The sequence below is a fragment of the Mesorhizobium sp. B2-3-15 genome (genome assembly GCF_006442875.1).
Classification (GTDB): domain Bacteria; phylum Pseudomonadota; class Alphaproteobacteria; order Rhizobiales; family Rhizobiaceae; genus Mesorhizobium; species Mesorhizobium australicum.
Map to the genome: position 1 here is coordinate 1 of NZ_VFVO01000019.1, position 56,809 is coordinate 56,809.

The 56,809-nt window shown below is 63.3% G+C and carries 51 protein-coding genes and 2 pseudogenes (1 of these 53 cut by a window edge); 23 read left to right on the top strand and 30 right to left on the bottom strand.

Annotated elements, in window-relative coordinates:
* The 5 genes and pseudogenes from FJ954_RS29150 to FJ954_RS29170 form a co-directional block, all read left to right on the top strand.
* Positions 1–2,952 (top strand): hydantoinase B/oxoprolinase family protein (locus tag FJ954_RS29150; RefSeq protein ID WP_140665261.1); only part of this gene is annotated, 2,952 nt, incomplete at its 5' end.
* A 32-nt stretch (positions 2,953–2,984) separates the two neighbouring features.
* Entirely contained in the window at positions 2,985–4,283 is a 1,299-nt protein-coding gene (locus FJ954_RS29155; protein WP_041163423.1) for a DUF3419 family protein, read from the top strand.
* A complete protein-coding gene (locus tag FJ954_RS29160) occupies positions 4,280–4,945 on the top strand; it encodes a class I SAM-dependent methyltransferase (RefSeq protein WP_015317191.1) in 666 nt (221 codons plus the stop codon). Before FJ954_RS29155 ends, FJ954_RS29160 begins: the two co-directional genes overlap by 4 nt.
* A gap of 173 nt (positions 4,946–5,118) precedes the next feature.
* A pseudogene (locus tag FJ954_RS29165) lies at positions 5,119–5,406 on the top strand (type II toxin-antitoxin system RelE/ParE family toxin); the annotation flags it as partial.
* A gap of 8 nt (positions 5,407–5,414) precedes the next feature.
* On the top strand, positions 5,415–5,723 hold the full coding sequence (locus tag FJ954_RS29170; RefSeq protein ID WP_015317189.1) for a HigA family addiction module antitoxin: 309 nt from the start codon (positions 5,415–5,417) through the stop codon (positions 5,721–5,723).
* A 28-nt stretch (positions 5,724–5,751) separates the two neighbouring features.
* On the opposite strand, the gene FJ954_RS29175 is transcribed toward FJ954_RS29170, so the two are convergent.
* Complete coding sequence (locus FJ954_RS29175; protein ID WP_140615606.1) at positions 5,752–7,131, bottom strand: serine hydrolase; 1,380 nt, start codon at positions 7,129–7,131, stop codon at positions 5,752–5,754.
* A gap of 287 nt (positions 7,132–7,418) precedes the next feature.
* Between FJ954_RS29175 and FJ954_RS29180 the strand changes: the two genes are divergently transcribed.
* Positions 7,419–8,219 carry a GH25 family lysozyme gene (locus tag FJ954_RS29180; protein ID WP_140665264.1) on the top strand — a complete coding sequence of 267 codons (801 nt, stop codon included), beginning with the start codon at positions 7,419–7,421 and terminating at the stop codon, positions 8,217–8,219.
* Between the two features lie 345 nt (positions 8,220–8,564).
* On the top strand, positions 8,565–9,743 hold the full coding sequence (locus tag FJ954_RS29185; RefSeq protein WP_140665266.1) for a lytic murein transglycosylase: 1,179 nt from the start codon (positions 8,565–8,567) through the stop codon (positions 9,741–9,743).
* A gap of 79 nt (positions 9,744–9,822) precedes the next feature.
* On the opposite strand, the gene FJ954_RS29190 is transcribed toward FJ954_RS29185, so the two are convergent.
* Positions 9,823–11,043 (bottom strand): alanine racemase, encoded by a 1,221-nt coding sequence (locus FJ954_RS29190; RefSeq protein WP_140615602.1) that lies wholly within the window; start codon positions 11,041–11,043, stop codon positions 9,823–9,825.
* Between the two features lie 307 nt (positions 11,044–11,350).
* On the opposite strand from FJ954_RS29190, the gene FJ954_RS29195 reads away from it, so the two are divergent.
* Positions 11,351–12,268, top strand: a complete 918-nt coding sequence (locus FJ954_RS29195) for a DMT family transporter (protein WP_140665269.1) — start codon at positions 11,351–11,353, stop codon at positions 12,266–12,268.
* 434 nt (positions 12,269–12,702) lie between these two features.
* Here FJ954_RS29195 and metF read toward each other — a convergent pair whose 3' ends face one another.
* Together metF and FJ954_RS29205 are read right to left on the bottom strand one after the other, a co-directional pair.
* Positions 12,703–13,614, bottom strand: coding sequence for a methylenetetrahydrofolate reductase [NAD(P)H] (metF, locus tag FJ954_RS29200; RefSeq protein WP_023769638.1), 912 nt, complete (start codon positions 13,612–13,614; stop codon positions 12,703–12,705).
* Entirely contained in the window at positions 13,614–14,636 is a 1,023-nt protein-coding gene (locus FJ954_RS29205) for a metalloregulator ArsR/SmtB family transcription factor (RefSeq protein WP_140665272.1), read from the bottom strand. The genes metF and FJ954_RS29205 overlap by 1 nt, the downstream gene beginning before the upstream one ends.
* Positions 14,637–14,811: 175 nt before the next feature.
* On the opposite strand from FJ954_RS29205, the gene tsaA reads away from it, so the two are divergent.
* The 3 genes from tsaA (at position 14,812) to FJ954_RS29220 (ending at position 16,639) form a co-directional block, all read left to right on the top strand.
* On the top strand, positions 14,812–15,336 hold the full coding sequence (gene tsaA, locus FJ954_RS29210; protein WP_140665275.1) for a tRNA (N6-threonylcarbamoyladenosine(37)-N6)-methyltransferase TrmO: 525 nt from the start codon (positions 14,812–14,814) through the stop codon (positions 15,334–15,336).
* Positions 15,333–15,647 carry a DUF2293 domain-containing protein gene (locus tag FJ954_RS29215; RefSeq protein ID WP_140665277.1) on the top strand — a complete coding sequence of 105 codons (315 nt, stop codon included), beginning with the start codon at positions 15,333–15,335 and terminating at the stop codon, positions 15,645–15,647. Before tsaA ends, FJ954_RS29215 begins: the two co-directional genes overlap by 4 nt.
* Before the next feature lie 152 nt (positions 15,648–15,799).
* A complete protein-coding gene (locus tag FJ954_RS29220) occupies positions 15,800–16,639 on the top strand; it encodes an SDR family oxidoreductase (RefSeq protein ID WP_015317179.1) in 840 nt (279 codons plus the stop codon).
* Between the two features lie 39 nt (positions 16,640–16,678).
* On the opposite strand, the gene FJ954_RS29225 is transcribed toward FJ954_RS29220, so the two are convergent.
* On the bottom strand, positions 16,679–17,308 hold the full coding sequence (locus tag FJ954_RS29225) for an MOSC domain-containing protein (RefSeq protein WP_140665280.1): 630 nt from the start codon (positions 17,306–17,308) through the stop codon (positions 16,679–16,681).
* A 184-nt stretch (positions 17,309–17,492) separates the two neighbouring features.
* Between FJ954_RS29225 and FJ954_RS29230 the strand changes: the two genes are divergently transcribed.
* On the top strand, positions 17,493–18,059 hold the full coding sequence (locus tag FJ954_RS29230; protein WP_140665282.1) for an isoprenylcysteine carboxylmethyltransferase family protein: 567 nt from the start codon (positions 17,493–17,495) through the stop codon (positions 18,057–18,059).
* 12 nt (positions 18,060–18,071) lie between these two features.
* On the opposite strand, the gene FJ954_RS29235 is transcribed toward FJ954_RS29230, so the two are convergent.
* The 3 genes from FJ954_RS29235 to ettA form a co-directional block, all read right to left on the bottom strand.
* Complete coding sequence (locus tag FJ954_RS29235) at positions 18,072–19,193, bottom strand: beta-ketoacyl-ACP synthase III (protein WP_140665285.1); 1,122 nt, start codon at positions 19,191–19,193, stop codon at positions 18,072–18,074.
* Between the two features lie 139 nt (positions 19,194–19,332).
* Positions 19,333–20,103: a trans-aconitate 2-methyltransferase gene (gene tam / locus FJ954_RS29240; protein WP_140615582.1), complete on the bottom strand. Its 771-nt coding sequence runs from the start codon at positions 20,101–20,103 to the stop codon at positions 19,333–19,335.
* Positions 20,104–20,147: 44 nt separating this feature from the next.
* Complete coding sequence (gene ettA, locus FJ954_RS29245; protein WP_015317172.1) at positions 20,148–21,797, bottom strand: energy-dependent translational throttle protein EttA; 1,650 nt, start codon at positions 21,795–21,797, stop codon at positions 20,148–20,150.
* 253 nt (positions 21,798–22,050) lie between these two features.
* Between ettA and FJ954_RS29250 the strand changes: the two genes are divergently transcribed.
* Positions 22,051–23,337 carry a GGDEF domain-containing protein gene (locus FJ954_RS29250; protein WP_140615580.1) on the top strand — a complete coding sequence of 429 codons (1,287 nt, stop codon included), beginning with the start codon at positions 22,051–22,053 and terminating at the stop codon, positions 23,335–23,337.
* 169 nt (positions 23,338–23,506) lie between these two features.
* On the opposite strand, the gene FJ954_RS29255 is transcribed toward FJ954_RS29250, so the two are convergent.
* Positions 23,507–24,514 carry a ribonuclease gene (locus FJ954_RS29255; protein WP_140615578.1) on the bottom strand — a complete coding sequence of 336 codons (1,008 nt, stop codon included), beginning with the start codon at positions 24,512–24,514 and terminating at the stop codon, positions 23,507–23,509.
* 185 nt (positions 24,515–24,699) lie between these two features.
* On the opposite strand from FJ954_RS29255, the gene FJ954_RS29260 reads away from it, so the two are divergent.
* From FJ954_RS29260 to FJ954_RS29270, 3 genes are all read left to right on the top strand, one after another.
* Positions 24,700–25,632 carry an alpha/beta hydrolase gene (locus FJ954_RS29260; RefSeq protein ID WP_140665288.1) on the top strand — a complete coding sequence of 311 codons (933 nt, stop codon included), beginning with the start codon at positions 24,700–24,702 and terminating at the stop codon, positions 25,630–25,632.
* Positions 25,633–25,731: 99 nt separating this feature from the next.
* A complete protein-coding gene (locus tag FJ954_RS29265; protein ID WP_140665291.1) occupies positions 25,732–26,907 on the top strand; it encodes a CaiB/BaiF CoA-transferase family protein in 1,176 nt (391 codons plus the stop codon).
* Positions 26,904–28,553 carry a thiamine pyrophosphate-binding protein gene (locus FJ954_RS29270; RefSeq protein WP_140665293.1) on the top strand — a complete coding sequence of 550 codons (1,650 nt, stop codon included), beginning with the start codon at positions 26,904–26,906 and terminating at the stop codon, positions 28,551–28,553. The genes FJ954_RS29265 and FJ954_RS29270 overlap by 4 nt, the downstream gene beginning before the upstream one ends.
* Positions 28,554–28,617: 64 nt before the next feature.
* Here FJ954_RS29270 and FJ954_RS29275 read toward each other — a convergent pair whose 3' ends face one another.
* The 5 genes from FJ954_RS29275 to FJ954_RS29295 all read right to left on the bottom strand — a co-directional run bounded on the left by FJ954_RS29275 (position 28,618) and on the right by FJ954_RS29295 (position 33,402).
* Positions 28,618–29,061, bottom strand: a complete 444-nt coding sequence (locus FJ954_RS29275) for a CHRD domain-containing protein (protein ID WP_015317166.1) — start codon at positions 29,059–29,061, stop codon at positions 28,618–28,620.
* Between the two features lie 189 nt (positions 29,062–29,250).
* On the bottom strand, positions 29,251–30,222 hold the full coding sequence (locus tag FJ954_RS29280; protein ID WP_015317165.1) for an ABC transporter substrate-binding protein: 972 nt from the start codon (positions 30,220–30,222) through the stop codon (positions 29,251–29,253).
* 38 nt (positions 30,223–30,260) lie between these two features.
* Positions 30,261–31,415, bottom strand: coding sequence for an ABC transporter permease (locus FJ954_RS29285; protein ID WP_140665296.1), 1,155 nt, complete (start codon positions 31,413–31,415; stop codon positions 30,261–30,263).
* Positions 31,412–32,290 (bottom strand): ABC transporter permease, encoded by an 879-nt coding sequence (locus FJ954_RS29290; RefSeq protein ID WP_140615568.1) that lies wholly within the window; start codon positions 32,288–32,290, stop codon positions 31,412–31,414. The genes FJ954_RS29285 and FJ954_RS29290 overlap by 4 nt, the downstream gene beginning before the upstream one ends.
* A 320-nt stretch (positions 32,291–32,610) precedes the next feature.
* Complete coding sequence (locus FJ954_RS29295) at positions 32,611–33,402, bottom strand: ABC transporter ATP-binding protein (protein WP_015317161.1); 792 nt, start codon at positions 33,400–33,402, stop codon at positions 32,611–32,613.
* 130 nt (positions 33,403–33,532) lie between these two features.
* Between FJ954_RS29295 and FJ954_RS29300 the strand changes: the two genes are divergently transcribed.
* Positions 33,533–33,937, top strand: coding sequence for a cupin domain-containing protein (locus FJ954_RS29300; protein WP_140665299.1), 405 nt, complete (start codon positions 33,533–33,535; stop codon positions 33,935–33,937).
* A gap of 242 nt (positions 33,938–34,179) precedes the next feature.
* Here FJ954_RS29300 and FJ954_RS29305 read toward each other — a convergent pair whose 3' ends face one another.
* The 4 genes from FJ954_RS29305 to FJ954_RS29320 all read right to left on the bottom strand — a co-directional run bounded on the left by FJ954_RS29305 (position 34,180) and on the right by FJ954_RS29320 (position 38,725).
* Positions 34,180–34,566, bottom strand: coding sequence for a hypothetical protein (locus tag FJ954_RS29305; protein ID WP_015317159.1), 387 nt, complete (start codon positions 34,564–34,566; stop codon positions 34,180–34,182).
* Entirely contained in the window at positions 34,559–36,010 is a 1,452-nt protein-coding gene (hydA, locus tag FJ954_RS29310) for a dihydropyrimidinase (protein WP_140665302.1), read from the bottom strand. Before hydA ends, FJ954_RS29305 begins: the two co-directional genes overlap by 8 nt.
* A 67-nt stretch (positions 36,011–36,077) precedes the next feature.
* Entirely contained in the window at positions 36,078–37,328 is a 1,251-nt protein-coding gene (locus FJ954_RS29315) for a Zn-dependent hydrolase (RefSeq protein WP_015317157.1), read from the bottom strand.
* A gap of 68 nt (positions 37,329–37,396) precedes the next feature.
* The gene (locus FJ954_RS29320; protein WP_015317155.1) at positions 37,397–38,725 is read right to left on the bottom strand and encodes an aspartate aminotransferase family protein; all 1,329 of its coding nucleotides are present in this window, start codon (positions 38,723–38,725) and stop codon (positions 37,397–37,399) included.
* Between the two features lie 218 nt (positions 38,726–38,943).
* Between FJ954_RS29320 and FJ954_RS29325 the strand changes: the two genes are divergently transcribed.
* A complete protein-coding gene (locus FJ954_RS29325) occupies positions 38,944–39,603 on the top strand; it encodes a TetR family transcriptional regulator C-terminal domain-containing protein (RefSeq protein ID WP_181177943.1) in 660 nt (219 codons plus the stop codon).
* Between the two features lie 250 nt (positions 39,604–39,853).
* Here the strand turns inward: FJ954_RS29325 and FJ954_RS29330 are convergent, their stop codons facing one another.
* Positions 39,854–40,735: a helix-turn-helix transcriptional regulator gene (locus FJ954_RS29330; protein ID WP_140665305.1), complete on the bottom strand. Its 882-nt coding sequence runs from the start codon at positions 40,733–40,735 to the stop codon at positions 39,854–39,856.
* A 103-nt stretch (positions 40,736–40,838) separates the two neighbouring features.
* Between FJ954_RS29330 and FJ954_RS29335 the strand changes: the two genes are divergently transcribed.
* Together FJ954_RS29335 and FJ954_RS29340 are read left to right on the top strand one after the other, a co-directional pair.
* Positions 40,839–41,678 (top strand): SDR family NAD(P)-dependent oxidoreductase, encoded by an 840-nt coding sequence (locus FJ954_RS29335; RefSeq protein WP_140665307.1) that lies wholly within the window; start codon positions 40,839–40,841, stop codon positions 41,676–41,678.
* Positions 41,675–42,397, top strand: a complete 723-nt coding sequence (locus FJ954_RS29340; protein WP_140665310.1) for an SDR family oxidoreductase — start codon at positions 41,675–41,677, stop codon at positions 42,395–42,397. The genes FJ954_RS29335 and FJ954_RS29340 overlap by 4 nt, the downstream gene beginning before the upstream one ends.
* An 11-nt stretch (positions 42,398–42,408) precedes the next feature.
* Here the strand turns inward: FJ954_RS29340 and FJ954_RS29345 are convergent.
* From FJ954_RS29345 to FJ954_RS29375, 7 genes and pseudogenes are all read right to left on the bottom strand, one after another.
* Positions 42,409–42,785: pseudogene (locus tag FJ954_RS29345) on the bottom strand (DoxX family protein).
* 68 nt (positions 42,786–42,853) lie between these two features.
* Positions 42,854–43,312, bottom strand: a complete 459-nt coding sequence (locus tag FJ954_RS29350; RefSeq protein ID WP_140665313.1) for a carboxymuconolactone decarboxylase family protein — start codon at positions 43,310–43,312, stop codon at positions 42,854–42,856.
* Between the two features lie 33 nt (positions 43,313–43,345).
* Positions 43,346–43,864: an Rrf2 family transcriptional regulator gene (locus FJ954_RS29355; protein ID WP_015317148.1), complete on the bottom strand. Its 519-nt coding sequence runs from the start codon at positions 43,862–43,864 to the stop codon at positions 43,346–43,348.
* A 106-nt stretch (positions 43,865–43,970) separates the two neighbouring features.
* Entirely contained in the window at positions 43,971–45,284 is a 1,314-nt protein-coding gene (preA, locus tag FJ954_RS29360) for an NAD-dependent dihydropyrimidine dehydrogenase subunit PreA (protein ID WP_140615544.1), read from the bottom strand.
* A gap of 12 nt (positions 45,285–45,296) precedes the next feature.
* A complete protein-coding gene (locus FJ954_RS29365) occupies positions 45,297–46,139 on the bottom strand; it encodes a methyltransferase domain-containing protein (RefSeq protein ID WP_140665315.1) in 843 nt (280 codons plus the stop codon).
* A 5-nt stretch (positions 46,140–46,144) separates the two neighbouring features.
* Positions 46,145–47,500, bottom strand: coding sequence for an NAD(P)-dependent oxidoreductase (locus FJ954_RS29370; protein WP_015317145.1), 1,356 nt, complete (start codon positions 47,498–47,500; stop codon positions 46,145–46,147).
* Positions 47,501–47,621: 121 nt separating this feature from the next.
* Complete coding sequence (locus FJ954_RS29375; RefSeq protein ID WP_140665318.1) at positions 47,622–48,347, bottom strand: gamma-glutamylcyclotransferase; 726 nt, start codon at positions 48,345–48,347, stop codon at positions 47,622–47,624.
* Between the two features lie 178 nt (positions 48,348–48,525).
* Between FJ954_RS29375 and FJ954_RS29380 the strand changes: the two genes are divergently transcribed.
* Positions 48,526–49,302, top strand: coding sequence for a VOC family protein (locus FJ954_RS29380; protein WP_140665321.1), 777 nt, complete (start codon positions 48,526–48,528; stop codon positions 49,300–49,302).
* Between the two features lie 42 nt (positions 49,303–49,344).
* Here FJ954_RS29380 and FJ954_RS29385 read toward each other — a convergent pair whose 3' ends face one another.
* Positions 49,345–49,833, bottom strand: a complete 489-nt coding sequence (locus FJ954_RS29385; RefSeq protein WP_140615536.1) for a hypothetical protein — start codon at positions 49,831–49,833, stop codon at positions 49,345–49,347.
* A 207-nt stretch (positions 49,834–50,040) separates the two neighbouring features.
* Between FJ954_RS29385 and FJ954_RS29390 the strand changes: the two genes are divergently transcribed.
* The gene (locus tag FJ954_RS29390; protein ID WP_140665323.1) at positions 50,041–50,436 is read left to right on the top strand and encodes a DoxX family protein; all 396 of its coding nucleotides are present in this window, start codon (positions 50,041–50,043) and stop codon (positions 50,434–50,436) included.
* A 14-nt stretch (positions 50,437–50,450) separates the two neighbouring features.
* Here the strand turns inward: FJ954_RS29390 and FJ954_RS29395 are convergent, their stop codons facing one another.
* Entirely contained in the window at positions 50,451–52,892 is a 2,442-nt protein-coding gene (locus tag FJ954_RS29395; protein ID WP_140665325.1) for an FAD-dependent oxidoreductase, read from the bottom strand.
* A 66-nt stretch (positions 52,893–52,958) separates the two neighbouring features.
* Entirely contained in the window at positions 52,959–54,497 is a 1,539-nt protein-coding gene (locus FJ954_RS29400) for a trimethylamine methyltransferase family protein (protein WP_140665327.1), read from the bottom strand.
* A 216-nt stretch (positions 54,498–54,713) separates the two neighbouring features.
* On the opposite strand from FJ954_RS29400, the gene FJ954_RS29405 reads away from it, so the two are divergent.
* On the top strand, positions 54,714–55,304 hold the full coding sequence (locus FJ954_RS29405; RefSeq protein WP_140665329.1) for a transglycosylase SLT domain-containing protein: 591 nt from the start codon (positions 54,714–54,716) through the stop codon (positions 55,302–55,304).
* A 13-nt stretch (positions 55,305–55,317) separates the two neighbouring features.
* Here FJ954_RS29405 and FJ954_RS29410 read toward each other — a convergent pair whose 3' ends face one another.
* Positions 55,318–56,809: the 3' portion of an ABC transporter ATP-binding protein gene (locus FJ954_RS29410; protein ID WP_140665332.1), read on the bottom strand. 830 nt of this gene lie beyond the right edge of the window; 1,492 of the gene's 2,322 nt are visible here — the last part of the coding sequence; its start codon lies off the right edge, out of view; the stop codon is at positions 55,318–55,320.

The following is a 56,809-nucleotide window of genomic DNA, read 5'->3' on the forward strand; positions in this document are numbered from 1 at the left end:
GGAGAACCGGGTGCGGCGGGAAAAAACAACGAATCCCCTCGCCTGATGTTCATGATGTCTTCTGGCGGGCTCACCGCCGCCGACATGTTCCAGGGCAAGGACGCATTGCTGTCGGGCCCGGCCGGCGGCGTGGTCGGCATGGTCGAGACGGCGAAGCTCGCCGGTTTCGACAAGGTCATCGGCTTCGACATGGGCGGCACGTCCACCGACGTCGCCCACTATGACGGCGAGTATGAACGGGCCTTCGACACGGAAGTCGCCGGTGTGCGCGTCCGCGCGCCGATGATGCGCATCCACACGGTCGCCGCCGGCGGCGGCTCGATCCTGCACTACGAGCCCGGCCGTTTCCGCGTCGGACCGGACTCCGCGGGCGCCAATCCCGGCCCCGCCGCCTACCGGCGCGGCGGCCCGTTGGCGGTGACCGATGCCAATGTGATGCTCGGCAAGCTGCAGCCCGACTTCTTCCCGTCGATCTTCGGTTCCAGCCAGGACGCGCCGCTCGACGCGGAAACCGTGCGTGCGAAATTCGCGGCACTTTCCACCGAGATCGGCGATGGCCGGCCGCCCGAATCGGTCGCCGAGGGCTTCGTCACCATCGCGGTCGAGAACATGGCCAATGCGATCAAGAAGATTTCCGTGCAGCGCGGCTACGACGTCACCGAATACCTCCTGAACTGCTTCGGCGGCGCCGGCGGACAGCACGCGTGCCTGGTCGCGGACGCGCTTGGCATGGAGGCCGTGCTGATCCATCCCTTCTCCGGCCTGCTTTCGGCCTATGGCATCGGCTTGGCCTCGGTGTTCGCCTCGCGCCAGCAGGCGCTGCTCAAGCCGCTCGCCGAAGAGTCCAGAACGGAGATTGGCGGCCTCGTCGCCACCTTGAAAAAGGCCGTTATCGCGGAGCTGGCGGCGCAAGGCATCGCCGAGGACGCGGTTGCCACCAGGCCGGTGCTGCACATTCGCTATGACGGCACCGATACGACGCTGCCGGTAAATTTTGAGAACGACTCGATTTTCCAGGCAAAGCGCGATTTCGAAATCGCCCACAAAGCGCAATTCGGTTTCGTCTATGACGACAAGCCGATGGTGGTCGAGACCGTCGGCGTCGAGGGCACCGAAACCGGCCAGACCAGCGCCGAGGCCCATGCGCCTGCCGGACCGGCAAGGGTCCATCCAGCCGCTTCCGAGACCCGGCTAATCTTCACGGAAGGCCAGTGGCATGAAGCTGGCGCCTACCGTCGCGAGACCCTCGGACCGTCCAATCTGGTCGCCGGCCCCGCCTTGATCATCGAGCCAAACCAGACCATCGTCGTCGAGCCGGGCTGGCGGGCCGAAATCACCAACCTCAATCACGTCGTTATACGCCGCACGGAAAAGAAAGCGCGCGCCGCTGCCCTGGGCACGCAAGCCGATCCGGTGATGCTCGAAGTCTTCAACAATCTCTTCATGTCGATCGCCGAGCAGATGGGCGTGACGCTGCAGAACACCGCCTATTCCGTCAACATCAAGGAAAGGCTGGATTTTTCCTGCGCTGTCTTCGACCACACCGGGGCGCTGGTTGCCAATGCGCCGCACATGCCGGTGCATCTCGGCTCCATGGACCGTTCGGTCGAAACCATTATCCGGCTCAACTCCGGCGACATCCATCCCGGCGACGTCTTTGCCTTGAATGCCCCCTATAATGGCGGCACGCATCTGCCCGACATCACCGTGGTGACACCGGTGTTCGACGACATCAGGAAAAACATCCTCTTCTGGGCGGCCTCGCGCGGCCACCATGCCGACATTGGCGGCACCGCCCCGGGCTCGATGACGCCGCTCGCCACCACGGTCGACGAGGAAGGCGTTCTGTTCGACAATTTCCGCATCGTTGACGGCGGAAAATTCCGCGAGACGGAGTTGCATACGCTGCTCACCGATCATCGCTACCCCGCCCGCAACCCGCACCAGAACATCGCCGATCTCAAGGCACAGATTGCCGCCAACGAGAAGGGTGTCGCCGAACTGCGCAAGATGGTCTCCCATTTCGGACTTGATGTCGTCGAGGCCTATATGGGCCATGTCCAGGACAATGCCGCCGAGAGCGTGCGCCGGGTGCTGGAGCGGCTGCCGGACACGTCGGAATATGAATATCCGACCGATACCGGCCAGGTCATCAAGGTGAAGATCACGGTCGATCGCCAAAAGCGCGAGGCGACCGTCGACTTCACCGGCACGTCGCCTGTCATGAAGAACAATTTCAACGCCCCTGAGCCGGTGGCGCGCGCGGCCGTGCTCTACGCCTTCCGCGTCATGGTCGAGGACATGATCCCGATGAATGCCGGCTGCCTCAGGCCGATCAACATCGTCATTCCCGACGGCTGCATGCTGAAGCCCGCCTATCCTGCCGCCGTCGTCGCCGGCAATGTCGAGACCTCGCAGCACGTAACCAATGCGCTGTTCGGCGCCATGGGCGCGATGGCCAATGCGCAGGGCACGATGAACAACCTGACTTTCGGCAACAAGAAGTACCAATATTACGAGACCATCTGTTCCGGCTCGCCGGCCGGCCATATGAACTCCGGCCGCGGCTTTGCCGGCACCTCCGGCGTGCACACCCATATGACCAATTCGCGCCTAACCGATCCGGAGGTGCTTGAACTGCGCTTTCCCGTCGTGCTGGAGGATTTTCACATCCGCGAAGGCTCGGGCGGCAAGGGCAAATGGAACGCCGGCGACGGCACCAAACGCACCATCCGCTTCCTCGAGAAGATGGAATGCGCGATCCTGTCCTCGCACCGCAACCGCCCGCCACGGGGGCTGGATGGCGGCGGCGACGGCGAAGTCGGCTCGACCAAGGTCCGCCGCAACGACGGCACGGTCGACGTGCTGAAGGCCTGCGACCAGACCGTTCTCGACGCTGGCGAGGCCGTCATCGTGACGACGCCGACGCCGGGCGGGTTTGGCAAGCTGTAAGAGAGACGTCAACAGGCTGTCACCGGCCTGTCATGACCCTGCGATACCCGCTTGCGGCAAAGCAAATGGGGAATCACTTTGCCATGACGGACGTCTCCTCGGACCTGGTTTTTCGCCGCGGCAAGGAAGTTGGAAAAGCCGTCTACCAGAACCGCGCGCTTTCGAAAGCTGGCATTTCCGAGCGGCTGTTCGCCTTCCTGTTTTCCGGCCTTGTCTATCCGCAGATCTGGGAAGATCCTGACGTCGACATGGACGCGATGCAACTTGGCCAGGGTCATCGCGTCGTCACCATCGCTTCCGGCGGCTGCAACATCCTGGCCTACCTTACCCGTTCGCCGGCACGGATCGACGCTGTCGACCTCAACGCCGCTCACATCGCGCTGAACCGCATGAAGCTTGAGGCAGTCCGCCATCTGCCTTCGCAGAGCGACCTGTTCCGCTTCTTCGGCGCCGCCGACACCAGCCACAATTCGGAAGCCTACGACCGTTTCATCGCGCCGCATCTCGACCCGGTCAGCCGCCACTATTGGGAACACCGCAACTGGCGCGGCCGCCGGCGTATTGGTGTCTTCGACCGCAATTTCTACCAGACCGGCCTGCTCGGCCTGTTCATCGCCATGGGCCACCGCACGGCGAAATTGTTCGGCGTCAACCCGGCCCGCATGATGGAAGCCAGGAATATCGGCGAACAGCGCCGCTTCTTCAACGAGGAGCTGGCGCCGGTCTTCGACAGGAAGCTTCTGAAATGGGCGACCTCGCGAAAAGCCTCGCTGTTCGGTCTCGGCATTCCGCCGGCGCAGTATGATTCGCTGATCACCTCCGGCGACGGCACCATGGCCAGCGTGCTTAAGGCCCGCTTGGAAAAGCTTGCCTGCGACTTCCCCTTGGAAAACAATTACTTCGCCTGGCAGGCCTTTGCTCGCCGCTACCCGGAACCAGGCGAGGCCGCCCTGCCCGCCTATCTGGAAAAGCACAATTACGAGACCATCCGCGGCAATGTCGACCGCGTCGCCATCCATCACGCCAACCTGATCGAATTCCTCGCCGGCAAGGATGCCGGCGCCGTCGACCGCTTCATCCTGCTCGACGCGCAGGACTGGATGACCGATGACCAGCTCAATGCACTGTGGTCGGAAATCACCCGCTCCGCCTCCACTGGGGCGCGCGTCATTTTCCGCACCGCTGCCGAGCCCAGCCTGCTGCCGGGCCGCGTTTCCACCTCGCTTCTCGACCAGTGGGATTACCAGAACGAGGCCTCGCGCGAATTCTCGGCCCGCGACCGCTCGGCCATCTATGGCGGCTTCCACCTCTATGTGAAGCGCGCGGCATGAGCACGACGGAGCTGCCGGCCAGCCACGCCGAACTGATGGACGGCGTCTACCGCTGGCAGCGCCACATCTACGACCTGACCCGCAAATACTACCTGCTCGGCCGCGACAAGCTGATATCGGGACTGGACGTGCCATCGGGCGGCACCGTACTGGAACTCGGCTGCGGCACCGGCCGCAACATCATCCTCGCCGCCCGCGCCTATCCAGACGCGCGCTTCTTCGGCCTCGATATTTCGGCCGAAATGCTGGAGACGGCAGGCGCCGCGGTTGCCCGCGAAGGCCTCTCTGATCGCGTCATGCTGGCAAGGGGCGATGCCACGGATTTCAACGCGAAGGCGCTGTTTGGCCAAGGCAGCTTCGACCGCGTCTTCGTATCCTATTCGCTGTCGATGATCCCGGGCTGGGAGAAGACGGTATCGGCAGCACTTGCCGCGCTGGCCCCGATGGGCTCGCTGCACGTCGTCGATTTCGGCCAGCAGGAAGGTCTGCCAGGCTGGTTCCGCACCTTGCTGCGCGGCTGGCTGAAAAAATTCCACGTCACGCCGCGTGAATCCCTGCGCGACGTTCTGGAATCGGAAGCCGAGCGAACCGGCGCAACCTTCCGTTTCCGCACGCTTTATCACGGTTATTCCTGGCTGGCTGTGATCAAGCTCGGCATCTGACATCGCAGACAAAACAGCCGTAGAACCCGGCGCGCTTTCGCCATCGGCGGCCCAACGCTCCAATTCCAAGGTCAATCCGGTGAACGCGATCAGCAGGGTTCGCCCTTCGCGATTGCAGAATGACCCAAAGGGTGGTACATTATCTCCATGCTGGAGATAGAAAGTGATCGTCGGGTTTCGGGGACGGATGGCTGCGAGCCTTTTTCGTGGAAGACATCCATTCCCGCAACATTCCGTCCGATCTTGAAGGCCGGTTGTTCCGCAAGCTCCAGATGATCGATGACGCGACGACCGATCAGGATTTGCGCGTACCGCCGAGCAATCATTTCGAAAAGTTGCGTGGTAGTCTCGATGGCTTCCACTCAATCCGCGTCAACAACCAATGGCGGCTGATCTTTCGGTGGAATGGCGGCCGTGGTGAAGCGTCGGATATCCATCTCGACGATCATAGCTACAGATGAGACGACACATGTTGATGACCACACGCAAGCCGGCAACGGTGGGTGAAATCCTCACGGAAGAATTTATGCAACCACTTGGCCTGACACAGGCTGCTTTGGCGGAAGCGATGGGGGTTCAGCGCAAGCATGTCAACGAATTGTGCAACGACCGCCGCAACGTGACGGCCGCGACCGCGCTCATTCTGGCGCGGGTCTTTGGCAACAGCCCGGATTTCTGGCTCAACGTGCAGCGCCGCAGCGATCTTTGGCAGGTCATGAATTCACCCGAGGAGCGGGCGCGGATTGATCGCGCCAAGCCTTTGGCGACCGCGGCCTAGAAGAAACTCTACAGCAACCGACTGCCGCTTAATGCAGCGCCTTCACGAGCGCCCCCACCATTGCTTGCGGGCGGTAGTTGAACTTGGCCGGCGTTAGCCCGAGCCGCACCACCACCAATTGCTCAGACGGAATGATGGCGACGGTCTGTCCGTCATGGCCCTCCATCCAGTAAGTGTCCTTCGGCAGCCCGGCCGCGACGCCGGCGCCGGGGTTTTCCTCGTCGCCCGGCGCTTCGATCCATAACTGGCCCTTGCCGTAGACCTTCGAGGCGGATGCCGGCTCGCGCATCCATTCCACGAAGCCGGCCGGCAGGATTTGGTTGCCGTTCCATACACCGCCCTGCAGCAGGAACTGGCCGAAGCGGGCCCAGTCATGCGCTGTGGCGTAGAGATAGGACGAGCCGACGAAAGTGCCCTGCTCGTCGGTCTCGAGCACCGCGCTACGCATGCCGAGCGGCTCGAACAGCGCCATGCGCGGCCACGTCAATGCCTTGGCCTTGTCGCCGATCGCGTCCTGCCAGAGGCGCGACAGCATCACCGCCGTGCCACTCGAATAGGAAAACGTCTTGCCGACCTCACCGGTGAGGGTTTTGGTTGCGGCAAAGCCCGCCATGTCAGGTTCGAGATAGAGCATGCGCGTGACGTCGGCGACGTCGCCATAATCCTCGTTGAACTCCAGCCCGCTCGACATTGCCATCATGTCGGCAAGGCTGATCGCGGCGCGGCCGTCGGCCTTCCATGGCGTGAACAGGCCCTTGTTGTCGACCGTCATCTTCCCATCCTTGACCAGCGTGCCGACGATAGCGGCATTCACTGTCTTGGTCATCGACCAGCCGAGCAGCGGCGTCTTGGCCGAAAAACCGTCGCCGTAGCGTTCGGCGACGACGCGCCCGTTCTTGATCACCACGATCGCGCGCATGCCGGTGCCGGCCAGCGCGTCATCCCCGACGATCTTCGAGACCTCGAGATTTTGCGAGGCATCGACCCGCTCGCCCTCGGGCCACAGCGCGTCCTGATTGGCCGGCGATGGCGAGGCATGGATTGCCGTGCGCCGCGCCTTGCCGACATCGCCGTCGGGGACCGAGGCGCAGCCCAGCCCGTCGCGGGCAACCGCCTCGCTCTTGCCGAGGAAGCCGAGCAGGCCGGCCGAAACCGTCCCCCGGTTCTTGTCGACCGAAACCCGCATCAAGCGCAGCAGCGGGTGGCCCGGCGCCTGCACATCGACGGCCAGCACTTCGTTGGCGTCGCGGCCGGCGATGAAGACGTTGGAGCAGACGATCTTGGCCGAATAGCCCGAGCCGACGCGGATCAGTTCCGGCGGCGCGATATAGAGCCAGGCAAACAGCGCGGCGATAGCCAGCACGATCAGGCCAAGCAGCCATTTGACGATCTTGACGACGAACCGCATCCATTGCCTCCCAGGCATTCGCCTGACGCTTATGTCATCGAATTGCCGCCATTGCTTCCGCAAAATCGGGCCTCTTGTCGACCGCCATAAACCAGATATCAACCATGATCGGCGATCACAGGGGTGCATGTCGGCCAAAAGCGCTCAGCGGTTTTGGGACAACGACATGCACGAAAAACGAATATGCCAGGCGATGCGTGGGGCGATCGCCTGGAGGGGCCAGACCAGCTTCGGCCATCAGTGCACAGACCCATCAGCGACCGGCTGATTCCGGCTTGGAAGTTGCGATGCGCCGTCTTGCGGTCCTTTTCATGCTGACGCTGCTCGGCGCCTGCTCGACCGTGGACGATCTCTCGCCGCTGTCGCCATCCGCGTCGAGCAGTCCGGCGGTGGCCGTGCGCGCGCCGCGCTTTGCCGATTCAAAGCCGCATGAGTGGGACAGCGGTGCGCCGTGGAACTATGCCGTCCATGGTACCGACGTGTCCAAATACCAGACCTCGGTCGATTGGCCGGCGGCCAAGGCCAGCGGCATCTCCTTCGCCTTCATCAAGGCAACGGAAGGCGGCGACCGTTTCGATGAGTATTTCAGCGAACACTGGGCGCGCACGAAAGCCAACGGGATTCCACGCGCGGCCTATCATTTCTTCTATTTCTGCACTCCGGCGGCCACCCAGGCGCGCTGGTTCATCCAGAATGTCCCCGTCGACCGCTCCGCCATGCCGCCGGTTCTCGACATGGAATGGAACCCGAACTCGCCGACCTGCCGGCTGCGCCCCGACGCCGCCACGGTGCGCGCGGAGATGACGACCTTCCTCGAAATCGTCGAGCGGTATTACGGCAAGAAGCCGATCATCTACACCTCGGTCGACTTCTTCGACGACAATGAACTGTCGACCTTCCGCGGCTATCCCTACTGGCTGCGCTCGGTCGCCGGACACCCGCGCGAGAAATATGGCAGCCACCCTTTCACCTTTTGGCAGTACACCGGAACCGGCATCGTTCCCGGCATGACCGGCAAGTCCGACATCAACGTCTTCAACGGCTCCGAATCCGCCTGGAACAAGTGGCTGCGGCAGAACACCCGTTGACGCCGTGGCAACGGCAGCAAGCCGCGGGAATGGGGGTTGCGGCAGATCACCCGTTGACACCGTGGCAACGGCAGCGAAGCCGCGGGAAAGGTCGTTGCGGCAGAAGACCCGTTGACACCGTGACAACGGCAGCGAGGCCGCGGGAATGGGGGTTGCGGCAGATCACCCGTTGACACCGTGACAACGGCAGCAAGCCGCGGGAATAGTGATTGCGACAGATCAGCCGTTGACACCGGGCCTGCCGCCTGCTTTCGACACAGCCAGCGCTAAAGAGTGCAACCGCTGGTAATTCAGGGCGTTGCGCTTTCAGGCACGACAATGCCCTCTCGTTTCGAAAGGAAGCTGATGCGACTGCGTTCCCAAGCCCTCGCGGCGCTGTTCTTGTGCGCCACGGCCTTGCCGGCGATGGCGCAGGAATGCGGCGGCGATTTCGAAACCTGGAAGCAGGGTGTGGCGGCGGAAGCCAAGGCTGCCGGTGTCGGCGCGGTCGGTCTTGATGCGCTGGAGGACGCCAGGATCGACGAGAGGGCTCTGGCGCGCGACCGTGCGCAGGGCGTCTTCACGCAAACCTTCGTCCAGTTTTCCAACCGCATGATCTCGGCCTACCGGCTGAAGCAAGGTGCGGCGAACATGAAGAAATACGCCGACATCTTCGCCCGCGCCGACCAGCAGTTCGGCGTCCAGGCCCCGGTCATCACCGCCTTCTGGGCGCTTGAAACGGATTTCGGCGCCGTGCAGGGCGATTTCCATACGCTGGGCGCATTGGTGACGCTGTCGCATGACTGCCGCCGCCCTCAGCTTTTCCGCCAGCAACTGGTGCCGCTCCTGGAACTGATCGATCGCGGCGTGCTGCCGGCCGACGTCACCGGCGCCTGGGCCGGCGAGATCGGCCAGACGCAGATCCTGCCATCCGACTATCTTGCGCGCGGCATCGATGGCGACGGCGACGGCAAGATCGATCTGCGCGGCTCCGTGCCCGACGTGATCATGACCACGGGCAACAAGGTGCTGTCGCGCGGCTGGAAACGGGACGAACCCTGGATCCAGGAAGTGCGTGTGCCCGAAGAGATGCCGTGGGACCAGACCGGGCGCACCAACAAATTGCCGCTGACACAGTGGGCGCAGTGGGGCGTCACCAACCCCGACGGCTCGCCGCTGGCCGACAAGGGGCTGAAGGCCGGCCTGGCGCTGCCCATGGGCCGCAAGGGCCCGGCCTTCCTCACCTACGAGAATTTCGACGTTTATCTCGAATGGAACCAGTCCTTCACCTACGCGCTGACCGCCGCCAATCTCGCCGCGCGGCTGGCGGGCGCGCCGCCGCTCGACCCGCGCAATCCCGAGCCTGGCCTCAACAATGAGCAGATGAAAGAACTGCAGACCAAGCTCGAGGCCAGGGGCTACGACGTCGGCACCGTCGACGGCATTTTGGGCACCAACACCCGTGAAGCCATCCGCAAGGAGCAGATGCGGCTTGGCCTGCCGGTGGATGGCTGGCCGACGCCTGAGCTGTTGGGAAAATTGTGAAGAGAGCGAGTAGTGGGTAGTGGGTAGTGCCTGCTGACTACTGACTACTCATGACTACTGACTACTCACCCCTTTTTTCCTAATCCGCCATCGTCTCCAAACTTGCAAACCCCACCGGCGCGTCGCCCTCGTCGAAGGGCGTCGTGACCTCGACGAAGGTATCGGGATAGAAGCCGTTGAAGCGGGTCCTCAGCGACAGCGAATAGGCGCCGATATGGCCGATCTCGATCCAGTCGCCGGTGTCGACGGTCTCTGGCAGCCAGAACGGCCGTGACAGGATATCGACGGAATCGCAGGTCGCGCCGCAGACCTTGAACGGCACGATGTTCTTCTCATCGCCATTGCGCGTACGGATCGCCGGATCGGGGATAAACCGCGCCGGCAGCGTGATCTTGCCGGTCCAGGAATCCGACAGCGAGGCCCAGATGCCGTCATTGATGTAGAGCCGCTTGCCCTTGCGCAACAGCACGCGCACGATCAGCGACAGGCAGCGCGCCACGATCACCCGGCCCGGCTCCGCCACCAGCGGCATCTGGTCAAACTGATATTCCTTCAGGTCGCCGGACAGCCGCGACATGATCTGGCCGAGCGACGGCATCTCGATCTGCTTGCGGTTGGGATCATGTCCGTATTCGGCAGGAAAGCCGCCGCCGACGTCGAGCCCGGCAATGTCAAAGGTCAGCCGGTTGCGCACCCAGTCGGCCGAGGCCAGCGCCCGCTCATAGGTGTCGGGATCCTCGATCTGGCTGCCGACATGGAAACACAGGCCGACCTTGTAGCCGGTGCGGTTCAGCCGCTCGGCGAGTTCGACCGCATAGGCAGGCCCGGCGCCGAATTTCTTGGACAGCTCGTAGGCGGCATGGCCCTTTGTCTGCACACGAACGAAGACGCTGACCGCGCCCGGGTCGATATCGAGCGCCCGCACCACGCGGGTCAGCTTGGTGATCTCGTCCTCATGGTCGAGCGAGATGACGCGGATGCCGTATTTCTCCAAAGCCAGCTTGATGTCCGACTGCGCCTTGACCGGATGCATGTAGAGCATCTCCGCATCGGGCGAGACGGCGCGCACGGCGGCGAACTCGCCTGGTGAAGCGACGTCGAAGGCGGTGACGCCGGCCTCGACCAGCGTCTTCAGCACGATCTGCTCGCCATTGGTCTTGACCGCGTAGGCGGTCTTGCCGGGGAACATGCCCATGAACTGCTTCGCATCCGCCTTCAAGACCTGCGGGCGGAAGCAGTAGACCGGGTCGTCCGGGCGAAGCGCCAGTGCAGCCTCGCTTGCATTCTCGAATCGCTGCATGGACGAATCCTCGACTTCAGCTCGCACAATTAATCCAAGCTAGCGGCTAGCGCATGACCCCGAAAGTTAATTTCGACTTCGGAAGGGATCATGCGCCAGGGATGAGCCTTGCAAGCGTCCTTTGCGCATCTCTGGAGGCGCGCGGTGCTGCAACGAAAACAATTCTGTGTCTCGTGCTCCTGCGGCACAGCACTGGCTTTTGCCGAAAGGCTTGGCTGCCGGTCGGGTTTCGGGTGGCCCTTGCCGCCGAACCAGATATGGCTTCCGCCTGTCGGCTGGCATTCCGGCTGTCTGGGGGAGGATTTATATGGCAGTGACCGCTGCATCTGCGCCACGCGGACCGATGACGCTCAGGGACTGGGGGCAGTTGCTGTTGCTCGGCGCCATCTGGGGCGGCTCGTTCTTCTTCGCCCGCATCGCGGTGGCGGAACTCCAACCGCTGGTGCTGGTGCTGTTTCGCGTCGCCATCGCGGCGATAGCCCTGCAGCTCTATCTCGGCTTGCGCGGACCGTCCTTCCGCCTCGCTCTGCCGCATGCCGGCCTGTTCTTCCTGCTGGCCTTCACCAACAATGTCATCCCCTTCTCGCTGATCTTTGCCGGTCAAACCCAATTGGGGGCCGGCGTCGCCTCCGTCCTCAACGCCACGACGCCGTTCTGGACGCTGATCCTGGCCAACGCGTTGACATCAGATGAAAAGCTGTCCTGGAACAAGCTCGCCGGCATCGGGCTCGGTGTCGCCGGCACGGCCGTGATGATCGGTCCCGGCCTGCTGGCGGGGCTCGGCGGCCCTGTCTGGGCCAAATTCGCGCTGATCGGCGCCTCGCTTTCCTATGGCATCGCGCTGATGGTCGCCCGCCGTTTCAAGGGCGTGCCCTCGCCGGTCGTCGCCACCGGGCAGTTGACGGCTTCGACCATCATCATGATCCCGATCGTGCTCTTCGCCCATGGCCCGGCCGGCCTGTTCTCCGCCTCGCCGCCGGTGTGGGCGGCAGTGCTGGCGCTGGCGCTTCTGTCGACAGCCTTCGCCTACATCCTCTACTTCAACCTTGTCGCCTCGGCCGGAGCCACCAACGCCTCGCTGGTCACGCTGATCGTGCCGGCCAGTGCCATGCTGCTCGGCTTTCTTTTCCTTGGCGAGCGGCTGGAATTGTTCGAGATCGGCGGTGTGGTGCTGATCGGACTTGGTCTTCTGACAATCGACGGGCGAGTGTTCGGACGGCGTTAGAGCTCGGCATGTGCAATCGCGAAAGTCGGAGGCGAGTTTCGCGGGGGTAGCGCTGCCACGACACAGCATCGACACGCCACCGCCATAATTTATTCACAGGCATGAAGCGGGTTTTTGCCAAGGAGTTTCAACGGCTAACCGCGAAACCGAAGTCGCAAAATCCACAATCACGTCGCAATGCAGCACATTTTCCGCTTGCCTGTGGCACAAATGAACCTAGACTCCAGGGCATAGCTCTTTAAGAGGAGGCTATGTCATGGGACTTACGAGGCCAATCAACGCATTGATGATTTGTGCTGCGTTTGCTTTCATCGGCGCCCTCATTATCGGCGTCCTTCCCTGAACCCGCCAAGACGGGGAAGACCAGCACCAAATAGTCCAACCGATTCGAAAGGCCGGGTTTTTACCCGGCCTTTTGCTTACCTGACTGACCCTCAGGCAGCAGCGGAGCCCGCCACCTCATGCGAGCGGATGCCGATCATATGGCAGACCGCGAAGACGAGGTCGGCCCGGTTCATTGTGTAGAAGTGGAAATCGCCCACGCCGCGCTCGACCAGGTCCAGAACCTGTTCGGCGGCCACGGCGGATGCCACCAGCGCATGCGTTTGAGGGTCGTTCTGCAGGCCGTCGAAACGCTCGGCCAGCCATGCCGGCACCAGCGCGCCGCAGCGCGCCGAGAAATTGGCGACCTGGGTGAAATTGTGCACCGGCAGGATGCCGGGAACGATCGGGATGTAGATGCCGGCGCGGCGCGCGCGCTCGACGTAACGTTCGTAGAGATCGTTGTCGAAGAAGAACTGGGTGATCGCCCGCGTCGCGCCGTTGTCGACCTTGCGCTTCAGCATGTCGATGTCGGTGGCGAAGTCAGGGCTTTCCGGATGCTTTTCCGGATAGGCCGAAACCGAGATGTCGAAATCGCCGGCGTCCTTCAGCGCCCCGACCAGCTCGGCGCCGTTGGCGTAGCCGTCCGGATGCGGTCGGTAGGCGGCGCCGACGCCTTCCGCCGGATCGCCGCGCAAGGCGACGAAGCGTTTCACCCCCATGTCGGTGAATTCCTGGATCACGGCGTCGACCTGATGGCGAGCGGCGTCGACGCAAGTCATGTGCGCGGCCGGCGTCAGGCTGGTCTCCTTCAGGATACGGCCGATGGTGCGAGCCGTGCGCTCACGCGTCGAACCGCCGGCGCCATAGGTCACCGAGACGAATTTCGGCTGCAGCGGCTCGAGCCTTGTGACCGTATCCCACAGCCTTGCCTCCATCTCGTCGTTCTTCGGCGGGAAGAACTCGAACGAAACCCTGACCTTGTCGCCGATATCGGGCCGGCGGGAAAAACGAAACTGGTTCATCAGGCGATTTCCCCTATCGAGCTCACTCTGGTCTGCTGGCTGGCATTGGCAGGATCGGCGATCAGCAAGCGCCGGTCGCGGCCAAGCCAAAGCTTGACGGTGAGCCTGGCCTCGTTGCCGCCGCGCGGTTCGAACTCCTGGGCCTCCTCGAGATCGAGGCCGGCTTCGGAGAACCACTCTCCGATCTGCCGGTCGGAAAAGCCCAGCCGCATATGCGCATGCTCGTCGCGCAGGAATTCCAGTGTGTGCGGCGCGAAATCGACGATGACGAGACGGCCGGCCGGCCGAAGCAGCCGCGCCGCCTCATGGATGGCGCGGGCCGGGTCGTCGAGATAGTGCAGCACCTGGTGGATGGTGACGAGATCGAAGGCATCGCGCTCGACCGGCGGCGAAAAGATATCGCCCTGCCGCACCTGCGCGTTCGAAACGCCGGCCTTGTCGAGATTGGCGCGCGCCACGGTCAGCATCTCTCGCGACATGTCGATGCCGATCCCCCGCCGGTAGAGCGGCGAGAAGATTTCGAGCAGCCGCCCGGTGCCGGTGCCAAGGTCGAGCATGGACTGGAACGGCCGCTTGCCGACCAGCTTCAGCATCGCGGCCTCCACCGCACGATCGGGCACATGCAGCGAGCGGATATGATCCCAGCTTGCGGCGTTCTGCGAAAAGTACGCGGTGGCGCGGTCCTGGCGCTTGCGCTTGACCGAGGTCAGTCGCTCCAGATCGCGCTCGATCTGCGGATCGGCGCCGCGAATGCCGGCAACCAGCCTCATCACGAAGTCTCGCGCCGAATCGGCGTCCGACAGGCGAAAGAAGGCCCACGACCCTTCCTGGTATCGGCCGATCAGCCCCGCCTCGAGCAGCAGCTTCAGGTGGCGCGAGACACGCGGCTGCGACTGGCCGAGAATTTCGGTAAGGTCGGAAACGGTGAGGTCGCCACGCGACAACAATGCCAATATGCGCAGGCGGCTGGATTCGGCCGCCGCCTTCAGCGTATCCACCATGGTGTCGAGCGAGACATGCATCAGCGTATTCTCTTTGAAAAGATATAAACATATGTTTATGTCGAATTCGGCGACCTTGCAAGCGCTATGTCGCTTCCGGACCAGAAAATGCCGCATGCGTGATTTCCCGGTCCGGATCAGCCCGAAACGTCTAGCGGTTTTGAGACAATGGCATGCACCAGCACAGAGACAGGCAATGACCGAACCGCGTGAGATGTTCGAGGCTCGCGAAGGCGAGCAGAGACTGGACCAGGATCCGGCCTTGATGCCGCCGGACGCCGGCATCGTCTTCATCGGCCGTATTGCCTCGCCGTGGATCACCCGGGATAGCTGCCCGAAGAACATGCGCGCCGCGCGCGAGGCGGGACAGCCCGCGGTGCTGGCCATCGATGCGCCCTATCGTGCGGGCCTGCGCGGGCTGGAGCGCGCCAGCCACGTCGTCATCCTGTCCTGGCTGCATCACGCGCCGCGGAATCTGATTGTGCAGAAACCCCGCCATGCGGCTGAAGCGAAAGGCGTATTCGGCCTGCGCTCCCCTGCCCGGCCGAACCCAATCGGCCTGCACATAGCCAAGCTCGTCGGATTGGACATCGGCACTGGGCGCGTCGACCTCGACGCCATCGACGTGCTCGACGGCACGCCGGTCATCGACATCAAACCGTATTTCACCTCGACCGATGCCTTTGCCGAGGCGACCGTTGAGGGGCGCGGGGAGCAATGACCGCGCCCACCGGCCGCCGCCGCGCCATCGCCAAGGCTTTGACAGCACTTCTGCCGCTGGCGCCTTATGCCGACATGGAGAAGATCCGCACCGACGCCGGCTCGGTCCATATGAAAACCTTGCCGCCGACGATCGCGGTATGGCTGGCGACGATCGCCCACATCCGCCACATGCACACCGATTACGAAAAGCTGCTGGCCGAGGGCTATGACCGCGACTCCGCCCGTTTCTTCGTCATCGAGCACACCAACACCATGCTCACGCGCTGGCGCGCCACGCGCCTGCTCGACGCCGACGACGAGGAGGAATGACGCCACTGCCGGGGAGATGGCGCTCTGTGTCTTATTCAAAAAGATTCCCCCTCGCCTCTGGAAAATCACGGGATAGGCCGTATATGCCCGAAAGCGGAGAAGCCTCCGCTTCCATCCAGAAATTGCGCCCGCAGGGGCAAGGATTCCACATCATGACATCAAAGGTTTGGTTCATCACCGGATCGTCGAAAGGCTTTGGCCGCGTCTGGGCCGAGGCCGCACTGGCGCGTGGCGACCGCGTTGCAGCGACCGCTCGCGACACCGGCACGCTCGCCGATCTCGTCGATAGATACGGCGACAACATCGCCGCCATAAAGCTCGACGTCACCGACAAGAAAGCCGTCGATGCCGCTGTCGCCGAGGCGCACAAGCGCTTTGGCCGGCTCGACGTCGTCATCAACAATGCCGGCTACGGCCATTTCGGCGCCATCGAGGAAGTCAGCGAACAGGAAGCCCGCGACCAGATCGAGACCAATGTGTTCGGCGCGCTGTGGGTTACCCAGGCTGTCCTGCCGATCATGCGGGCGCAGCGCTCCGGCCACATCATCCAGATCTCGTCGATCGGCGGCGTCAACGCCTTTGCCTCGCTCGGCCTCTACCATGCCTCGAAATGGGCGCTGGAAGCCTTCAGCCAGTCGCTCAGCATCGAGGTCGCGGAATTCGGCATCCATGTCACGCTGGTCGAGCCGGGCGGCTTCTCCACCGACTGGTCGGGAGCATCGGCCAAGGTCTCCAAGCCGATCGAGGCCTATGCGCCCGCCCGCGCCAAGATGGCCGAGCGCCGCGCCAACTCGGTTGCTGGCGATCCCGAGGCGACCGGGCCGGCGATGCTGGCCATCGTCGATGCGGCAGAGCCGCCGCTGAGGGTGTTCTTCGGCGATGGCGGCCTGCCGATGATACGCCAGGAATACGCCAACCGCCTCGCCACCTGGGACAAGTGGGACCACGTCTCCGTCATGGCGCAAGGCGTCAACAAGAACCGCAAGGGCTGACGCCCAACGTAGTAGCTGCGCCGCCTACGGGCGGCGTAGCTATGCCTTGTAAATCCATTGCTCCGGCACACGCACCGAAATCTCTTCGCCGACCCTGACCACGCCGGGTTTTTCAACCCAGGCGACAAGGCCACGCAGCCGCTTCGCCGTCTGCGGGAAGAGCAGCGCGGCTGCATCGCGATCCGATGCATGGACATGCGTGGCGATGGACTGCCCGGCGACCCGGCACGGCTTGTTCTGCGCGTCGATTTTGATCGTCACGCCCCCTTGGAAGAACATCAGTGAGCCGGCCGGCAGCATCGACAGACGTGGCACACCCTCGATCAGCATATTGGCGCCGATCCATTCCGGCTTGATCTCCTTCAGGCCCATGCGCTCGGCGACGATCGAAAGCTCGTCCGCGGCGACCAGCGACAATTGCCGCTCGTTGCGCATCTCCGTGCCGCGCGGATACCAAGGCTCGCGCCCACCGGAACGCCGCGTCATTCCGGAATGGAAGTCATTCGCGATTCCGTCGAAGCCAAGATGCAATTCCTCGACGGCTTTCGTCTCGAAATGATCGGACGGAGCGGCATAGAGCGCCACTGCCTTTGCCGTCAGCTTGCGGCCTGGGACGATGTCGATCGTGGGCTCGGCAGTTGGAAAAAGTTCTAGGTTTGTTTCCTGCATGCTGCTGGTCTAGAGGCCTCGGACAATGCGGTCCAGTCGAAAGCGCTGATGATCCGATCACTGCGTTTGATGCCGATCACGACGTTATTACCGGAAATGCCGTCATGTTGCAGCGAGCGCATCCCATTGCCGCCGCGCCGCCTATACATATATTCGGCGCCAAGTCGGGAGGAGGAGGTTCGGCATGCAGGTTGGACAGGCCATCGCAGCGCTCTGGCTGTTCTGGGTGGTATCCTGGATCGTCGCTGCATCCTGGGCCGATCCAGCCCAAAAGCGCGCCACCATCGGGGCGGAGGCCCGCTATCGCGTCTTCTGGCTGGCCGGCACCGTCCTGCTGTTCGTTCCAGCGCACGGCTATGAAGGCAGGCTGAGATTGTGGACGCCGACCCTTGCCGAAGCCTGGGTCTGCGTTGCCCTGATCGCGGTCGGCATCGGCTTCGCATGGTGGGCACGCATCCATCTCGGGCGGTTGTGGTCCGCCACGGTCACAGCCAAGGCGGATCATCGCGTGGTCGACACCGGCCCCTATCGCCTGGTGCGGCATCCGATCTATACCGGGCTGCTGCTGGCTGTGCTTGCCACCATGACGGCAAAGGGCACGGTCTGGGGCATTGCAGGTACGGCCCTGCTCATCATCGGCGTCGTCATCAAGGCGAGGCTGGAGGAGCATTTCCTGCGCGACGAACTCGGACCCGCCTATGACGATTACGCCAAGCGGGTGCCGATGCTGGTTCCCTTCACGCCGGTCTAGCGCGGCATCACCTCAGAGCATTCTCAGCAGCGCGCCACCGATCGAATATCCCGCACCGAAGGCGCAGATCAGGCCGTGATCGCCCGGTTTCATGTCGGCATGGTTCTCCGACAGCGCGATGATGGCTCCGGCGCCGGCGGTGTTGCCCAGTCGTTCCAGCACCATCGGTGCACGGTCATGGCCGACATCGTGGCCGAACGCCAGTTTCAGGATCATCGCATTCATGCGCGCATTGGCCTGGTGCAGCCAGAAGCGCCGCACCGCCTGCGGCGTCAGCCCGTGTTCGGCGAGGAATTCGACGATGAATTTGTGCCCGGCGACGGTGACTTCCTTGAACACCTTGTTGCCGACCTGCTTGATGAGGTTGCCTTCCAGGTCGATCCTGTAGGGATCATCATGGGCGGTACGGGTATGATAGCCGAGATTGGTGCGGATGTTGTTCGACATCTGCGTCCATATGCGCGTGTCCAGCACCTCGAAGCGGCCCGGCCGCCTCTCACCCTGGGCCAGCCCCTCCACCACCATCGACACCGAAGCGTCCCCGAAGATGAAATGCGTCTGCCGGTCGCGGAAATTGAGATGGCCGGTGATGATTTCCGGCGTCGTCACCAGGATGCGCTTGTGCGCGCCCGAGCGCACCAGATTGACCGCCATGTGCAGCGCAGCCGCGGCCGACGAACAGCCAAGCCCCATGTCGAAGCCCGCGCCCCTCGTGCCCAGCGCCTCCTGCATTTCGATGGCGATCGCCGGATATGGCCTCTGCTGATGCGAGGACGAGCAGATCACCAGATCGACATCCGACGCATCGACCTCAGCGTGCTCGATCGCCTTCCGAGCCGAAGCGATGCCGAATTCCGCCTGCAGCGAGAGCGCGTCGTCCGGACGCGCCGGAATGCGCGGCGCCATGCGGGTCGGGTCGAGAATGCCTTCACGCTCGACCACGTGGCGGGACTTCACACCTGAAGCATGAACGATGAAGTCGGCATCCGATTTCTGCAGCAGCGTCTCGCCGGTATCCTGGCGCCGCGCGTTCTCCGTGTCGACCCAGGCATTGAAGCTGGCGACCAGTTCCTCATTCGTGATGACAGGCTTGGGAATTTCAGCGCCGATGCCGCTGATGATGACGCGATGCATGTTTAAGTCCGTCCATCCGCGGGCGTTGCGGCTTGATGTGGGCGCCGAAACGTTCCGGCGCAACATTTTTCTCACTCGGCCGGTTTACGCCGGCTTAAACCAAGGTTTAGGCCGGCTTAAACCAAGGTTTTTCGCCAGCCTATCCCGCCCCCTTGGCGACGATGAAAATGCGGGGGAAACGCAGCAGCACCTTGCCATCGGCGGTCTTCGGATAGGCCTTGGCGATCTTGGCCGTGTAGCTGTCGAGGAACAGCTTGCGCTCATCCGCGTCCAGCGGATCGAGGAAGGGCTTCAGCCCTGTCGACTTCACCCACTCGACGATCGCCTCGGCATCGGCCAGCGGATGGTTGTAGATGGTGTGCCAGATGTCGAGCCGAGCCGAGAGCGGCGACAGCAGGTCGTAGTAGAACGACACCGGCGGCAGCGGCGCACGGGCCGCATCCCTGATCTTTGCCGCGAAAGGCGCTTCGGCGGCGGTCTCCCGCATCAGGCGATGCGAATCCTCGGCCATATTGTCGGGCATCTGGACGGCTAGCGCGCCGCCGGGGGCCAGAAAACCCATCAGGCGCTGGAACACCGCCGGATGCTCCGGCAGCCACTGGAAGACGGCGTTGGCGAAGATCACGTTGACCGGCTCGACCGGCTGCCATGTCGACGCATCGGCGAGGTCGAAGCTAACATTGGGCAGCCGCGCCCTCGCCTTCTCGATCATGTCGGGAGACGTGTCGAAGCCGCTCACTTGCGCATCCGGCCAGCGCTCGACCAGCAGTTCGGTCGAATTGCCCGGCCCGCAGCCGATATCGACAACCCGGCGCGGGAAGTCGACCGGAATCAGTGCCGCCAAGTCGCGCGCGGGCCGCGTGCGCTCGTCCTCGAATTTCAGATATTGGGCGGCGGACCAGTCAGCCATCCGGGCTCCTCATGTCAGCTTGAGAATTCGCCGCCCGGTGCCCCTTACCGCGTCAGCCTCTTGTAGGTCATGCGGTGCGGGTTGACGGCTTCGGGTCCGAGCCGGCGGATCTTGTCCTGCTCGTAATCCTCGAAATTGCCCTCGAACCATTCGACGTGGCTGTCGCCCTCGAAGGCGAGGATGTGCGTCGCCAGACGGTCGAGGAACATGCGATCGTGCGAGATGATGACCGCGCAGCCGCCGAAATTTTCCAGCGCGTCTTCGAGTGCCGCCAGCGTTTCCGTATCGAGATCGTTGGTCGGTTCGTCGAGCAGCAGAACATTGCCGCCGGTCTTCAGCATCTTGGCCAGGTGCACACGGTTGCGCTGACCGCCGGAGAGGTTGCCGACCTTCTGCTGCTGGTCGCCGCCGCGGAAGTTGAAGGACGCGCAATAAGCGCGGGTGTTGGCCTCGAACTTGCCGAGCTTGACCACTTCGGCGCCGCCCGAGATTTCTTCCCACACGGTCTTTGACGGATCGAGCGCGTCGCGGCTCTGGTCGACATAGCCGAGCTTGACCGTCTCGCCGACGCGGACAGAACCCGCATCCGGCTTTTCCTGGCCGGTGATCATGCGGAACAATGTCGTCTTGCCGGCGCCGTTCGGGCCGATGACGCCGACAATGCCACCCGGCGGCAGCTTGAATTCGAGGCCTTCGATCAACAGCGTGTCGCCGAAGCCTTTCGACAGGCCCTCGACCTCGATGACCACGTTGCCGAGCCGCTCGCCATGCGGGATGACGATCTGCGTATCCGTCGGCCGCCGCTTGTCGGCTGCATCGAGCAGATCCTGGAACGCCTGGATACGCGCCTTGGACTTGGTCTGGCGAGCCTTCGGGCTCGACTGGATCCACTCGCGCTCGCGGCCGATGGCGCGCTGGCGGGCGTCGTCCTCGCGGCCTTCCTGCTTGAGGCGCTTGGCCTTGGCTTCGAGGTACTTGGTGTAGTTGCCCTCATAAGGAATGCCGCGTCCGCGATCGAGTTCGAGAATCCAGCCGGTGACATTGTCGAGGAAGTAGCGGTCGTGGGTGATGATCATCACGGCGCCCGGATAGGCGCGCAGATGCTTTTCCAGCCACGCCGTCGTCTCGGCATCGAGATGGTTGGTCGGCTCGTCGAGCAGCAGAAGATCAGGCTGGCGAAGCAGCAGCTGGCAGAGCGCGACGCGGCGGCGCTCGCCACCCGATAGCTTGGTGACGTTGGCATCCTTGGGCGGGCAGCCCAGCGCTTCCATTGCCATCTCGACCTGCTGTTCGAGATCCCACAGGTTCAGCCGGTCCATCTCGTCCTGGAGCTTGGCCGACTCGTCGGCCGTCTCGTCGGAATAGTTCATCATCAATTCGTTGTAACGCTCGATGATGGCGGTCTTGGCCGCGACACCTTCCATGATGTTTTCGAACACGGTCTTGTCCGGATCAAGCGCCGGCTCCTGCGCCAGGTAGCCGACAGTGGCGCCTTCGGCGAGCCACGCCTCACCGCTCCAGTCCTTGTCGATGCCGGCCATGATCTTGAGGATCGTCGACTTGCCGGCGCCGTTTGGGCCCAGGATGCCGATCTTGGCGTCCGGGTAGAAGGACAGATGAACGTTCTCGAGCACCTTCTTGGTGCCATAGGCCTTGTTGAGGCCGGCCATGTGATAGATGAACTGGCGTGCCACGCGCGCTTTCCCTGAAAAATGACTGGATTTGTCGAATTGAATGGAGGTTGGCCGCTATGTAGGCGATGCGGCGCCGAACGGCAATCGCTTTTGCCATATCAGGCCAACCACACGGACAAGTGTGCACCGACAGCCAGGTTTTCAACCGGTCGATGGCGCGCGGAAATCTCCGGTTAACCCTTCCACGTCAAAACAGGATCGGAGTGGAATCGCTGGCTGGCCGCGATTTCGAACAGAGAGCGGATCGACGGCATTGCTGAACAGTTTCCTGCTCCTTGCCGAAGCGATCGTCTACTTCAGCGTCATGGTGACGCTTTTCCGCTTCCGCAAGCGCATCGGCCTGGGCGTCTTCATCTGCGCACTCGGCGTCATGCATTTCCTGGAAACCTATCTCGCCAGCGTCTTCTACGTCGCGCTGCCGTTCGGCATGGTCTCGCCGGGCTCGGCGGTGCTGTTTTCGGGCAAGCTGGTGATGCTCCTTCTGCTCTACATGAAGGAGGATGCCGCCACAGTGCGGCAGCCGATCTATGGCCTGCTGCTCGGCAATGCGCTGATGATCGGTCTGGTCCTGCTCCTGCGCCTGCACGCCATCGCTCCGCTTCCCGATGGCCGGCTCCCCGATATCGGCTTCATCGACGAGATGGGCTGGCTGATGGTTTGGGGCACGACGCTGCTGTTCGTCGATGCCATCCTGATCATCCTGCTCTATGAGAAACTTGGACGCGTCCTGCGCAAGGCGCGGTTCGCACGCATCCTGATTTGCGTCGCCTGCGTGCTGACTTTCGATCAGGCGGGGTTCTTCACCGCGCTGCATTTCGTTGCCGGCGCGCCGATCGCGGTCTTCTTCGGCGGCTGGTTCGCCAAGATGGCGGCAGCACTGACCTTCAGCGCCATGCTGGTCGCCTATCTCAAATGGTTCGAGGTCCGGGATGTCCAGATGCCGCGTGGGCTGACCGACATCTTCGAGACCTTGACCTATCGCGAACGCTACGAGGCGCTGGTCGAACATGTCGGCCGCGATGGCCTGACCGGACTGCTGCACAGGGGACGCTTCGATGCCGATGGCGAGGCCGCCGTCCAGTCCAGCCTGCGCACGGCGAGGCCGCTCAGCCTGCTCATCGTCGACGTCGACCACTTCAAGTCGATCAACGATCGTTTCGGCCATGCCGAAGGCGACAAGGTGCTGAAGGCGGTCGCAACCGTACTTTGCGAGGCGGCAGGCGTCGAGGACCAGGTGTTCCGGATCGGCGGCGAGGAATTCGCGATCCTGAGTTCGCGTCCGCATTCCGTCGCCAGGCTCTTCGGCGAAAGCGTCCGCACCGCGCTCAAGGCATCGGCCGCCACCAGCCGGTTCGATTTGACCGTCAGCGCCGGCGTTTCCACCGTCAGCGAAACGACGCAGTGCCTGGCCGACCTGTTCGCGCTCGCCGACCAGCGTCTTTACAAGGCGAAATCGACCGGACGCGACCGCGTCGTCGGTGAACCCGGCGGGCATGAAGCCGACGCCGATATCGCCTGGACCAGGTCCGCGCAGATCTAGCCAAAGTCAGTCCAGACCCAACCTTGTCGCTACGATTTCCCCTGCCGTGCCGGCGCGCTGCTCGTCATGCCACTCATGCAACCCCCGCTGAATGAACACCGCCATGCCAACATAACAGCAGGCACGGCAAGCGAAAGCCCGGCTGGCTGCCTAAATCCGTGCCCGTGCGTTACTGGAACCCGATCGCGTCGACCGTGCCGGTCGGGCAACCGGCCTTGTTGGTCGGCACGGAGGCCAGCAGCAGATCCTTGAGCGAGCTGTTCGGACCGATCGGGCCGGCAAGGCCAAGCGTCAGTTCCCCGATCAGCCGCCGGCCGCTCGACGGATCGATAAGGCAGGACACACGCACCCGGTCCCCTGCTCCCGCGCCGAAGGACTGGTCGAAGGCGCTGCGGATCTGGTCCGCGGTCAGCTTGCCGCCGATATTTTTGGCGAAGAGGTCGCGCACGGGCGAGCTGTTGACCTCACGCATCAAATGAAGGGCGTCGGAAAAATACTCCTGCTGGCTTTTGCCATAGCAGGTGCCGTGCTTGATCCATTCATGCCGTTCCAGCTTCGAGGCGGTGCCCGGCATCACCCTGTCGAGTTCGGCGCGGGTCTCGGCATCGAGGTTGACCGGTGGCAGGTCCTGCCAGTGAGCCGGATTGTCATTGGCCTTGTCGCTGGCAGTAGCCTGGCAATAGAAATTGCCGTTCGGCTGCGGCCACAGGCCGTGCAGCGTGAAATTGGTGGCGTCGAATTCGCCAGGGCTTTGCGCCTTGCATTCGGTCTTGTTCGACTTGGTCTCGCAGAAGGCCGGCTGCCAGCTCAGCGCGAAAACATATTCGGGTTTTCCCGAGGCCGCCGGCTTGCCTTGCCCGCCCGGTGCCGCCGGCGCGGTCACCGCACTGCTGCCCGAGAGATGGCCGCAGCTGACCTTCACCCAACGGCGCTCGGGATCGGCGCCCGGCACCAGGATGAGGTAGTGGGTCGGAGCGTCCTTGTTGCCGGCCAGCAATTGATAGGTCTTGCCCGCATCGGTCGAGACATTGCCGGGGTTCTTGGCGTTCTTGATCGCCTGCGTCGCGGGACAGGCAGCGTCGGCCACGAAGGTGCCGCTCATCTTGACGTCGGCATGCGCCGCGCCTGCCAGCGACCCCGCCAGCAAGGCCAATCCGAAAACAACAGCAATGCGCATGGAGAATCCCCTGCTGGAAAGTGGGCGACAGACTGAAACTGTCTCCATGTCAGAATTGCGATATTTTGCGGGCTCGTGGCAAGAAAGATCGTCGCGGAAAAGCCGGCAGGCCCGATTGACGCAAATCAGGCGCCGGCGCACACGTTGGACATTGCAAGGGCGGAACCAGGGGGAGGCCAGCCGGCATGCCATTCAGCCAGCAGCGCGTGGTCCGCTCGCCGACCGGCGCCGACCTCAATCTGTTCATCCGGCAGGCCGACAGCTCTCCGCGTGCGGTGGTCCAGATCAATCATGGCCTGGCCGAGCATGCCGGGCGCTACGACCGCTTCGCCGGTTTCCTGGCCGCTCGGGGTTTCCATGTCTATGTCCATGATCACCGTGGCCATGGGACGACCAGGGCGCCCGACGCGCCGCGCGGCAGATTCGCCGACAAGGACGGCCCGGCCAAGGTGATCGCCGATGTCGACGCCATCCGCGATCTTATCGCCCGCGAGCAGCCTGACCTGCCGGTGATCCTTTTCGGCCACTCGATGGGCGCGTCCGTGGCGCTGAACTACTTGTTACGGCACTCTAACCGCATCCATGCCGCAGCCATCTGGAACGGCAATTTCTCGCAAGGCTTGCTCGGCCAGGTGGCGCTCGGCATCCTGGCCTGGGAACGGATGCGGCTGGGCTCCGATGTCCCGTCGCGCCTGCTGCCGAAACTCACCTTCCAAGCCTGGGGCAAGGCGGTCCCCGACCATCGCACCTTGTTCGACTGGCTTTCGCGCGACGAGGCGGAAGTCGCGAAATACATCGCCGATCCGCTCTGCGGCTGGGATGCCTCCATATCGATGTGGCGCGATGTGGTCGCAATGGCGCTGAACGGCGGCAAGGATGCAGGCTTTGCCGGTATCCGGCGCGACCTTCCCGTCGCCATCATTGGCGGCGAGAAAGACCCGGCTTCCGACTACGGCAGGGGCATCACCCATCTCGCGAACCGCATGCGCAAGATGGGCTTTTCTAATCTGGTTTCGAAGGTTTACCCCGGCACCCGCCACGAGGGCCTGAACGAGGTGAACCGGGATACCGTCATGGACGATTTCGGCAACTGGGCGGACGCTGTCCTGAAAGCTTGACGGTTTGGCCCATCGCAAGAACCGTGACAGCCGCCGCCGGGCTTGATAGAGGCTCTGCTTTCGCAGCGATCAGGATGATTGCAGCAACCACGGTGATTTATGGCCGAACCCCCGCTGAAAGGCGTCCGCGTCGTCGAACTCGCCCGCATTCTTGCCGGGCCCTGGGCCGGGCAGTTGCTTGCCGATCTCGGCGCCGATGTCATCAAGGTCGAGAGCCCCGACGGCGGCGACGACACCCGCAAATGGGGTCCGCCCTTCGTCATGAGCCACGACGGCGAGAACCTGTCGGCCGCCTATTACCATTCCTGCAATCGCGGCAAGCGCTCCATCGCCATCGACTTCTCGACGCCCGAAGGCGCCGAGACGGTGCGCCGGCTGGTCGCGACGGCGGATGTCCTGATCGAGAACTTCAAGCTCGGCGGCCTGAAGAAATACGGGCTCGACCATGGCAGCCTGAAGGAAATCAACCCTCGCCTCGTCTACTGCTCGATCACCGGTTTCGGTCAGGATGGGCCTTATGCGCCTCGCGCGGGCTACGATTTCATCATCCAGGCCATGGCCGGCATGATGTCGATTACCGGCGAGCCCGGCCGCGAGCCGCAGAAAGCCGGCGTCGCCATCTCGGATATCTTCACCGGCCTCTATTCGGTCGTCGCCATCCAGGCAGCACTTCGCCATGCCGAACAGACCGGCGAAGGCCAGCACATCGACATGGCGCTGTTCGACACGCAGATCTCGGCGCTCGGCAATCAGAACCTCAATTATCTCGTTTCCGGCAAGTCGCCGGTGCAGATGGGCAATGCCCATATGAACATCGCCCCCTACGAAGTGCTTCCGGTCAGGGACGGCCACATCATCCTGGCTGTCGGCAATGACGGCCAGTTCGCCAAATTCTGCGCCGCGGTCGGGCTGGGCGATTTGCCGGCCAATCCCGATTTCACCACCAATCCGGCCCGCGTCGCCAATCGCGTGGAACTTCGCGCACGCATCATCGAGGCGCTGAAGATTTTTGATCGCGATCCGCTGCTGGCGAAGCTCGAAGCCGCCAGCGTGCCGGCAAGCCCGATCAACACGATCGGCCAGATGTTCGACGACCCGCAGACCATTGCCCGCGGCATGCGGCTCGACCTCGACGACGGCCATGGCAACCGCCTGCCATCGGTGCGCGCGCCGATGGTGATGTCGGGCACACCGCTTACTTATGAACGCCCCTCGCCGCGCCTTGGCGAGCACACTGACGAAATCCTTGCCGAACTGGAGAAGTCTGGGAAATGAAGACCGGTGGACAACTGATCGTCGACGCCCTCGAAGCCAATGGCACCGACCGTATGTTCTGCGTGCCGGGCGAATCCTACCTTGCGGTGCTTGACGCGCTGCATGATTCCTCGATCCGCACCATCGTCTGCCGCCAGGAAGGCGGCGCTGCCATGATGGCCGACTGCCAGGGCCGGCTGACCGGCAAGCCCGGCATCTGCTTCGTCACCCGCGGACCCGGCGCCACCAACGCTTCGGCCGGCATCCACATCGCCATGCAGGATTCGGTTCCCCTCATCCTGTTCATCGGCCAGGTCGCCAGCCACGCCAAGGAACGCGAGGCGTTCCAGGAAGTGGACTATGTCAGGTTCTTCGGCGACATCGCCAAATGGGTGGTCGAGATCGACGACGCCTCGCGCATCCCCGAATTCGTCACGCGCGCCTTTGCCGTGGCGACGTCGGGCCGCCCCGGCCCGGTCGTCATATCGCTGCCTGAGGATATGCTGACCAGCGTCGTCGACGCGCCGGAAGCACTTCCGCACACGCCGGTCGAAACCTATCCCGGCGAGGCCGAACTCGACGCATTGGAAATGCTGCTTGCCGGCGCGAAGCGTCCCTTCGTCATCCTTGGCGGCACGCGCTGGAACGCGGACGCGGTGGCGCGGATGCATGAGATCGCCGAGGCCTGGTCGCTTCCTGTCGGCTGTTCCTTCCGCCGCCAGATGCTGTTCGACCATCTTCATCCAAACTATGCCGGCGATGTCGGCATCGGCATCAATCCGAAGCTGGCGACGGCTATCAAGCAGGCCGACGTCGTCCTCTTGATCGGCGGGCGCATGGGCGAGATGCCCTCTTCCGACTACACGCTGCTGAAGAGCCCCTATCCCGACCAGGCCCTTGTGCATGTCCATGCCGATGCCGGCGAACTCGGCCGCGTCTACCGTCCGACTCTGGCGATCAATGCTTCGCCAGCGGCTTTCGTCGAGGCTTTCACCAAGCGCATGCCGGCCGGAACGCCATCATGGGCGGCCGAAACAGCCAAGCTGCATACCGCCTATCTCGACTGGTCGACTCCGCCTGAAAACGGTCCCGGCCCGGTCCAGATGGGACCGATCATGAACTACCTGGAAAACGTGCTGCCGGACGATGCCATCCTCACCAATGGCGCCGGAAATTACGCAACCTGGGTACACCGCTTCCATCGCTTCCGCCGCTTCGCCACGCAAGGAGCGCCGACGTCGGGCTCGATGGGCTACGGCACGCCGGCGGCGGTCGCCGCCAAGGCGCTGTATCCGGAGCGCACCGTGGTCGCCTTCGCCGGCGACGGCTGCTTCCTGATGAACGGCCAGGAATTCGCCACCGCCGTGCAGTACGACCTGCCGATCGTCGTCATTCTCGTCAACAACGGTATTTACGGCACCATCCGCATGCACCAGGAACGCGAATATCCCGGCCGCGTCGTCGGCACCGATCTGAAGAACCCTGATTTTGCAGCACTTGCCCGCGCCTATGGCGGCCATGGCGAGACGGTGGAGAAGACAGCTGATTTCGCGCCTGCCTTCGAGCGCGCGCGAACCAGCGGCAAACCGGCGATCGTCGAGATCAGGCTCGATCCCGAAGCGATCACCCCGACCCGGACGATGACGCAGATACGCGACAGGGCTTAAGGGCCGGCAGAACAGAGGGCGGCGCTGTCCCGCCAGGCTTCAAGCGTTAGCCGCGCTTCGGGCTCTACATCGCCTTTTCGATCTGGCCGCGAATCTCGCCGTCCTTGTTGGCCGCCGTGTGCACATTGACGTAATACTTGCCGGCCTCGAGGTCAGCGGCCTGCGCATCGGTCAGCGTCGCCGACCCCTTGATCGGGCTCTTGAGCTTGCCTTTGAACGGGATCACCGGAGGCGCATTCTCGCCCGCCGCCGCCGGGCCGTGAATGTGCGCCGCTGTCGCCGGGCCGCTGAGGCCGGAATACTTCACGTTCCAGCTGAGCTTCTTCTTGGTGGTATCGAAGGTGAGAGTGGCCGTCCCCTTGCCCTTCGTGGTGACGGCTGGGCTCTGCTGGCCGCCATCGAGGGTCGCCTTGTATTTTACCATCTCGGCCATGGCCGGTGATGCGAACAGGAAAGCGGTGGAAATGGCGAGCGCCGATAGCGCCGGCAGGAAGGAGTGAGCGCGCATGAAGGACCTCCGATTGACAAAAGCGTGCGTCGCGGCTCCCCGACGCGCGCATGCTTCAATGCAACGGCTGGACGGCGCAATGTATCCCCGCACACGGTTTTGTGATTGGAGCGCATGGAAAAGGGGCGGTCGCCCGCCCCTTTGATCGTCAGACCCGGTCTCAGGCGCTGTTGATCGCGCCTGCGAGGCCTACTTGACCGCCTTGTCGGTGATGGCGGTGGTATAGGCGCCTTTCGGCTCCTTGGTGATGATCTTCTGGTCGAGCAGCGCCTTGGCGGTGCGTTCGTAGGTCGCCGGGTCGAGCTTGCCGTCGGCATTGTCGATCAGCTTGGCAACTTCGCTCATCATCCGCTTCTGGTGATTCTCGTCCTGGCCGCCGCCGTCCATGACGATGCTTGCGGCTTCGTCATTGTTGTCGACCGCGTATTTCCAGCCCTTCATCGAGGCGCGCACGAACCGCACCATCTTGTCCTCGAAGGCCGGATCCTTGAGCTTGTCTTCCGAGGCATAGAGGCCGTCCTCAAGCAGGTCGTTGCCCATGGCCGAGTAGTTGAACACGGTCAGCTGTTCGGGCTTATAGCCGGCGTCGATCAGCTGCCAGTACTCATTGTAGGTCATGACCGAGATGCAATCGGCCTGCTTCTGGATCAGCGGCTGCACGTCAAAGCTCTGCTTCAGCACGGTGACGCCATCGGGGCCACCCTCCGTCTTGAGGCCAAGCTTGTTCATCCACGCGTAGAACGGATATTCGTTGCCGAAGAACCAGACGCCGAGCGTATGACCCTTGAAGTCGGCTTCGGTCTTGATCGGGCCGTCCTTCGGGCAGACCAGCTCCATGCCGGCCTTCTTGAACGGCTGGGCGATGTTGACCAGCGGCACGCCCTTCTCGCGCGCGGCGAGCGCGCCGCCCATCCAGTCGACGATGACGTCGGCACCGCCGCCCGCGATCACTTGCTCGGGGGCGATGTCGGGACCGCCTGGCTTGATGTCGACGTCGAGGCCTTCGGCCTCATAGAAACCCTTGGCCTTGGCGACATAGTAGCCGGCAAATTGCGCCTGCGTGACCCATTTCAGCTGCAAGGTCACCTTGTCGGCGGCCATTGCCTGGAACGCGGCCAGCGACATCGCGCCGGCCAGAACTGGAATGATAAGTCTTTTCATTTTTTACCCTCTGAAGTTAGTGCCCAAACCCACCGCCCCTATCCACCACGGACAGAGGGATGCCAAAACGTGACGGCCCTTTCGACAAGGGCGACCACGCCATAAAAGACCGAACCCGCAAGTGCTGCAACTGCGATTTCGGCCCAGACCATGTCGATGTTCATCCGCCCGACCTCGGTCGAAATGCGGAAGCCCATGCCGACGACGGGCGTGCCGAAGAACTCGGCGACGATGGCGCCAATCAGCGCCAGCGTCGAATTGATCTTCAGCGCGTTGAAGATGAAGGGAGCGGCGGCCGGCAGCCTGAGCTTGACGAGCGTCGGCCAGTAGCCCGACGCATAGGTGCGCATCAGGTCGCGCTCCATATGGCCGGACGCGGCGAGCCCGGCGACCGTATTCACCAGCATCGGGAAGAAGGTCATGATGATGACCACCGCCGCCTTGGATTGCCAGTCGAAGCCGAACCACATGACCATGATCGGCGCCACGCCGATGATCGGCAGCGCCGAGACCATATTGCCGATCGGCAGAAGTCCACGCCGCAGAAACGGTACGCGGTCGGCGAGAACAGCGGTGATGAAGCCAGCGCCGCTGCCCACCACATAACCGAAGAGCACCGCCTTGAAGATGGTTTGCCGGACATCGGCGCCGAGCACCGGCAGCGAGCTGACGATGCGCGCGCCGATGGCGCTCGGCGGCGGCAGCAGGATGAAAGGAATGCCGGCGCCGCGTGTGACGGCTTCCCAGATGATCAGGATCCAGGCGCCGAAGATAGCGGGGATGACCAGACGCAGTGCGGTCCGGACCCATCCTGCCGTCGGCCGCAACCCCGAAAGCACCGCCACACAACGCCAGCCAAGCAGCCAGGCAGCCGCGAGCAGAAGGAAATACGGCGCCAGCGCCGTCCCTTCGAAGCCTGAAATCCCCGATATCAGCAGCCAGGCGACGAGATGGGCGCCTATGAAGAGCATCACGGCCTCCGCCAGGGGCGGAATCCTGACCATGGAGATCAGCGCCGCCAGCACGGCCACGCCAAGCATCAAGCCCTTCATTCCGAGATAGGGGTAGTCGATACTGGCCGTCGGATCGGCAAGCGCTGCCGCTTCCGGCTTCGAAATGGCGCCGACCGCAATCGCGATCAGGCACAGCACGATCGCCAGCACAGCCTGCCAGGAAGGTTTCAGCCAGTTCATGCTGGCCTCCCACCCATGGCGCGGTCAACGACGCGGCCGGCGATGCCAACCACCATCACCAGCAGCGCCGCCACGATGGAGCCGGCGACCAGCGCTGACCAGATGTCGATCGACTGGCTGTAATAGGCGCCCGCCAACAGCTTGGCGCCGATGCCGGCGACCGCGCCTGTCGGCAGTTCGCCCACGATGGCGCCTACTAGGCTTGCCGCCACCGCGACCTTCATCGAGGTGAACAGGAACGGCACCGAGGCCGGCACACGCAGTTTCCAGAAGGTCTGCGCGCGGCTGGCATTGTAGGTGTGCATCAGGTCGAGATGCATGATCTCGGGCGAGCGCAGGCCCTTCACCATGCCGACCGTCACCGGGAAGAACGACAGATAGGTCGAAATCATCGCCTTCGGGATCAGTCCGGTAATGCCGATCGCCGCCAGAACGACGATGATCATCGGCGCCACCGCCAGGATCGGAATGGTCTGCGAGGCGATGATCCACGGCATCAGGCTGCGGTCGAGCGTCGCCACATGGACGATGCCGACGGCGATGACGATGCCGAGTGCGGTGCCGAAGGCGAAGCCGAGCAGCGTCGAGGACAGCGTCACCCAGGCGTTGTAGACGAGACTGCGGTTCGAGGTGATAGGCCGCAGAAAAGTGTTCTCGAAGAAATTCACCGCCACCTGATGCGGCGCCGGCAGCGTTGGCTTGGGCTGCGACAGCGTCTTGCCGATGAGTTCGCCGAACGTGGAGGTTTCGTTGGCACGCCGGTCGAGATCGCGCTGGAACGGCGCGTTGAGGATAACGGCGAAGACGTACCAGAGCACGACCACGCCCAGAAGGATGGAGGTTACGGGGATGATCTTGGAGCGGAAGCTATCCATGGGCGAAGTCTCCTCCTCTCCCCCACGGGGAGAGGGTAGCCGGAGCGAAGCGAAGGCCGACCACCTTCGCCTTCGTCATCCTAGGGCGGAGCAACGCGAAGCGTCGCGCAGACCCTAGGATCCATTCCGTGACGTTGGCCGAGGGGTATAAGCGGTCGAGAGTGTTCGCCTTCGAACGCACGGCGTAAGGTGCATCGGTCTGCACCGCTGCGGAACGTTGAGGTAACGGCATGGATCCTAGGGTCTGCGCCGCGTCGCTTCGCTCCTTGCTCCGCCCTAGGATGACGAAGTCGCGATGGACCGCGCGCTTGTCGCTCCCCTCAATCATCATAACTATGCCCTGCCCTCAACCCATCGCGCACCCGCGCGGCGATCGCCAGAAACTCCGGCGTCTCGCGGATGTCGAGCGGCCGCTCTTTCGGCAGCGTCGATTCGATGATGTCGCTGACCCGGCCCGGGCGCGGCGACATGACGACGATGCGCGTCGACAGGTAGACGGCTTCCGGAATGGAATGGGTAACGAAGCAGATGGTCTTGTTCGTCCGTCCCCATAGTTGCAGCAATTGCTCGTTGAGGTGGTCGCGCACGATCTCATCCAGCGCGCCGAACGGCTCGTCCATCAGCAACAGGTCGGCATCGAAGGCCAGCGCACGCGCGATCGAGGCGCGCTGCTGCATGCCGCCGGAAAGCTGCCAGGGGTATTTCTTCTCGAAGCCACTGAGGTTGACGAGGTCGAGCGTGCGCTTGATCCGCTCCGCTTGCTCGGTCTTGGACAGGCCCATGATTTCCAGCGGCAGCCCGACATTGCGCTCGATGGTGCGCCAGGGAAACAGGGCGGCGGCCTGGAAGACATAGCCGTAGGCACGCCTCTCGCGCGCCTGTTCCGGCGTCATGCCATTGACCGAGATCGTCCCCGAAGTGGGCTTTTCCAGATCGGCGATGACGCGCAGCAAAGTAGTCTTGCCGCAACCTGAAGGCCCGATGAAGGAGACGAACTCACCCTTGCCGATGGTCAGGTCGACATTGGACAGCGCCTGTACCGGCCCGTCATTGGTCTGGAAGGTGAGGCCCAGTTTGCTTGCCGAAACGACGGCTGGCGAAGGTCCCGTCATCGGTTGCTGCCTGCCTTCCGCCGCACGAAACCGATTGCTTTTATCGTGATGTTGTTTTCCACTCGACCCGTCCCATTGGCCCCAGTCCTGCTGAGTTTGTCCCGCTCGGCCGACGCCCGGAGTTTCCCCGATGTCGCCTAAACCGACTTGTCATCTTATCCGCCCTGAAAGCACTTATGAAGGCAAGCAGGGCCTGACCTACTTCGCCGGCATTGCCACCGAGTCGGTCGGCTCCTCCGGCATCTGCATGCACGTGCTCACCATGCCGCCCGGTGCCCGCGCCAAGGCGCATCTGCACGAGAACCATGAAACGGCGATCTACGTGCTCTCCGGCGAGGTCCATACCTGGTATGGCGACCGGCTGGAGCATCACATCGTCGTCAAGGCCGGCGACCTCTTCTACATTCCCGCAGGCGTGCCGCATTTGCCGGCCAATCTGAGCAATGCGCCGTCCTCGGCCGTCATCGCCCGCACCGATCCCAACGAACAGGAAAGCGTCGTCCTGCTGCCGCAACTGGACGCGCTCGTCGCCTGAGGGTGGTATTGGCGGGTTCGCCGGCCGAGGCTCAATAGCTCCAGGTCCGCGCTGCCCCTCATCTGCCTGCCGGCATCTTCTCCCCGTAGAGAGACGGGGAGAAGGACGCCGTCGCGAAGGATTCCGCCAATCGCCAGCGTTGGCAAAAAGAGCGCCGAGGTTGCGCTCAGCCATCTTCTCCCCATCACTATACGGGAAGAAGATGCCGGCAGGCAGATGAGGGGCGGCGCCGACCTCGGCAATCATCTGCACCGAGACACTTCCCCGTATACGCTGCCGTCCTCGTCGGCGATCACCAATTTCTTGGCATTCTTGGCGCTGTGCTTGATCGTGAAGGTGGCCGGCGACTTTCCCTCCTCGCCTTCGGCTTCGCACTCTGCCTTGACCGTCAGCGAACCATCGGCCTCACCGTGTTTGCCGGTGAAGGCGCAGGCACTGGTCGCGGTGATAAAATCGGTGTCGGTCAGCAGCAGCATGTCTTCGGCATAGACCTTCTGGCCGTTCTTGTTGATGCAGCCGGACTTATTGCCATAGGGCTTGGACAGGTCGATGCCAGCCGCCGAGGCGGAGCCGGCTGCCAGAACAACAACGGCGGTGAGATAGAGCCCCGCGCACCTCACCTCAAACACCCGTCGCCGGAATGCCCGTCCGCTCGACCTTGCGTGGCGCGGTGATCTCCTTCCAGGTCGACAGCGCCCGATTGACGGCCGCGTTCGGTTCGCGGCCGACGAACTCACCATGGCCAGGCTTCGCCTTGACCTCGGCCTCCTCGACCGACAGCTCGCCGCGCGAGAACACGAAGCGCGGCAGGCCGGTCACTTCGACCCCTTCGAAGACGTTGTAGTCGATGACGGATTGCTGCTTCTTGGCGGAAATCTTCTTCTTGCGCTGGGGGTCCCAGACGATGATGTCGGCATCCGCGCCTTCGACGATCGCGCCCTTCTTCGGATACATGTTGAGGATCTTGGCGATGTTGGTCGAGGTCACGGCGACAAACTCGTTCATCGTCAGCCGGCCGGTATTGACGCCTTTGGTCCACAGCACCGGCAACCGGTCCTCAAGGCCACCCGTGCCGTTGGGGATCTTGGTGAAATTGCCGACGCCGAAGCGCTTCTGGTCGGTGGTGAAGGCGCAATGGTCGGTCGCCACCACTTGCAGCGAACCGGCCTGCAGGCCGGCCCATAGCGAATCCTGGTGCAGTTTGTTGCGGAAGGGTGGGCTCATCACGCGGCGCGCCGCATGGTCCCAGTCCTTGTCGAAGTACTCGCTCTCGTCCAGCGTCAGGTGCTGGATCAGCGGCTCGCCGAACACCCGCATGCCTTTCTGGCGTGCCCGGCGGATCGCCTCGTGGCTCTGTTCGCACGAGACATGCACTACATAGAGCGGCACGCCCGCCATGTCGGCGATCATGATGGCGCGGTTGGTCGCCTCACCCTCCACTTCCGGCGGGCGCGAATAGGCATGTCCCTCGGGGCCATTATTGCCGGCGGCAAGCAGCTTCTGCGACAGGGCCGCGACCACGTCGCCATTCTCGGCATGCACCAGCGGCAGCGCGCCGAGGTCGGCACAGCGCTGGAACGACGCGTACATCTCGTCGTCGTCGACCATCAGCGCGCCCTTGTACGCCATGAAGTGCTTGAACGAGGTGATGCCCTTGTCGACCACGGTGGCCATCTCGTCGAACACCTGCTTGCCCCACCAGGTGATCGCCATGTGGAACGAATAATCGCAGGACGCCCTCGAGGTCTTGTTGTCCCACATCTGCAGGGCTTCGAGCAGCGATTGCTGCGGCGCCGGCAGACAGAAATCGACCACCATGGTGGTGCCGCCGGCCAACGCTGCCCGCGTGCCGGATTCGAAATCATCGGCCGAATAGGTGCCCATGAACGGCATTTCGAGATGGGTGTGCGGGTCGATGCCGCCCGGCATCACATAGCAGCCGGTGGCGTCGTACTCATGGTCGCCATGCAGGTCCGAGCCGATGGCGACGATCCTGCCGTGCTGCATCAGCACGTCGGCCTTCCAGGTTCGGTCGGCGGTTACGACGGTGCCGTTCTTGATGACTTTGGTCATTTTGCTGTTCCCTTGTTCTTCTCTTCCCGCTTCTTGGTGAGCGGCGTTTGAAGGTAAATCTCTAAGTTCACTCAACGATAACGGCCGTCTCCACCACGGCATGGAACAGAACGTCGGCGCCGGCCGCTGCCCATTCCTTGGTGATCTCTTCCGCCTCATTGTGGCTTAACCCATCCACGCAAGGGCACATCACCATGGCGGTCGGCGCGACGCGGTTGATCCAGCAGGCGTCGTGGCCGGCACCCGAGACGATGTTGCGGTGCGTGTAGCCAAGCCGCTCGGCCGCATCGCGGATCGCCTTGACGCAGCCCTTGTCGAAAGTGACCGGATCGAAAGCGCCGACCTGCTCGATCTTGTACTGGATGTCGAGCGCGTCGCAGATCGTGTCGATGCCTTCGCGGATGCGGCCATCCATGGCGTCAAGCACTTCCTTTTCCGGCGAGCGTATGTCGATGGTGAAGACGGTGCGCCCGGCGATGATGTTGCGCGAGTTGGGATAGACCTCCATGTGGCCGACCGCGCCGACGGCGTCGGGCTGGTAGTCCATGGCGATCTCGTGGACCAATTCGATCACCCGCGCCATCCCGAGCCCGGCATTGCGGCGCTTGGGCATCGGCGTCGAGCCGGTATGCGCCTCCTTGCCGGCCAGCGTCACCTGCAGCCATTTCAGGCCCTGGCCATGGGTGACGACACCGATGTCGATGTCCTCGTCCTCGAGGATCGGGCCCTGTTCGATATGCAGTTCGAAGAAGGCGTGGATCTTGCGATCACCAACCTTCTCGGTGCCCTTCCAGCCGATGCGCTCCAGTTCCTCGCCGAATTTCTTGCCGTTCTTGTCCGTGTGCTCGTAGACATCGGCCTGGTCGAGCACGCCAGCGAACACACCGGACGCCATCATGGCCGGCGCGAAGCGCGCGCCCTCCTCGTTGGTCCAGTTGGTGACGACGATCGGATGTTTGGTCTTGATGTCGAGATCATTGAGCGAGCGCACGATCTCCAGGCCGCCCAGAACGCCGAGAACGCCATCATATTTGCCGCCGGTCGGTTGCGTATCGAGATGGCTGCCGACATAGACCGGAGGCAGGCTGGGGTCGGTGCCTTCGCGGCGGGCAAACATGGTGCCCATCTCGTCGACGCCCATTTCGAGCCCCGCGGCATCGCACCAGCGCTTGAACAGATGCCGGCCCTCGCCATCCTCATCGGTCACGGTCTGGCGATTGTTGCCGCCGGCAATGCCGGGGCCGATCTTCGCCATCTCCATCAGCGAATCCCACAAACGGTCTGAATTGATTCGCAGATTCTCGCCGGGTGCGGCCATTCAAAACCTCATCAATTGCGGGGCGGCCACCCTCCCCTCGAGGGGGAGGGATATCGGCGCCCAGTTCTTCAATCGATCATCCTAAGCACTTCACGCACATGGTCGATCAGTTCGTTGATCTGGCCCTTGGTGATGATCAGCGGCGGCGACAGTGCGATGATGTCGCCGGTGGTGCGGATCAGCGCGCCGCGCTCGAACGCCTTGACGAACGCCGAGAAGGCCCGCTTTGTCGGACTGCCGGCGATCGGCGCCAGTTCGATCGCACCGATCAGGCCGATGTTCCTGATGTCGATGACATGCGGTTCGCCCTTCAGCGAATGCAGTGCATCTTCCCAGTAAGGCGCCAGTTCGTCGCCGCGCGTCAGCAGGCCCTCTTCCTTGTAGGTGTCGAGCGTGCCGAGTGCGGCCGCACAGGCGATCGGGTTGCCCGAATAGGTGTAGCCGTGGAAGAACTCGATCATGTGCTCGGGGCCGGTCATGAAGGCGTCGTGGATTTCCTTCTTCACGAACACCGCGCCCATCGGGATGACGCCGTTGGAGACGCCCTTGGCGGTGGTCATGATGTCGGGCGTGACGCCGAAATAGTCGGCCGCGAACGGCGCGCCGAGACGGCCGAAGCCGGTGATGACCTCGTCGAAGATCAACAGGATGCCGTGCTTGGTGCAGATTTCGCGCAGCTTCTCGAGATAGCCCTTCGGCGGCAGGATGACGCCCGTGGAACCCGCGACCGGCTCGACGATGACGGCGGCGATGGTCGAGGCGTCATGCAGGGCGACGATACGCTCGAGTTCGTTGGCGAGCTCCGCGCCATACTCCGGCACGCCTTTGGAGAAGGCGTTCTTCTCCGGCAGATGCGTGTGCGGCATGTGGTCGACGCCGCCCAGCAACGTGCCGAACATCTTGCGGTTGGTGACGATGCCGCCGACCGAGATGCCGCCGAAATTGACGCCGTGATAACCGCGCTCGCGGCCGATGAGCCGGGTGCGCGACCCTTCGCCCTTCACGCGGTGATAGGCGATCGCCATCTTCAGCGCCGTTTCGACAGATTCCGAACCGGAATTGGTGAAGAAAACATGGTCCATGCCCTTGGGCGCGAGGTCGACCAGGCGGTTCGCCAGTTCGAACACGATCGGATGACCCATCTGGAAGGCGGGTGCATAGTCGAGTTCGGCGGCCTGGTGCTGGATCGCCTCGGTGATCTTGGGGCGGCAATGGCCGGCGTTGACGCACCACAGGCCGGCGGTGCCGTCCAATACCTTGCGGCCATCGCTGGTCGTGTAATGCATGTCCTTGGCGGACACGAACATGCGCGGCGCCTGCTTGAACTGCCGGTTTGCCGTGAACGGCATCCAGAATGCGCTGAGATCGTTCGGCGTGACTTTCAGCCGGTTGGACATGACCAAGACTTCCCCTTGTAACCTGTTTCGCTGCGTCCAACGCTTGGTCTTTGCCGCGCTTTCATGCTACGCAAATTTTGACCGATTGGACAAACGTTTAGCACCGCCATGTCGGCGGTCAATGGATTACTAGCGGAAATGCGGCCCCTGAAGTGCGTTCCACAGCCTGGGGAAAAACTGGTCCAGAGAATTGGTCCAGATGACCTTGAATGCGAGATATGGCAATAGGAGGGTCCGCAACGGTGACCACGAGCACGCAAGCCCCTCGCCGCACCCGCATCCAGCAGGAAAAGCGCGAACTGATCCTGGAGGCCGCGCTCGAAGTGTTCTCCACCAACGGCTTCCGCGGTTCGACCATCGACCAGATCGCCGAAGCCGCCGGCATGTCGAAGCCGAACCTGCTCTACTATTTCCGCCGCAAGGAAGACATCCACGAGACATTGATGGAACGGCTGCTCGAAACCTGGCTGGCGCCGCTGCGGGAACTCGACGACATCGGCGATCCGATGACTGAACTCAGGAGTTACATCAGGCGCAAGCTGGAAATGGCGCGCGACTTTCCGCGCGAGAGCCGCCTGTTCGCCAACGAGATCCTGCAAGGCGCGCCGCGCATCATGCCGCTGCTGGCGGGCGAGTTGAAGACGCTGGTCGACGAGAAAGCCGCCGTCATCAAGGGCTGGATGCGCGCCGGCAAGATCGCCCGGACCGATCCCTGGCATCTGATCTTCTCGATCTGGGCGACGACGCAGCATTACGCCGATTTCGATGTCCAGGTCCGCGCCGTGCTGGGGCCGAACCGTGGCGGCGACGGCCGCTTCGAGGACGCTGCCCGCTTCCTCGAGCAATTGTTCCTCGATGGGCTGAGGCCGAAAGGGTAACAGGCGAAATCATGTCTAGATTGGCCGAAGCGCACATTGGCTTCGTCATTCTAGGGCGAAGCAAGGAGCGAAGCGACGCGGCGCAGACCCTAGAATCCATGCCGCGACACATGAGCGCCGCTACGGTCCAGAATTCTGCTCCGCTGCACTATACTGTCAAGGTAACGGCATGGATCCTCGGGTCTGCGCGTCCGCTTCGCTTCCGCTCCGCCCGTGGATGACGAAGTTGAGAGCGCGCCGGCAGATAACTTCACGCGCTGCGCCGTTCGGCCGGCATCGCCTCCAGCAGTTGTTGAAGTTTGGAGATCGAGTTCTGCTCGGCGAGCGGCGTGTAGACGATCAGCCGCATGTCCGAGCCGTCGTCGATCGACAGGCTCATATGCTCGAAGGCCATCAGGCCCACTGTGGGATGCCGGACATGCTTCACGCCAGTCAGCCTGCGCGCCACGTCGCGCCGGGGCCACCAGTCACGGAACTCGGGACTTGAACTCATCATCAGCGCGATCAGCCGTTCGAAATCCAGATCGCCGACATATTTGGCGCTTTCGGCACGAAACGAAGCAAGCACCACGCGGGCGAGTTCTTCCCAGTCGACCAGCAGGCGGCGATGGTGCGGGTTGGTGAACACCATGTGGACGATGTTTCTGCTATCGCCCTCGAGCAAGCCATAGTCGCCGAACACCGCCACGGCCGCGTCGTTCCAGGCAAGTACGTCCCAACGGCGGCCGACGACATAGGCGGGCTGCAGCACCAGGCTTTGCAGCATGTGCAACAGCGTAGCGTCGACCTTTTCAGGTGCCGCCACACGACGCTCCGGCTGCTGGCGGCCGGCCAGGATGAACAGATGCCGCTTCTCCGCGGCGTCCAGGCGCAGCGCCTCGCAGAGCGCCGCCAGCACTTCCACCGAGGGCCGCACATCCCTGCCCTGCTCGAGCCAAGTGTACCAGGTGGTGCCGACACCGGCGATCATCGCCACTTCCTCCCGCCGCAGACCCGGCGTGCGCCGTCGCGGACCTGTCGCGATGCCGGTGGCCGATGGCGCCAGCCTTTCCCGGCGCGACCGCAGGAAGGCGCCGAGTTCGCGCCGGCGGCTCTCGTCGGCTGATCGGGTGGAGGCAACGGGAGCGTTCATACCGGCTATTATAGCAGTATTGATACCAGGATAAAGTTTGAACTGTTTGACATGGGCGAAGCGCTCCATCTTGCGTTCAGAGCAACAACAGGAGGCTCTGAACATGGAATTGAAAGACAAGACCATCCTCATCACCGGCTCGACCGACGGCGTCGGCCGCGTGGTGGCGCAAAGGCTGGGTGCCGCCGGCGCACGGGTGCTGGTGCATGGCCGCGATGCCACACGCGGCGACGCCACTATCGCCGCCATCGAAGCCGCCGGCGGCAAGGCCGAGTTTTTCGCGGCCGATCTCGCTTCGCTGGCGCAGGTACGACGCCTCGCCGAAGCCGTGCGCGCCAGCACGAGCCGCCTCGACATCCTCATCAACAACGCCGGCGTCGGCACCGCTGGCGACAAACGACAGACAAGCGCCGATGGCTACGAGTTGCGCTTTGCCGTCAATTATCTCGCCGGCTTCCTGCTGACCTCGGAGCTTCTGCCGCTGCTGAAGGCGAGCGCCCCGGCACGCATCGTCAATGTCGCGTCCGCCGGCCAGCAGGCGATCGATTTCGGCGACGTCATGCTGACCCGCGGCTATAGCGGCGTGCGCGCCTATTGCCAGAGCAAGCTGGCGCAGATCCTGTTCACCGTCGATCTGGCCGGGCAGTTGGAAGGCAGCGGCGTCACCGTCAACGCGCTGCATCCGGCGAGCTACATGAACACCACCATGGTCCGCCAGGCGGGCGTCACGCCATGGAGTTCGGTCGAGACCGGCGCCGAGGCTATCTTGAATCTCGCCACCTCGCCCGCGCTGGAAGGGCGCAGCGGCCTCTATTTCGACGGCCTGCGCGAATCCCGCGCCGACGCCCAGGCTTACGATGCCAAGGCAAGACAACAATTGCGAAGCCTGAGCCTCGACCTCGTCGGGCTGGCTTTCCCTAAAACGAAGGAACAGCATTCATGACCAACAGAACCGAACACACGGTGATCATCGGCGGCTCATCCGGCATCGGCCTGGCGACGGCGCGCAAACTGCTCGGCCCGGGCATGAAGGTCACGATCACCGGGCGCAACCAGGACAAGCTCATCAGCGCCTGGAAAAGCCTTGGCGGAGCGGCCGACAAGGCGGCCTTCGACGCTTCGAAACCGGATGAAGTCCGCCAATTTTTCGAGCGCCTCGGCTCGTTCGACCACCTCGTTCTGGCGGCGAGCGGCGGCAAGGGCCTCGGTCCGTTCGAAACCCTCGACCTCACCGATATCGGCGGGGGCGTCGACGAGAAGGTGCGGCCGCAACTCTCCTGCCTGCAGGCCGCCTTGCCGACGCTGAACAAATCGGGGTCGGTCACCTTCATCTCGGCGGTATCGGCCCAGCTCGCCACGCCGGGCGTCGCCGGCATCGGCGCCATCAATGGCATGCTCCTGACCGTGGCTCCGATCCTGGCCATCGAGCTGAAGCCGCTGCGCGTCAACGTCGTGGCGCCGGGTGTCATCGACACGCCATGGTGGGACTTTTTGCCCGCAGAGCAGCGGCAGGCGGTCTTTGCAGACTATGCGGGGAAAACGCCGGTCGGCCGCATCGGCCGCGCCGAGGACGTCGCCTCGGCGATAGCCTTCCTCGTCTCCAACGGCTTCGTGACCGGCCAGGTGCTGACCTGCGATGGCGGCCTGCGGTTCGCGGCGTAAACGTTGGAGAGTTAAAGCGACTGCGCGATCAGCGTCAAAAACCCTCCGCTCAGCGCGACATTGCCGACGAAGCCATTGATGCGGGATGCACGCTCCGGACCCTGATGACCCCAGAAATTGTGGAACATCGGCGTCACGACGGTCAGGAACAGCACCAGCACCGCGCAGGCAATCGGCGTCCAGAAGCCGACCATCACCAGCACTCCCGCGATGATCTGCGCGACAATGCCCGCCCACAACGCAGCCGGGCCTGGGGCACGCCACGCGCGGCCACCAACCCGGTTAGGAAATCCGCGTTCTGGATGTTGCGCAGGCCGGCGAAGGCAAAGGCACCGCCGAGCAGCAGGCGGCTCAGAAACAGCAAGGTCGAAGGCAAATCGACAGGCATCGAACTCCCCCTTTGAACAGTAGGGGCGCCGCCTTTCACCGGCGGCGCCCCAATAGATGTCCGGACTGTCAGGCCGCCTTGGCGGCCGGCATCGGATGAATGGCGTGGAACGGGACACAGAGCCGGTTCCAGGTGTTGATCATGCCGACCGCGACGGACAGCTTGACCAACTCTTCTTCCGAGAAATGCTCCAGCGTGCGCGCATAGAGTTCGTCCGGCACGCCGTTGTTGGCGACCAGCGTCACCGCCTCGGCCCAGGCCAGTCCGGCGCGTTCGCGCTCGGAGAACAGCGGCGATTCCTTCCAGGCGGCGACGAGATAGAGCCGCTGCTCGGTCTCGCCGTCGCGCCTGGCTTCGCGGCTGTGCATCTCCACGCAGAAGGAACAGCCATTGATCTGCGAGGCCCTGAGCTTGACCAGGTGCAGCAGGCTCACCTCCAGTCCACATTCGTCGACCGCCTTGTTGAGTGCCGACACGGCCTTCATGATCTCGGGCGCCTTGGCGAAGAACTGCAGCCTCTGTTTCATCGTCTTTCCTTTCACATCCTTGGGGAGGTTAATTTAGGCTTGGTTGGTTGAACTGGGTTTCTGCCGCCGTTGATGGCGCTCGACAAAGGCGCAGCTCGCGGCAAACGATCTGGGGTCGCCTTCCGCAGCGTAATCCGCCACGATGTCGGACAACTTCACCTCGGCGAGCGCTGCCCGGTAGGCGCGCTCCGCCTTGAGCATCGCGGCATTGATGCCGCAAGGTTTCACATAGGCGGAGGCATCGATCTTGACCGGACCGTTGCGGCGGATCTCGCCGCAGCGAAAAGCCGGCTCGCGCCCTTCGATGGCCAGCACGATGTCGAGCAGCGTGATGCGTTCGGCAGCCCGCGCCAGCCGGTAGCCGCCGGCGGGACCCGGCACCGATTCCAGAATGCCGGACGCCGTCAGCATGTTGAGGTGCTTCAGCAAATAGCTCGGCGACAGGCCGAAGGATTCCGCCAGCGCCGCGCCCGGCATGGTACTGTTGCCGTCGACGCTCGCCAGTGTCGCCGCGCAGTGGATGGCCGCCTCAACGCCCTCGCCCAGCTTCATAATGCTAGTCTCCAATTCGTAGATACATCATATCCTGGATAAAATTTATCTGCAATAAGAAAATGAAAAGGCGACGCCCGGAGAAGCCGCTTTTGAAAGGTTACCCCTACTCCGCCGCCACCTTGGCCATCGGGTTGTTCGGGTGGGTGGTCCAGTTGGCATAGACCGGCGACACAGGTCTGCCGGTGCGCTGGTCCAACGCGCCGGCCGCAAGCGGCTCCATGGTGATGCAATTGTCCACCGGGCAGACATTGACGCACAGATTGCAGCCGACGCATTCGGCCTCGATCACCTCGAAATGCCTGACGCCGTTGACCATGCTGGTGATCGCCTGGTGCGAGGTGTCCTCGCAGGCGATGTGGCAGCGGCCGCATTTGATGCAGGCATCCTGGTCGATATGCGCCTTGGCGACATAGTTGAGGTTGAGATACTGCCAGTCGGTGACGTTGGGCGTGGCGCGGCCGATAATGTCGTCGAGCGAGCGGTGGCCCTTCTCGTCCATCCAGTTTTCGAGGCCGGCGATCATCTCCTGCACGATCTTGAAGCCGTAGGTCATCGCCGCCGTGCAGACCTGCACATTGCCGGCGCCTAGCGCCATGAATTCGGCGGCGTCCCGCCACGTGGTGATGCCGCCAATGCCGGAGATCGGCAGGCCGCGGGTTTCGGGATCGCGGGCGATCTCGGCCACCATGTTCATGGCGATCGGCTTCACCGCCGGGCCGCAATAGCCGCCATGCGAACCCTTGCCATCGATGGTCGGCATCGGCGCGAAACTGTCGAGGTCGACGCCGGTGATCGAATTGATGGTGTTGATCAGCGACACCGCGTCGGTGCCGCCGGCATGCGCTGCCCGCGCCGGCTTGCGGATATCGGCGATGTTGGGCGTCAGCTTGGTGATGACGGGCATGCGCGTATATTGCTTGCACCAGCGCACCACCATTTCGATATATTCCGGCACCTGGCCGACGGCCGCGCCCATGCCGCGTTCCGACATGCCGTGCGGACAACCGAAATTGAGCTCGATGCCGTCGGCGCCGGTCTCCTCGACCAGCGGCAGGATCGATTTCCAGCTCTCCTCGACGCAGGGCACCATGATCGAGGCGATCAGCGCACGGTCGGGCCAATCCATCTTGACCTGCTTCATCTCGCGCAGATTGGTCTGCAAATCGCGGTCGGTGATCAGTTCGATGTTGTTGAGGCCGAGCAGGCGCCGGTCGGCACCCCAGATCGCACCATAGCGCGGGCCGTTGACGTTGACCACCGGCGGCCCCTCTTCGCCCAATGTCTTCCAGACCACACCGCCCCAACCTGCCTTGAAAGCGCGGATGACGTTGTAGGCCTTGTCGGTCGGCGGTGCCGAGGCCAGCCAGAACGGATTGGGCGATTTGATGCCGACGAAATTGTTTCTGATGTCAGCCATGACAGGTCCCTTTCAACGGAGACGAAGGAGCATTTCCACGGGTGCAAGACTGCCGCCTTCAAGCGCGGCGGTGAGATTAGCGATCTTGGTGCGGGCATCCTCGCCCATGATCAGGCCGACGCCGGGCGGCGGCTTTTTGCCCTCGGCCTGCGCGGCGGCCATGCGGGCACGCATGGTGGCGAAGAATTCGATGGCGAAAGCGCCGCGCGGGCGCTCGGCGATTACTGAAAAGCCGCAGACGGTGGCGGCGGCTCGATAATCAGCAGGCGTGGCGACGAACGACATGGTCGCGTCGGAGGCCCATGGCAGCGGATAGGTCAGTGCTCCATCCTTGAGCCGCATCACGTCATAGACGGCAAAGACACCGCCGGGCTTCAGCACGCGGGCGGCCTCGCTCATCAGCTTGGCCTTGTCGGGAAGGTTCATGCCGACATGCAGGATCATTGCCGCATCGAAGCTGGCCTTGGCGAACGGCATGTCCAGCGCGCTGCCTTGCACGAAGCGCGTCTTGCCGGCCATTCCCACCCGTTTCGACAGGCTGGTCGCGATATCGACATAGCTTTGGGTCAGGTCGATGCCGGTGACATCGGCGCCGGCATTGTTCGCGGCAAAACGGGCCGGGCCGCCGATGCCTGAACCGATGTCGAGAAGCCGGGCTCCAGGCTTCAGCCCCATCTGGTCGATGAGTTCCCTGGTGGCGGCCACGCCGCCAATGTGGAATTCGTCGACCGCTGCGAGATCGTCAGCGCTCAGATGGTCAATTTCCACGCCGGTGTCGGCAAGCGCGGCAAGAATCCGCTCCTCCAGGCCTGAAATCTCGTAGTGACGGGCAATGCCCGGTTCCACCGTGGCCATGGTCCTTATCCCTGGGTCAGGCTCCTGTGGATGCTTTCCGCCGCGTCGCGGCCTTGCGCCACAGCCGAAACGGTCAGGTCGTCGCCACCAAAAATGCAGTCGCCGCCGGCCCAGACCTTGGCCAGCGATGTGCGCCCTTCCGCGTCGACCTTGATACGGCCGGCTTCGAGATCGATCGACGCCCCGCTGCCGTTGAGTGCAGCCGGCACGAAACTCTGGCCGATGGCCTTGAACACCTGGTCGGCAACCAGCGTCAGCGTCTCGCCGGTGCCGGCAAGCCGGTCGCCGTCGAGTGCCGTGTATTCGAGTTCGATGGCACTGACCTTGCCGCCTTCGGCAATCACCCGCTTCGGCTGCAGCCAGTGACGGATGGTGACGCCATTGGCGGCGGCCAGGTCCTGTTCGAATTCGGAGGCGTTCATATGCTCCTGGCCGCGCCGGTAGCAGATCGTCACCTCCTCGGCGCCAAGCAGCTTCGACTGCACGGCGGCGTCGATCGCCGTCATGCCGCCGCCGATGACGACGACGCGGCGGCCGACCGGCAATCCGGAGAGGTCGCTGGCCTGGCGCAGTTCGGCAATGAATTCGACCGCGTTGGTGACGCCGGCGGCATCCTCGCCATCGGCGCGCAGCGCGTTGACACCGCCAAGCCCCATGCCAAGGAAAACGGCGTCGTAATTGCGGATCAGGTCGGAGAGCTGGTAATCGCGGCCGAGCGCCTTGCCATTCTGGATGTCGATGCCGCCGATCGCGGTGACATAGTCGACCTCGGCCTGGGCAAAGTTGTCGACGCTCTTATATGCGGCGATGCCATATTCGTTGAGGCCGCCCGCCTTCGGGCGCGCCTCCAGGATGGTCACGTCATGGCCATGGCGGGCGAGCCGGTGCGCCGCGGCAAGACCGGCCGGGCCGGCGCCGACGACGGCTACGGTTTTTCCTGTCGGCTCGGCGCGCGGATAAAATTGCCTGCTCTCGCTCATCGCGACATCGGTGGCGTAGCGCTGCAGACGACCGATCTGGACCGGCTTGCCTTCCGCAACCTCGCGCACGCAAACCTCCTCGCACAGCGTCTCGGTGGGGCAGACGCGGGCGCACATGCCGCCCAAAATGTTCTGGTCGAAGATGGTCTTGGCCGAGCCGATCGGGTTACCGGTCGAGATCTGGCGGATGAACAGCGGAATGTCGATCGAGGTCGGGCATGCGTTCATGCACGGCGCGTCGTAGCAGAAATAGCAGCGGTCGGATTCGACCAGCGCCTCGTGATGATCGAGCGGGGGATGCAGGTCGGAAAAATTATCCGCGTATTGGTCGGGCAGAAGTCGGCCCCCGACAATACCCTCTTTGAACTGGCCTTCTGGCATTCTCAGTTCCCCATGTTTTCGTTTTGGGGAAGGCTAGCACGTTTTATTTTTTTATCAATTGGTCAATTTTTGGCGCAAATCGTTGAAAAGACTGGAAGAAAATATGATAACTGTATTCATGTTATGATGACGGTGACACTGGGATAAGGCCGCCACCCCTGCCGTTGCCGTGGATAGACCTGATCTCGTCGGCGACCAATTGCTGCAACGTCCAAAGATTGCGGTCGCGAATGCCGAATTCCTCGAGGTGGCTGACGGTGTTGTAGAGATATTCGGCGCCCGATCCGACATGGCCACAGGCCCGCGCCAGCACCCGCGCCACCCGGTCCAGCGGCTGCCCGAGCGAAGTGCCCCTGCCCGTCACCCCGACCCAGAAACCCAGCGCCCGAAGATGCCCTTGCGCCGTACGCACCGAGACCCACCTGACCGAAGCGACGCTCTCATGATCGTCGATCTCGCGCCGCAACAGCCTTTCGATCTGAGCAGTCTTCTCCCCTTCCGGCAAACGGTAGATCACACCATCGCACCGCCCGCCGCGTTCGAGGGCCATCATCAGCCCAGGCTGCGCGACGCTGCCGCGCCAGCGAACCATGTCGATGCAGAACGAGCGGTGCCAGCCATGGGCGGTGGCACGCTGGCGTTCGACGGACTCGAAAGCCGGCTTCCAGATCAGCGAGCCATAGGCGAACACCCATAGCGGCCCCGCATCTGCTTCATCGGCGAGCCGCGCGGAAAGGACCCGGAAATCCTCGTCGCTCAGTTGCGTCCAGCCGCCGCTGGGCCCGGGATCGGCCTCGTCGCGATGGCACAGTGCGACAAGCTCGGCTGTAAGTGACATCTGCCGCATGGAACGACGACCTCCTCCTCGAGGCCAAGCAAAGGCGAAAATCGCAAGACACGCAAGATTGCCAAGAGGGTGCGCCTTGCCGTTCCCGATTTCCAGCCCAGATGTCGGATTTCCGTCGTCAAGATCGTCCTAGGATGGATCGAACGACGATCGGCGCACAAAGGTGAGGAGACCGACCATGCCACAATCCCCGATGCCCTTCTTCTGGTACGAACTGATGACATCAGACCTCGACGCCGCCGAGGCTTTCTACCCCGCCGTGGTGGGCTGGAAGGCCGAGCCCTTCGATAAGGCTCCAGGCATGCCGCGCTATGTCGTCATGAATGCCGGCGAGCGTGGCGTCGGCGGCCTGATGACGATGCCTCAGGATGCCGCCAAGATGGGCATGCCGCCCGCCTGGCTGGGCTACATCCACGCCAGGGATGTCGACGCGGCAACAGCGTCGCTGGAAAAGGCGGGGGGCGCCGTTCACCGCCAGCCCGACGACATTCCAGGCGTCGGCCGCTTTGCCGTCGTGGCCGATCCGCAAGGCGCGACCTTCATGCTCCTGCAGCCGAACGGCCCCGACCAGCCCGTCGTGCCGGCCAGCACGCCGGGCCATATCGGCTGGCATGAGCTTTATACGAGCGACTGGAAGGCCGCGTTTGACTTCTATTCCAGCCAGTTCGGCTGGGCCAATGCCGGCGAATTCAACATGGGGCCGATGGGCACTTACCAGACCTTTACCGCCGGCCCCGAATCCGGCGGTGGCATCATGAACAAGCCCGAGCAGATTCCGGTGCCGGTCTGGCAGTTCTATTTTAACGTCACCGGCATCGACGCGGCCGCAAAACGCGTCACCGACAATGGCGGCAAGATCCTGATGGGACCGATGGAGGTCCCCGGAGGCAGCTGGGTCGTGCAATGCCAGGATCCGCAAGGCGCGCACTTCGCTTTGATGGCGCCGGTGCGATAAGCGCCCGCGTCAACCGCTGATATCACGCTTGCTGGCGTCGGCTTATTCCGGTGCCAGCACCGCGACCTTGAGGGTCTCTTTCTTGGCACCGCTGAACTGGACGGTGGCTTGGCCGGCCGCGAGCTTGAAGCGCACGCTTTTGCGGATGCCGGGACACGTCTTGACGCCGCTATAGCCGGACGATTTCACGGCTTTGCCGTCCTGGATAACATCGACCCAGGCCTCGCCCGACAGGCTGATCTGGATGGTCCCCTCCGGCGGCACCGCCACACTGGCGACAGCGCCGAATGTGCCTTCCGCAGGTGCGCGTTCGGGCGGCACCGCAAAGCCGGCCTTCTCGGCCGGCACCAGCGCCAGATCCGCGGCCGCCCCTACTGCCAGTGTCGCTCCGGACGGCGTTGAGGGTGCCGTTGCAAACAGCGCCTGTTCGCGCGTCACCGGCCATCTGAAGGCCTCGCAGCCGGCGTCCTCGGCCATGGCTAAACTGGTACTCACAAGGATTGCGAACAGGCTGATGGCGACTTTTTTCATGGCAAGGGGACCCACATGTGAAGAGCATCCAAATCGACGCCTACAACCAATACAACCAAACAGGCAAAAATGCAACCTTTACGAGAACAATATGAAAGGCGGGGAACATTTCCAATCACCAATTGTTGATGGCTGGCCATGGGATGTGAATGGTCCACTGCCGGGCAATAACCTATGGCCGGTCCGAGAAGCCAAACGGAGTTTTGGATGAAGCTTTTCGATGGCCTTGCCAGATACCAGCCGCAGGCGCTTGGCGTTCTGCGCATCATGACCGCGCTGCAGTTCATCGAGCACGGCACGCAGAAACTGTTCAATTTCCCCGCCAGCGACCACGCAGCCACCGCGTTGAGCGGACTGCCGTTAGCAGCCGGCATCCTCGAATTCGCCGGTGGCATTCTGCTGGCGCTGGGCCTTTTCACCCGCCCGGTCGCATTCCTTCTGGCCGGCGAAATGGCGATCGCCTATTTCATGGCGCACATGCCGCGCGACTTCTTCCCCGTCAACAACAGCGGCGATTCGGCGATCTCGTTCTGCTTCATCTTCCTCTATCTGGTCTTTGCCGGCGCCGGCGCCTTCGCGCTCGACAACCGCCGCGGCGCATGATCCCATGCGGGGGGTCACCCCCGCATCCGTTCGAAATTCGCATCGAACAGCGGCGCCGCCTGAATGCGCGCCGCATGCCGTTTGCCCAGCAATTCGATTTCGAAGCCGTCGCTCTCCTCTGCGATCTCCTTCGGCACATAGCCGACAGCGACCGACTTCTTCGAATGATGGGCATAGCCGCCCGACGTCACCCAGCCGCGCACCGCGCCACCGAACCAGATCGGTTCGTCGCCGATGACATCGGCATCGTCGGCATCGACGATGAAGGCGCGCAGCCGCAACTTGCCGCCCTGTTTGCGCTCGGCCAGAGCCGCCGCCTTGCCGATGAAATCTGCGTCCTTGCCGTAGGCGACGAAACGATCGATGCCGGCTTCCAGCGGCCCATAGATCGGCCGGTATTCGCGCCCCCATGAGCCGTAGTTCTTCTCCAGCCGCAGCGCGTTGAGCGCGCGCGAGCCGAACAGACCGATGCCGAATTCCGCCCCCGCCGCCATCAGCGCCTGATAGGCGGCACGCTGATATTCCGGCACCACCCAGATCTCGTAGCCGAGATCGCCGGTGTAGCTGACGCGGCCGACCAGGCATGGCGCCATGCCGACATCCATCTTGCCGACGGCCATGAAGGGAAATGCCGCGTTCGAGATGTCGGAGCGCGTGGCTTTCGCCAGCACGTCCCTGGCCTTGGGGCCGGCAATCGACAGGCCGGTAAGCTTTTGTCCCAGCGCTTCGATATGGACCGAGCCATCGTCGGGCAGATGCTGCTCGAACCAGCGCATGTGATATTGCTCGGCAATGCCGGAGCCGGCCAGGAACCAGCCCGCTTCTTCCCGACCTTGGGGGCTGAGATTGGCCAGCGTGAAATCGCCGATCAGCCTGCCGTCGTCCTTCAGCATCGGGGCGAGCGTCATCCGGCCGGGCTTCGGCAGCTTGCAGGCGAGCATCCGGTCGAGCCAGGCCGCGGCCCCCTCGCCCGTCACCTTGTATTTGGCGAAGCTCGATATCTCCGACAAGCCGACGCCTGCGCGAACCGTCGCGACTTCGGCGGCGACATGGCTGAAGTCGCTCGAGCGCCGCCATGAGAACTCGTCCTTGACGCCTTCCGGCGCGTACCAGAGCGGCACTTCCAGCCCGTAGGCGACGCCCCACTGCGCACCCTTGGCCGACAACAGGTCATAGACGGGCGTCGTCTTTAGCGGCCGCCCGGCCGGCAGTTCCTCGTTGGGGAAGCGGATCGAAAAACGCCGAGAATAGTTTTCGCGCACCTTGGCGTTGGTGTAGGCCATCGTCGCCCAGTCGCCGTAGCGCGCAACATCCATCGCCCAGATATCGGCGCCGGGATCGCCCTCGATCATCCAGTTGGATAGCGCCAGACCAACGCCACCGCCCTGGCTGAAGCCGGCCATGACGCCGCAGGCGACCCAGAAGCCCGGCAGGCCGCGCACCGGCCCGACCAGCGGGTTGCCGTCGGGCGCGAAAGTGAAGGGCCCATTGATGATCTGCTTGATGCCGGTGTTCTGGAAAGCCGGGAAATGCCGGAAACCGACCTCGAGCGACGGCGCGATGCGGTCGATATCCGGCGCCAGCAATTCATGGCCGAAATTCCACGGCGTCTGGTATTCTGACCATGGTTTGTTGGCTTTCTCATAGGTGCCCATCAGCATGCCGCCGCGTTCCTGGCGCAGATAGAGTTCGCCGTCGAAATCGACCGCATGGATGATTTCGGTGCCGGTTTTCTGGTTCCAGGCGGCAACCTCCGGCATGTCCTCGGTGATCAGGTACATGTGCTCCATCGCCAGTACTGGCAGTTCGAGCCCAACCATGCGGCCGACCTCGCGCGCCCACAGGCCGCCGGCATTGACGACATGCTCGGCCACCACCTCGCCCTTGTTGGTGATGACGCGCCACAGCCCGTCGGGACGGCGCACGATATCCTCAACCTTGGTGAAGCGCTCCACCTCGGCGCCGAGTTTTCGTGCCGCCTTGGCATAGGCGTGGGTGACACCGGAGGGATCGAGGTGGCCGTCCTCCTTGTTGCGGACGGCGCCGACGAACTGCTTGGGATCGAGCAGCGGCATCAGTTCGGCCGCCTCTTTCGGGGAGATTTCCTCCAGCTCGATGCCGAGATAACGGCCCTTGGCGACCACCCCGCGCAGCCAGTCGAGCCGCGCCTCGGTGGCCGCCAGAAGCACGCCGCCGGTCAGGTGGACGCCGGTTGCCTGGCCCGACAGCTCCTCGATCTCCTTGTAGAGGTTGATGGTGTATTTCTGCAGCTTGGCGACGTTGGGATCGCCATTGATCGTGTGCATGCCGCCGGCCGCGTGCCAGGTCGAGCCCGAGGTCAGCTCGTCGCGCTCCAGCAGCACGACGTCGGTCCAGCCATGACGGGCGAGATGGAACAGCACCGAACATCCGACGACGCCACCGCCGATGACCACGACCTTTGCATGCGATTTCATGGTTTCTTCTCTGATATCAGTTAGTTGGATGGGTGGGATGATTCAAAACGGGACGTTCGTGGCGCATCACGGCTCGCCCTGTCCGATCGCTTCCTTGCGCTTGGCCACGTAGGCCTCGAGCGCTTCGCGTACGGCGATGTCCATCACCGGCTCGACATAATCCTCCAGCGCCTTCTTCCACAGCCGCGTCGCGCGCGCGGTCGCGTCGAGGCCGCCGGCCTCCTGCCAGGCTTCGTAATTCTGCCAGTTGGAGAGCATCGGCTGGTAGAAGGCGGTGGCGTAGCGCTCCAGCGTGTGCGGCTCGCCGAAGAAATGGCCGCCGGTCGGCACCGCGCCCAGCGCCTCGACGGCAAGTTCGGCCTCATCGACCACGATCGGGCGCAAAAACTCCATCATGTGCTGGATCATCTCGACGTCGATGATGAATTTCTCGAACGAAGCCGTCAGCCCGCCCTCCTGCCAGCCGGCGGCGTGGTAGACGAGATTGCCATGGCCAAGCACCGCGCCCCACAACGCCATCAGCGTCTCATAGGCGCCTTGCGCGTCGGCGGCGTTGGAAGCCGAACCGGGCGTCGTCCGGTATGGCAGGCCATAGCGGCGCGCCAATTGACCCGAAGCAATGTTGGCCTTGGTGTTTTCAGGCGTGCCGAAGGCCGGCGCGCCCGACTTCATGTCGACATTGGAGGTGAAGGCGCCGTACATCACGGGCGCGCCTGGCCGCACCAGCTGCGTCAGCACCACGCCGAACAGCGCCTCGGCATTCTGCTGCGCCAGCGCCCCGGCCAGCGTCACTGGGCTCATCGCCCCCATCAGCGTGAACGGTGTCACCGCCACCGACTGCCCGTACTCGGCCATGGTCATCAGCCCCTCGGCCATCATCTCGTCGAAGCGACGCGGCGAGTTGACAGAGATGATGGTGGCAATGCCGGGATCATCAGCCATCTGATCCAGCGTCATCCCACGCGCGATCGCCATCATCTCGATGCCGTCCAGCGCCCTGCCCCGGCCGATCGCCGAGACATGAAAACTCTTGTCGGTCAGCGTCAGATTGGTGAAGTACGTATCGAGATGGCGTGAGTTGGCCGGCAGTTCGACCGGTGCGCAGACCTGGTTGCCAAGCATGTGGACGCAGTTGAAATGCTGCGCCAGCCTGGTCAGATCAGCATAGTCGCGCAGATTGCCGGCACGGCGGCCCCGCTCCATGTCATGCACATTGGGAGGACCCGCAACCAACGTGAAATTGATGGTGTTGCCGCCGAGATGGATTGTGTTGGCCGGATTGCGTGGGGTCAGCGTATAGCCGGACCGCGTTGTCTTCAGCGCCTCGTCGATCATGCCGCGATCGACGCGCACATTGGCCGAGGCGTGATCGACCTTGGCGCCGGCCTTCTCGAACAGCGACAGCGCACGCGGGCTCATCACCTCGATGCCGAAATTCTCCAATATGTGCATCGACGCCTGATGGATCGCCTCGATCTGGTCTGGTGACAGCAAGGCCATCGGCGGATAGGGATTGATCACCCGCCTGGGCCGCAGCTGTGCGATGGGCGCTGGCCTCCGGTTGCTGGTGCGCTCGGCGCCGCGCTTGCGTCTTGGTTCGGTCATGCCGGCATCAAAGCTTCGGTAAGCAGCGCAAGCTGTCAGAAATGCGCCGTTTACGGGCGTGATTTTAGCCAAAGCGGCATATGCTCAGCACGACTTTATAAAAGGCGACAATTGGCGTCGGAATACAGCTATGGCATTTTCTCACCTGACCGTGCCGACGAGGCGTTAACAGCGGCAGCAAGATTCCCTTTATGATTTCGGCCTATTGCTCATCCAATGCATAGGTCGAGTTTTAGTAAAATTGTAGCGGTTGGCGTGCTGCTGGCACTTTCGGCCTGCGCGACGGCACCCAGTCACATCAACAATGTCTGCGCCGTCTTCGACCAGAACGATGGCTGGTTCGACAATTGGCAGTCGGGTGCCGAGCGCGCCTCACAGAAATACGGCGTGCCGGTGCCGGTGCTGATGGCAACGGTGCGCAAGGAATCCGGCTTCAAGAGCAACGCCCGGCCGCCGCGCACCAAACTGCTCGGCTTCATTCCGTGGAAACATGTCTCCTCGGCCATCGGCTTCTCGCAGGCGCTGGACGGCACCTGGTCGCAATATCAGCGCGAAACCGGCAACTGGGCGGCGCGGCGCACGAGATTCGCCGACGCCGTCGACTTCGTCGGCTGGTATCATTCCAAGACAGCCGACACATACGGCGTCGCGCGCAACGACACCTACAACCTCTACCTCGCCTATTACCTGGGCTGGACCGCCTATGGCCGCGGCAATCGTGGCGATGCCGGCGTCCAGGGCTACGCACGGGCCACCGACAAGATGGCCCGCGACTATGCTGTTCAGCTGCAGCAATGCGGGAGCTGATGTCCTGTCCGCGCTAATGCGGCTTTGTCGTGTCCTTCGGTTTTGAATCACCGGTTTCCGACACCTCGTCGCGGACTTCGTGGCGACGGGCCCGCGAAACGGCGTCCGCCTCCTCGGCGGCCTCCCCGATCGCGTCGGCCTCAGCACCTGCCACCTTGCCATGTGGCCGCTTCGGCGGGTCGCCGGCAAAGCCCGGACCTTCGCCATGCGGCGCGTCGTCAGGCACGCCTTCATGGGCAGCATGTTCCCTGTCGAACTTGATCACCGGCTCCATGGTCTTGAGCACGTCGTCGGAGAGCCAGCACAGGCTCATATGGCCATCGCCGAGGTTCTTGACCGGCGGCACCTTGATCTCGCACAGATTGTCAGGCACCAGCTTCTTGTAGCCGCAGCGTGTCTGGAACGGACAGCCGGACGGCGGGTTCATCGCCGAGGGGATGTCACCTTCCAGCACGATGTGCTTCTTGACCACGCTGGTGTCGGCAATCGGGATCGCCGAGAGCAGCGCCTCGGTATAGGGATGGTAGGGCGGCGCGAAGATCTGGTCTGTCGTGCCTTGCTCGACGATATAGCCGAGATACATGACGACGACGCGGTCGGCGATGTAGCGCACGACCGAGAGATCGTGGCTGATGAACAGCATCGTCGTCTTGTTCTTGCGCTGGATGTCCATCAGCAGTTCCGTCACCGCCGCCTGCACCGAGACATCGAGCGCCGAAACCGGCTCGTCGGCCACCACCACCTTGGCGTCGCCGGCGAAGGCTCGCGCCACGCCGATACGCTGCTTCTGGCCGCCGGAAAGCTGGCGCGGCTTGCGGGTTTCGAACGCCCGCGGCAGTTTCACCAGGTCGAGCAGTTCCAGCATGCGCTTGCGGCGGTCGGCAACGGTCTTGCCGACGTTGAATTTTTCCAGCGTCCGGATGATCTGCGACCCGACCGAATGGCTGGGGTTCAGCGTGTCGAACGGGTTCTGGAACACCATCTGGATCGACGACACGGTGTCGACGCTGCGCTTCTCGATGCCGGTCGACTGGATTTCCTTGTTGCCGAGCGTGACGCTGCCGGAGCTGGCGGTTTCCAGCCCGAGCAATACCTTGGCAAGCGTCGACTTTCCGCAGCCGGATTCGCCGACGATGGCCACGGTTTCGGATTCGCGTGCCATGAACGAGATCGTCTCGTTGGCCTTGACGACGCGGCCTTCGCTCGAGCCGAACACCTCGCTGCCGCCGACCTTGTAGTATTTCCGCAGGTCCTCGATCTTGAGTACTGGCGCACCGGGCACGACGCGCTCATTCACCTTCTTGGCGCCGGGCGGCAATGCCTCCCAATCGATCTCGTTGAAGCGCACGCAGCGCGAGAAATGGCCCTCGTGTCCGGCGACTTCGATCATCGGGATTTCGGCGGCGTTGCAGACGCCCTCGACGAAATGGTGGCAGCGCGGGCCGAAATTGCAGCCTTTGGGCCGTTCGTGCGGCAGTGGCAATTGCCCCGGGATCGAGATCAGC

Coding starts and splice junctions, on each gene's coding strand:
- FJ954_RS29155 (WP_041163423.1), top strand. CDS start 2,985: ATGACCCTGCGATACCCGCTTGCGGCAAAGCAAATGGGGAATCACTTT.
- FJ954_RS29160 (WP_015317191.1), top strand. CDS start 4,280: ATGAGCACGACGGAGCTGCCGGCCAGCCACGCCGAACTGATGGACGGC.
- FJ954_RS29170 (WP_015317189.1), top strand. CDS start 5,415: ATGTTGATGACCACACGCAAGCCGGCAACGGTGGGTGAAATCCTCACG.
- FJ954_RS29175 (WP_140615606.1), bottom strand. CDS start 7,131: ATGCGGTTCGTCGTCAAGATCGTCAAATGGCTGCTTGGCCTGATCGTG.
- FJ954_RS29180 (WP_140665264.1), top strand. CDS start 7,419: ATGCGCCGTCTTGCGGTCCTTTTCATGCTGACGCTGCTCGGCGCCTGC.
- FJ954_RS29185 (WP_140665266.1), top strand. CDS start 8,565: ATGCGACTGCGTTCCCAAGCCCTCGCGGCGCTGTTCTTGTGCGCCACG.
- FJ954_RS29190 (WP_140615602.1), bottom strand. CDS start 11,043: ATGCAGCGATTCGAGAATGCAAGCGAGGCTGCACTGGCGCTTCGCCCG.
- FJ954_RS29195 (WP_140665269.1), top strand. CDS start 11,351: ATGGCAGTGACCGCTGCATCTGCGCCACGCGGACCGATGACGCTCAGG.
- metF (WP_023769638.1), bottom strand. CDS start 13,614: ATGAACCAGTTTCGTTTTTCCCGCCGGCCCGATATCGGCGACAAGGTC.
- FJ954_RS29205 (WP_140665272.1), bottom strand. CDS start 14,636: ATGCATGTCTCGCTCGACACCATGGTGGATACGCTGAAGGCGGCGGCC.
- tsaA (WP_140665275.1), top strand. CDS start 14,812: ATGACCGAACCGCGTGAGATGTTCGAGGCTCGCGAAGGCGAGCAGAGA.
- FJ954_RS29215 (WP_140665277.1), top strand. CDS start 15,333: ATGACCGCGCCCACCGGCCGCCGCCGCGCCATCGCCAAGGCTTTGACA.
- FJ954_RS29220 (WP_015317179.1), top strand. CDS start 15,800: ATGACATCAAAGGTTTGGTTCATCACCGGATCGTCGAAAGGCTTTGGC.
- FJ954_RS29225 (WP_140665280.1), bottom strand. CDS start 17,308: ATGCAGGAAACAAACCTAGAACTTTTTCCAACTGCCGAGCCCACGATC.
- FJ954_RS29230 (WP_140665282.1), top strand. CDS start 17,493: ATGCAGGTTGGACAGGCCATCGCAGCGCTCTGGCTGTTCTGGGTGGTA.
- FJ954_RS29235 (WP_140665285.1), bottom strand. CDS start 19,193: ATGCATCGCGTCATCATCAGCGGCATCGGCGCTGAAATTCCCAAGCCT.
- tam (WP_140615582.1), bottom strand. CDS start 20,103: ATGGCTGACTGGTCCGCCGCCCAATATCTGAAATTCGAGGACGAGCGC.
- FJ954_RS29255 (WP_140615578.1), bottom strand. CDS start 24,514: ATGCGCATTGCTGTTGTTTTCGGATTGGCCTTGCTGGCGGGGTCGCTG.
- FJ954_RS29260 (WP_140665288.1), top strand. CDS start 24,700: ATGCCATTCAGCCAGCAGCGCGTGGTCCGCTCGCCGACCGGCGCCGAC.
- FJ954_RS29265 (WP_140665291.1), top strand. CDS start 25,732: ATGGCCGAACCCCCGCTGAAAGGCGTCCGCGTCGTCGAACTCGCCCGC.
- FJ954_RS29270 (WP_140665293.1), top strand. CDS start 26,904: ATGAAGACCGGTGGACAACTGATCGTCGACGCCCTCGAAGCCAATGGC.
- FJ954_RS29275 (WP_015317166.1), bottom strand. CDS start 29,061: ATGCGCGCTCACTCCTTCCTGCCGGCGCTATCGGCGCTCGCCATTTCC.
- FJ954_RS29280 (WP_015317165.1), bottom strand. CDS start 30,222: ATGAAAAGACTTATCATTCCAGTTCTGGCCGGCGCGATGTCGCTGGCC.
- FJ954_RS29285 (WP_140665296.1), bottom strand. CDS start 31,415: ATGAACTGGCTGAAACCTTCCTGGCAGGCTGTGCTGGCGATCGTGCTG.
- FJ954_RS29290 (WP_140615568.1), bottom strand. CDS start 32,290: ATGGATAGCTTCCGCTCCAAGATCATCCCCGTAACCTCCATCCTTCTG.
- FJ954_RS29295 (WP_015317161.1), bottom strand. CDS start 33,402: ATGACGGGACCTTCGCCAGCCGTCGTTTCGGCAAGCAAACTGGGCCTC.
- FJ954_RS29300 (WP_140665299.1), top strand. CDS start 33,533: ATGTCGCCTAAACCGACTTGTCATCTTATCCGCCCTGAAAGCACTTAT.
- hydA (WP_140665302.1), bottom strand. CDS start 36,010: ATGACCAAAGTCATCAAGAACGGCACCGTCGTAACCGCCGACCGAACC.
- FJ954_RS29315 (WP_015317157.1), bottom strand. CDS start 37,328: ATGGCCGCACCCGGCGAGAATCTGCGAATCAATTCAGACCGTTTGTGG.
- FJ954_RS29320 (WP_015317155.1), bottom strand. CDS start 38,725: ATGTCCAACCGGCTGAAAGTCACGCCGAACGATCTCAGCGCATTCTGG.
- FJ954_RS29325 (WP_181177943.1), top strand. CDS start 38,944: ATGGCAATAGGAGGGTCCGCAACGGTGACCACGAGCACGCAAGCCCCT.
- FJ954_RS29330 (WP_140665305.1), bottom strand. CDS start 40,735: ATGAACGCTCCCGTTGCCTCCACCCGATCAGCCGACGAGAGCCGCCGG.
- FJ954_RS29335 (WP_140665307.1), top strand. CDS start 40,839: ATGGAATTGAAAGACAAGACCATCCTCATCACCGGCTCGACCGACGGC.
- FJ954_RS29340 (WP_140665310.1), top strand. CDS start 41,675: ATGACCAACAGAACCGAACACACGGTGATCATCGGCGGCTCATCCGGC.
- FJ954_RS29350 (WP_140665313.1), bottom strand. CDS start 43,312: ATGAAACAGAGGCTGCAGTTCTTCGCCAAGGCGCCCGAGATCATGAAG.
- FJ954_RS29355 (WP_015317148.1), bottom strand. CDS start 43,864: ATGAAGCTGGGCGAGGGCGTTGAGGCGGCCATCCACTGCGCGGCGACA.
- preA (WP_140615544.1), bottom strand. CDS start 45,284: ATGGCTGACATCAGAAACAATTTCGTCGGCATCAAATCGCCCAATCCG.
- FJ954_RS29365 (WP_140665315.1), bottom strand. CDS start 46,139: ATGGCCACGGTGGAACCGGGCATTGCCCGTCACTACGAGATTTCAGGC.
- FJ954_RS29370 (WP_015317145.1), bottom strand. CDS start 47,500: ATGCCAGAAGGCCAGTTCAAAGAGGGTATTGTCGGGGGCCGACTTCTG.
- FJ954_RS29375 (WP_140665318.1), bottom strand. CDS start 48,347: ATGCGGCAGATGTCACTTACAGCCGAGCTTGTCGCACTGTGCCATCGC.
- FJ954_RS29380 (WP_140665321.1), top strand. CDS start 48,526: ATGCCACAATCCCCGATGCCCTTCTTCTGGTACGAACTGATGACATCA.
- FJ954_RS29385 (WP_140615536.1), bottom strand. CDS start 49,833: ATGAAAAAAGTCGCCATCAGCCTGTTCGCAATCCTTGTGAGTACCAGT.
- FJ954_RS29390 (WP_140665323.1), top strand. CDS start 50,041: ATGAAGCTTTTCGATGGCCTTGCCAGATACCAGCCGCAGGCGCTTGGC.
- FJ954_RS29395 (WP_140665325.1), bottom strand. CDS start 52,892: ATGAAATCGCATGCAAAGGTCGTGGTCATCGGCGGTGGCGTCGTCGGA.
- FJ954_RS29400 (WP_140665327.1), bottom strand. CDS start 54,497: ATGACCGAACCAAGACGCAAGCGCGGCGCCGAGCGCACCAGCAACCGG.
- FJ954_RS29405 (WP_140665329.1), top strand. CDS start 54,714: ATGCATAGGTCGAGTTTTAGTAAAATTGTAGCGGTTGGCGTGCTGCTG.